This window comes from Sphingomonas phyllosphaerae 5.2, from assembly GCF_000419605.1.
GTDB lineage: Bacteria > Pseudomonadota > Alphaproteobacteria > Sphingomonadales > Sphingomonadaceae > Sphingomonas > Sphingomonas phyllosphaerae_B.
Window position 1 is genome coordinate 1449074 of record NZ_ATTI01000001.1, and the last position, 57671, is coordinate 1506744.

Consider the following 57671-nt stretch of genomic DNA (forward strand, 5'->3'; position numbering starts at 1 on the left):
GATCTAGGGCGATCGACATTCTACGCCTCACGAATGCCGGGCTGTCCGCCAATGAAGATTATCCATCTGTCAGGGCGCACCACGCTGGATCGCGCAGGTTTGCGACCGTTACCCGTCATTGCGGGCAGAGCGAAGCAATCCAGCGTTCCACGCGGCGCCCTGGATTGCTTCGCTACGCTCGCAATGAGCGCGCTTGCCGGGTTCTTCGCCATGAGGAATGGTGGGAGACCTCTGCCCGAACGTGGGAGCGCGAGTGGCGCGAATAGCTGGATATCGCCATTGGCGGTCCGGCACCCGTGAGATGCTGAATATCGATCCTGCCTGATGCCCGCTGTCGAAGCGGAGCGCGTTGCGGCGGATTATGCATGAACGGAGGGCCGGAGCCCTCCGGGATGTGCATGACCGTTTCGGCGGAGCGTGGTTCGGAATGATCGGCGCGGCGCCTAGCCGAAGCGACCCTTGAGCATCGCCCATGCCGCGCGCAGGCCATATGCCTCGCCGCCCTTCGGCCGGCCCGGTCGTGCGGCGGGGCGCCACGCGAAAGTATCGAGATGCGCCCACGGCAGCTCCGCAGGCACGAAGCGGCGCAGGAACAGCGCCGCGGTGATCGCGCCAGCGAAGCCGCCGTCGGGTGCGTTGACGATGTCCGCGATGTCGGACTTCAGCATGTCGTCGTACCCGTTCCACAGCGGCAGCCGCCACAATGGATCGCGCACGGCCTCGCCCGCAGCAAGCAATTCGGCGGCGAGCGCCTCGTCCTGCACGAACGTCGCCGGCAGTTCCGGCCCCAGCGCGACGCGCGCGGCACCGGTAAGCGTCGCGAAGTCGATCAGCAGGTCGGGCGCGCCCTCGACCGCCTTCGTCAACGCGTCGCCGAGGATCAGCCGGCCTTCCGCATCGGTGTTGGTGTTCTCGACCGTCAGGCCCTTGCGCGTCGCGAGCACGTCGCCGGGACGGAAGGCGTTGCCGGCGATGGCATTCTCGACCGCGGGGATCAGCAGGTGCAGCCGCACCTTCAGCCGCGCCTGCATCACCAGCCCGGCGAGCGCGAGCGCATGGGCAGCGCCGCCCATGTCCTTTTTCATCAGCCGCATGCCCGCCGACGGCTTGATATCCAGCCCGCCCGAATCGAAGCACACGCCCTTGCCGACCACGGCGACGCGCGGGTGCGCGGGGTCGCCCCATTCCAGCTCGATCAGCCGCGGTGCGCGGTCCTTCGCCGCAGCCTGCCCGACCGCGTGGATCATCGGATAGCCGATCGCCAGCGCGTCGCCGCGCGTCACGGTGACGGTCGCACCGTGCGTGGCGGCGAGCGCGTCGGCCTCCGCCTCCAGCTCGGCCGGGCCGAGGTCGCTGGCGCCGGTGTCGACCAGATCGCGGACGCGCGCGGTGGCGGCGGCGAGGCGCACCGTCTCGTCGATCGTCGCGACATCGGGCGTGAGCAGCACGCGCGCGGTGGCGGGCTCGAGCTTGCGGTAGCGCGTGAAGCGGTGCTGCGCGAGCAGCCAGCCGAGCCCCGCCGCGCCGGTGGCGCCGCCATCCGCCAGCCGGTACGTCCCTTCCGGCAATCCTTCCCCGAGCGAGGCGATCCGCCACGGCGACTCGAGCGCCTCGTCGCAGACCAGCAGCATCGCCCAGTCCTCCGCCGCCTCGCCGGGCAGGATCGCGCGATTGCCGGCGCGCCCGGTGACTTTGTTCGCAGCGACGGCGGTACGAATACGCGCGGGCTGCCGTGCCAGCCACTCGGCGAAGCGATCGGGGTGGACGACGTGGATGTCGCGCGCGGGCTGGCCGCGATCGGGCTGGAGCAAAGCGGTAAAGTCGGTCATCGCCGGACCAAAGCAGGACTTGCCCGCACACGCAACGCGCGGTTTCCTTGGGACGCGCGGCATCCTACATCGCGCCGCATGACGACACATTCGACTCGCATGCTGATCCTGGGTTCCGGGCCCGCCGGTCTGTCCGCCGCCATCTATGGCGCGCGCGCCGGGATGGCACCGATCGTGGTGCAGGGCATCCAGCCCGGCGGCCAGCTGACCACCACCACCGATGTCGAGAATTATCCCGGCTTCAAGGAAGTGATCCAGGGGCCGTGGCTGATGGAGCAGATGCAGGCGCAGGCCGAGCATGTCGGCACGCGGTTGATGTGGGACACGATCGTCGAGGTCGACCTGACCGCGCGGCCGTTCCGCCTGATCGGTGACGGCGGCGACGTGTACGAGGGCGAGGTGCTGGTGATCGCGACCGGCGCGCAGGCCAAGTGGCTGGGGCTGGACAGCGAGGATGCGATGAAGGGCAAGGGCGTCAGCGCCTGTGCGACGTGCGACGGCTTCTTCTATCGCGGCAAGAAGGTGGCGGTGATCGGCGGCGGCAACACCGCGGTCGAGGAAGCGCTGTACCTGACCAATCACAGCGACGACGTGACGCTGATCCACCGCCGCGATTCGCTGCGCGCCGAGCGGATCCTGCAGGAGCGGCTGTTCGCGCACCCTGGCGTGAAGGTGTTGTGGAACAAGGAAGTGCGCGAGTTCGTGGACGGCGGCGGCAATGCCGGGCTGGTCGCGCTGTCGCTGGAGGATACGCAGACCGGCGAGGTGTCGCGGATCGACGTCGACGGCGGGTTCGTCGCGATCGGGCATCATCCGGCGACCGAGCTGTTTCGCGGCCACCTGGCGCTCGATGAAGACGGCTATATCGCGGTTGAGACCGGCTCGACGCGCACCAGCGTGCCGGGCGTGTTCGCGTGCGGCGACGTGATGGACAAGGTATATCGCCAGGCGGTGACCGCGGCGGGGACCGGGTGCATGGCGGCGCTGGACGCCGAACGCTTCCTGGCGGCGGCGGAGTTCGAGGCGGTGAAGGAAGCCGCTGAATAGCGTCGCTCGCAAGGTCGGCGTACCCGCGATCGTGAAGATCGCGGATGTCGGAAGCGGCAAAGCGCCCGCTTTACTTCATCCCGGAGCTGAGCCGCGACGTGCTGCTCGCGCGGGAGGCGTGCCGAGGCGGAGCGCATCGTCGAGCCGCTGCCTCCGCAGCGGGAGGTCGGCGCGACGCGTGCTTCACGTCGTCCGGCTGATCCGGGATCATGCTTTCGCTCCGGCGCTCGTGGTGACACCGGACCGGGCGGCGCGCCCGGCCGGACGCGCGCGTCAGACCAGCGCCTTGCCCGCCGCGAAGGTGACCAATGCGCCGAACGTCTCCAGCATCTCGCCATCGACCTCGTCGTCCTCGATGACGATGCCGAGCCGGTCTTCCAGCTCGGTCAGCACGCCCGCGACGGCCATCGAATCGAGTTCGGGCAATGCGCCGAACAGCGGCGTCCCGGCATGGAAGGCGGCGGCGCGGTCCGGCGAGAGCGCCAGCACGTCGACCAGCACCGCGCGTACGGTCGCCTCGATCTCGCTCCTGCCTTCGGGAATCACGCATCCTCCGCCATGTCGCACCGCACCATCGGCGGCGATCCGCGTGGCGTTAGGCGCAAGGGGTGGATTCCGCAACGCCCGAGCCTAGAAGGTGCGGCATGGTGTCCCTCGATGCTACGCCCCGCCCGATCGACCACGTCCTGCGCGGGGAGGCGAGCGCGCCGGCGCTGGTCGATCGTGAAGGGGCGGTCGATTATGCCGCCGCCGAAAACGCGGTGGCGCGGATCGCGGGGTGGCTGGCGGCGCTGAGGCTGGCGCCGGGATCGCGCGTGGCGACGTGGCTGCCGAAGACGCGGGCGGCATGCTGGATGCCGCTGGCGGCCGCGCGCGCCGGGCTGGTGCATGTGCCGGTCAACCCGGTGCTGCGCCGCGCGCAGGTGGCGCATATCCTGACGGACAGCGGTGCGGCGCTGCTGCTGACGCAGGCTGCGCGCGCGGCGACGCTGGAGCCCGGCGACGTGCCGGCCGAATGCCTGGTCATGACCGAGGCAGGCGAGGGCGACGCGCTGCCGCGGTCGGATGCCGACCCGGAGGCGCTGGCGGCGTTGCTCTACACCTCCGGGTCCACGGGGCGGCCGAAGGGCGTGATGCTGAGCCACGCCAATTTGTGGCTCGGTGCCATCGGCGTGGCGCATTATCTGGCGCTGGCACCCGAGGACCGCGTGCTGGCGGTGCTGCCGCTGGGGTTCGATTACGGACAGAACCAGCTGTTCTCGACGTGGGCGGCGGGGGCGTGCGTCGCGCCGCTCGATTACCTGACCGCGCGTGACGTGGTGAAGGCGGTCGAGCGCGTCGCGGCGACGACGCTGGCCGGCGTGCCGCCGCTGTGGACGCAAGTGCTGGAGGCGGACTGGCCGGCCGAGATTGCGGCGCGGCTGCGGCGGCTGACCAATTCCGGCGGCGCGCTGACCCCGGCGATGGTGCGGGCGTTGCGCGCGCGGTTTCCGGCGGCGCGATTGTTTCCGATGTACGGGCTGACCGAGGCGTTCCGCTCGACGTATCTCGACCCGGCGCTGGTCGATGCGCACCCCGATTCGATCGGGCGCGCGGTGCCGTTCGCCGAGGTACTGGTAGTGCGCGGCGACGGCACGCTCGCCGCGCCGGGCGAGCCGGGCGAGCTGGTCCATGCCGGGCCGCTGGTCGCGCATGGTTATTGGCGCGATGCCGAGCGGACGGCGGCGCGGTTCCGCGCCGCGCCGGCGAGTTCGCGTTACGGTGGCACGGCCGTGTGGTCCGGGGACACGGTCGTCGCGGACGAGGCCGGGTTGCTGCGCTTCGTCGGACGCGACGACGAGATGATCAAGACCGCCGGCCACCGGGTCAGCCCGCAGGAGGTCGAGGAAGCCGCGACTGCCGGCGACGAAGTGGCGGAGGCGGTCGCGGTCGGGGTGAGCGACGCGCGGCAGGGGCAGGCGATCGTACTGGTCGCGCGCGGACCCGCGATCGGCGAAGCGGCGCTGCGCGCGCGGCTGAAGCGTGCGTTGCCTGCCTATATGCAGCCGGTACGGATCGACTGGCACGACGAACTGCCGCGCAATGCCAACGGCAAGCTGGACCGCGCCGCAATCGCGGCGGCGGCGCGGGAGGTACGCGTATGAAGCCGATGGGGCCGATCCCGCCTGCATTCGGGGAGCAATCCGGCGCGCTGACGATCGGCGGGCACGATGCGTCGGCACTGGTCGCGACGCATGGCGCGCCGCTGTTCGTTTATGACGCCGCGCTGGTCGCGGGGCAGGTGGCGCGGTTCCGCGCGGCGATGCCGGCGATCGACCTGCATTATGCGATCAAGGCCAATCCGTTGCCCGCGCTGCTGGCGCGGATCGCGCCGGTGGTGGATGGGCTTGACGTCGCCTCGGGCGGCGAACTGGCGCGCGCGCTGACGGTCAAGCCGGGAGCGGCGATCAGCTTCGCGGGGCCGGGCAAGCGCGACGCGGAGCTGGAGGCGGCGATTGCGGCAGGCGCGACGCTCAATCTGGAATCGGCGGGAGAGGCACGACGCGCGTTGGCGGCGGGCGATCGGCTGGGCGTGCGCCCGCGCGTTGCGGTGCGGGTGAACCCGGATATGGAACTGCGCGGGTCGGGGATGAAGATGGGTGGCCGTGCGTCACCGTTCGGTATCGATGCCGAACATGCCGCAGCGGTGGTGCGTGACGTGATCGCGGGTGGCGCGGACTGGCGCGGACTGCACATCTATGCCGGCTCGCAGGCGCTGGACGCGGGTGCGGTGATCGAGATGCAGGCCGCGACGCTGGCGCTGGCGGCCCGGCTGGCCGAGCAGGTCGGCGTCACGCCGCCGCTGGTCAATCTCGGCGGTGGATTCGGGGTGCCGTATTTCGCGGGCGACGTCGCGCTGGACGTCGAGGCGGTCGGCGCGGCATTGGGCGAAGCGCTCGCGATGCGGGGCGCAGCGCTGCGCGACAGTCGCTTCGCGATCGAACTGGGGCGGTGGCTGGTCGCGGAAGCGGGCGTCTATCTGACGCGCGTCGTCGACGTGAAGGCGAGCCGCGGCGAGACCTTCGTCGTGGTCGATGGCGGGCTGCACCACCAGTTGGCGGCAAGCGGCAATTTCGGAACGGTGGTGCGCCGCAACTATCCGCTGGCAGTGGCGGCGCGGATGGGCGCGGCGGCGGCAGGCGAGGTGTCGGTGGTCGGATGCCTGTGCACCCCGCTCGACCGGCTGGGCGACCGCGTCGCGCTGCCGCCCGTCGCGGAGGGCGAGGTGATCGCGATCTTCCTTGCCGGTGCCTATGGCGCGACGGCGAGCCCGGCGGCGTTCCTCGGCCACCCGGCGCCGGCGGAACTGGTCGTGTGACCTCAGTTGCGGCGTCGCGTACGATGACGGAGCGGGCGTCTAGGCGGCGAGCGTAGCGAACGCTGGCCGCAGCGGCGCGGCCGTTTCTTCCTCGATACGGTCGCGGCCGGCGCGCTTTGCGCGGTAGAGCGCCTGATCGGCAGCGGTGAGCAGGTCGCCGAGGGTGCGCTCGCCCGACTGCCCGATGGCGAGCCCGATGCTGACCGTGAGTCTGGACGCACCCGGCGTATGGCGCAGCTCGCGGGTGCGCGCGGCGATCCGCCCGGCCAGCGCGAGCGCATCGCGGTGAGAGACGCCGACCAGCAGCACGGCGAATTCCTCGCCGCCGATCCGTGCCGGCATCGCGCAATGCCCGCTGCCCAGTGCGTCGAGCAGCGCCCCTGCGAACAGCACGAGCGCACGGTCGCCCGCCGAATGACCCCAGCGATCGTTGACCTGCTTGAAATGGTCGAGGTCGAGCATCAGCAGCGTCGCGCCATGCGGGGCGGCGGCGGCGGGTACCGCGCGTTCCATGAAGGCGCGACGATTGAGCAGCCCGGTCAGCGAGTCGGTGGTCGCTGCCTCGCGCTGCCGCTGCGCCTCGTTGCCGAGCTCCAGCGTGGTTACCGACAGCACCAGCGTGAGATAGATCGCGATATAGGCCAGCAGCCACAGCCCTGGCAGCGGCGACGCGCTATGCAGCGGCACGAGGATATCGCTGCGCAACGCGGTATAGGCGGTCATCGCCAGCGACGTCGCCGACAGCAGCAACAACAGCGTCGCCGTCAGCCAGCGGCTGGGCGAGCGATAACCATGGATACGGCGCAGCAGCTCCGTCGACATCGCGAGGCAATAAGTGGTGAAGGCGAGCGTCGCGACGACGTTTCGCACCGCCTCGGCCGTGAAAAACGCCGGGATCAGGCATGCGGCAGTCCAGACGACCGCGCCGCTCCAGACGGCCAGCGGCCGGCGCGGACGCGCGTGGACCAGCCGTACCCCGGCCCACAGGAAGGCGAAGACCTGGATGAAGCAGACCTGCGCTGCCCACACGGCCAGCCAGTCCGGCGCGACGCCGCGCAGCATGTAGCACAGGCAGCCGAACACCCCGGCGGTGATCGAACAGGCGGTCCACAGATGAATGCGCTCCTGGCGCCGGCCGAGCCATAGCGTCCAGAAGTATAGCGCCATCACGACCTCGATCGTCGTGCTAGCGATGAACAGCGTCGCCACGTCCAGCGTCACCGAAAGCCCCCCATGTCGCGGCCCCCCGGCGCGCTAACCTAGTATAGCGCGGGCGTGACATTCACGGCAAGTGGCCGTGATGACAGGAATATTCGACAGCCTCGCTGTCGTTCACGCGATCAGCGCAACAGCAGCGCCAGCGCCCCGAACAGCGTGGCACCACCGATCGGGGCAACGAGCAGCAGGAGCACGTTGACGCCGATGATCGTCGCGAGCGTCTTTTCCTGCCGCGCGGTCAGCCGCGGCGCCGGGCGGCGTGGCTGCCACGGCGGAGGTGGCGGCTGGTCGCGGAAATCGACGAACATGCGCAGGCTCCGGCAGGTCGGGAACACGATGCTAGGCGCTTGTAAGGAAAGGATCAATCCTGACGTCGCCATGGCTGATGCGCGCGCCGAAAGCTGCTATGCCAGCAACAGCGCCATGGTCGACAGGGGACAGGGACGTGCCCGTCGCCCGCTGCGCCAGGGAGATGGATCATGCGACTTGCTTCGATCGGCATGGCGATCGCGTTCGCCTGCAGCACGACGACCCCCGCGACCGCCGCGGTCTTCACCTACGTCGTCACCGGGACGGTCGTCGGCGACACCAGCAACCAGGGAACCGCCTTCGGCGAGAACGTGCTGGGCAGTACGTTCTCGGCACGGTTCGAGGTCGACGATGCGGCGCCGCTGGCGCTGTATGCCGCGGATGCCGGCGGATCGTCGGCACAGGGCGGCGGGCTGATCCAGGACGGCACGCGGCCGCCGGTGAGCGCGGTACTGACGATCAACGGGAAAGACTATGCGATCCGCACCGGCGACAAGAACGAGCCGCCGGCGTGCTTCCCGAGTGGCGAATGCTATGGCGCGTCGTCCTTCATCGACGACGCGGGCGGGGTGGTGAAGAACGTGGCCGCGCGGCAGCTGGACCTGTTCGCCGGCTATGACAGCTACGACAGCTGCTGCGCGGATTACGGCAGCTACTCCAGCAGTTCGACCGACGACCTGCGCTTCACGCTGGCCGATGCCGCGTTCATCGTGCCCGATTACCGGCAGGCGGGGACGTTCGGTGTGACGGGCACGGGAAGCTTCCTGACCGCCCGCAGTTATTTCGATCGCAGCGGCGGGATCGACTACGACACGCGGCTGTCGTTCGCGGCGACCTCGTTGCGGGTGGACGGCGCGGTGCCGGAGCCGGCAACCTGGGCGCTGATGATCCTTGGCTTCGGGCTGGTCGGCGCCGTGTTGCGGCAAGGGCGCGTGCCAGCCGGCCGGCCGGCGCGCGCGGCGTAGCTCACGCGGCCTGCGGGATCGCGTCGCGACGGCGATGACGGATGTGGTCGTCGATCGCGGCCACGATCGGGTCGACCAGTTCGGGCGGCAGCGTATGGCCCATGCCGTCGATCTCCAGCAGCCGCGCGCCCGAGATCGCGCGCGCGGTGTCGCGGCCGCCCGCCACCGGTACCAGCGGATCGTCGCTGCCGTGGATCACCAGTGTCGGCGCGGTGATGCGGCGCAGGCGATCGGTGCGATCGCCATCCGCGATGATCGCGGCGATCTGACGCAGGAAGCCGGTCGGGCAGCGGTTGCGCAGCGTCTCGCCCCGAATGCGTTCGGCCATGACCGCGTCCGCCATCGGGAAGCGCCCGCCCACCGCACGCCCGGCGATCGTGCCATGCGCGACGATCGCCTCGATTTCATCGCTCTTCGGATGGCGCAGCAGCAGCGCGGTAGCGCGCATCGTCGGGCGCGAGCAGGACGGGTTGCCGGTGGTCGACATGATCGAGGTGAGCGTGCGCACCCGTTCCGGCCAGCGTGCCGCGATCAGCTGCGCGATCATCCCGCCCATCGAGGCACCGACGACGTGCGCGCGGTCGATTCCCAGCGCGTCGAGCAGTCCGATCGCATCCTGCGCCATGTCGGTGAGGGTATAGGGCACCGCGGGCACGCGCCCGAACTGCATCTGCATCGCCGTCCACACGATGTGCGGCGCACCGAGATGATCGAACTTGGTGGAGAGCCCGACATCGCGGTTGTCGTAGCGGATCACGCGATAGCCGCGCTCCGCCAACGCATCGACCATCGCCTGCGGCCAGCGTACCAGTTGCGCGCCCAGACCCATGACCATCAGGATCACCGGGCCGTCGCGTGGCCCCTCGTCCTCATATTCGATCTCGATCCCGTTCGCCCGTACCGCTGCCATCGCCTGCTCCGTCGCGCCACCTCGAACGCTTGTGTGGAAAAGTTTCGACGTCCTTGTAGGCTTCGTAACATTAATGCAACATTTCGGGTTCTGGTTCCGCTCCTTCCTTTCCCATGTTAGCGCAGGTGTCCCATGGCCGAACGCCTCCAACTCGATCAGTTCCTGCCGTATCTGCTGTCGGTCACCTCGAACCGGGTCAGCGGCCGGATCGCGAGCGCGTATGAGACGCTGTTCGGGCTGACGATCCCCGAATGGCGGCTGGTGACGCTGATCGCGGAACATGCGCCGATCACGCAGGCGCAATTGTGCGACCGCAGCCGGATGGACAAGGTGACGGTCAGCCGCGCGGCGATCTCGCTGACGCAGCGCGGGCTGCTGGGGCGCACCCCCAACGCCACCGACCGCCGTTCGCATCATCTGCGCTTGAGCACCGACGGCGAAGCGCTGTACGCGCAGGTCGCGCCGCAGGCCGCCGCGCTGGAGCGGCGGATCTTCGGGCGTTTCAACGCGCGTGAACTGGCGCAGTTTACGGACATGCTGCGGCGGATCGACGCCGCGGTCGAGGAGGAAGACTGAATGGCGCAAGTGCCGTTGATCGCGGGCGTGGAACTGGGCGGCACGAAGTGCATCGCGGTGCTCTCCAGCGGGCCCGACGCGATCCTGGAGGAGGTACGCGTCCCCACCACCCGGCCCGAGGAGACGTTGCCCGCGCTGGAGGCGGCGATGGACAAGTGGCGCGGCGTGGCGGCGATCGGCATCGCCAGCTTCGGCCCGGTTTCGATCGACCCGCAATCGGCCGATTACGGCAAGATCACCTCGACGCCGAAGCCGCACTGGGCGGGCACGGACATCGCGCGCCGGCTCGCGGCGCGCTACGGCGTGCCGGTCGGCTTCCACAGCGACGTGGTGGGCGCGGCGATGGCCGAGGCGCGCTGGGGTGCGGGGCAGGGGCTGGGCGATCTGGCCTATGTCACGGTCGGCACCGGCGTGGGTGCGGGCATGATCGCGCACGGCCGCCCGGTCGACGGGCTGACCCATAGCGAGTTCGGCCATATCCGCCCGGTGCGGCTGCCCGGCGACGACTGGGCCGGCGTGTGCCCATATCACGGCGCGTGCGTGGAGGGTCTGGCGGCCGGCCCGGCGATCGCGGCGCGCACCGGCATCAAGGGCGAGGACCTTCCACAGGATCACGAGGCGTGGGAGACGGTGGTCGGCGCGCTGTCGTCGCTGTTCGCGACGCTGACGCTGACCGGCGTCCCGCGGCGCATCGTGCTGGGCGGGGGCGTGATGGTGGGCAACCCATGGCTGCTGCCGCGGCTGCGCGCGGCGACCGCGACGAGCCTGAACGGCTATGTGGCCTTGCCGGCGGTGGCGGACATGGAGACGTTCATCGTCCCGGCCGCGCTGGGCGGTAACGCCGGCCCGCTGGGCGCGGTGGTGCTGGGCGCACAGGCGCTGGAAGACCGGACCGGCGCCGCGACGGGGTCGTTGCTGCGCGGCTGACGGGCGGGCGGAGGCGCCCGGGCGCCGCCCTCGCGCATGTCGCGTGGGTGAGCTGCGGGCTTGGCAGGTCGGTGCGCTATGTGACGTTCGTCTCTCCGGCGTCGTTGCGCGCGTGACGAAGCAATCCTGGGCGTCCTGGTCCGGCGCTGGATTGCTTCACGACGCTCGCAATGACGCACCGGTGGCGCGGAGATCTCGTCGGGTTCGGGCAACGCTCGCCGTATCTACTTCAATCGAGACGATCCGTGGGCCGGCATCCCGGACCTGATCCGGAAAGCCGCTTCGGCTGCCGTACCTGAGTGGCGCGACCCGGATCACGTCGGGGAAGGAACATGGCAACGATCGATCCGGCGTGGAACGCACGTCCGCATCCCACGCGCGCCATCCGATCACCCCAGTGCGTATGCCTCCGCCGCCGCGACCTGTTGGTCGCCGGGGCGTACGCCGGTGTAGAGCACGAACTGCGCCAGCGCCTGCAAGGTCGCGATCTGCGCGCCGGTCACCACGCGCTTGCCCGCCGCCTGCGCCGCGCGAAGCAGCGGGGTCTCGACCGGCTTCGCGACCGCGTCGATCACTATCTGCGCCGCCGCGATCTGTTCCTGCGCGAACGCCAGCGCGTCCTGGTCGGCACCGGTCATCCCGACCGGCGTGACGTTGACGAGCAGCGGCGCCTCGCCCGCGGCCGTCGCCTGCCAGCCGAGACCAAGCCGCTCCGCCAGCGCGCGCCCGGCGGCCTCGTTGCGTGCAGCGATCGTACCTTCGGTAAAGCCAGCGTCGACCAGCGCGGTCGCGACCGCCTTCGCCATCCCGCCGCTGCCACGCAGCAGGAACGGCACGCGCGGCAGCGGCTCGATCAGCTCGCGCATCGCGCTGTAATCGGTGTTGAAGCCCAGCAGTTCGCCGTCGTCGTTGACGATCGTGTTCACGCTGTCGATCGCCGCCGCCGAGTCACGCAGGCCATCAAGCATCGGGATCACCGCTTCCTTGAACGGCATCGACACCGCGCAGCCGCGGATGCCGAGTGCACGGATGCCGGCGATCGCGCCGCCCAGGTCGGTGGTGGTGAACGCCTTGTAGACGTAATCCAGCCCGAGCGCGTCGTAGAGGTGATTGTGAAAGCGCGAGCCGAACGTGCCGGGACGCGCGGCGAGCGACATGCAGAGACGGGTGGCGGGACCGATCGGCGGCTTCATCGGCGAATTCCTTCGTTCACAAGGGCAACGCGGGTTGCACGACGTCCTCGTCGCGCAGGATGCCCGACAGCGTCAACCCGAGCAGCCGCACCCCGCCGGGAAGTGGCAGCAGCGGCGCGAGCAACCCGCGCCCGAGATCGAGCAGCAGCGCCTGCGTGTCGATCGGCCCGGCCAGCGATCGTGCGCGGGTGAGCGTGGTGAAATCGGCGCGTCGCACCTTCAGCGTCGCGGTGCGCCCGCGCACGTCGGCGCGCTCGACCCGCAGCCATGCCGCCGCCGCCACCGTCTCCAGCGCGGCATCGATCTCGTGCACGTCGGTCAGGTTGATCTCGAAGGTCCGTTCTGCGCCGACCGACTTGGCGCGGCGCTCGGACCGCACCGGGCGTTCGTCGATGCCGCGCGCGGCGCCATGCAGGTAATCGGCATGGCTGCCGAAATGCGCGCGCAGGAAGTCGAGCGGGCGGTCGCGCAGATCGGCGCCGGTGTGGATGCCGAGCCGCGCCATCTTCTCGGCGGTGACCGGGCCGATCCCGTGGAAGCGCTTGACCGGCAATGCGGCGACGAACGCCGCACCCTTTGCAGGCGGGATCACGCACATGCCGTCCGGCTTGTTCTGGTCGGAGGCGAGCTTGGCGATGAACTTGTTGTAGCTGACTCCGGCCGAGGCGGTGAGCCCGGTGTCGGCATGGATACGCGCACGGATTTCGGCGGCGATCGCGCTGGCCGAGCCAAGCCGGCGACGATCCGCACTGACGTCCAGATAGGCTTCGTCCAGCGACAGCGGCTCGATCGCGTCCGCATAATCGGCGAAGATCGCGTGGATCTGCCGGCTGACCGCGCGATAGACGTCGAAGCGCGGCGGCACGAAAACCAGCTCGGCACAGCGGCGTGCCGCCACCACCGACGGCATCGCCGAGCGTACGCCGAACGCACGCGCCTCGTAACTGGCCGCCGCCACCACGCCGCGCGCGCGATTGCCGCCCACCGCGACCGGCCGTCCGCGCAGCTCGGGCGCGTCGCGCTGTTCGACCGACGCATAGAAGGCGTCCATGTCGACGTGGATGATTTTGCGGGGTTCTGGCACGGATCACGCTGACGTTGCAGCGGATTAACCCAAAGCGCCGCTGCTCGCCAGCGAAAACGGAACAAAGCGCGAATAGTGGCGGCTATGCCGCGCGTAATGTCGCGATGATCCGCCCGCATTCGACCTGCAACGTCTCGGCGCGGGCGCGGACCTCGCCGCCGATCTCGCGCGTCAACAGCGCGGCGTCCGTGGTTTCGGAAAGCGACTGCGCGATCGCGCCGACCGCTTCGTCGATCGTCGCGGCGCTATGATCGATGGCGTCGATCGCACGGGTCATGTCGTGCCCGGCGCGCTCCTGCTGCGCGACCATCCCCGCGGTTTCGCGTGCCGAGCGGTCGAGCGTCGCGATCGCGTCGTGCAGTGCGACGACGCGCGCCACCGTCGATCCGGTCGCCTCGCGAATACCGGCGATGCGAATCTGAATATCGCCGCTGGTCTCCGCGGTCTGCGTCGCGAGCGTGCGGACTTCCTGTGCGACGACCGCAAATCCGCGCCCGGCCTCGCCCGCGCGCGCCGATTCGATGCGTGCGTTAAGCGCGAGCAGGTTGGTCTGGCCGGTCAGCGCGCTGATCCGCTGTGCGGCGCTCTCGACCGCATGGACACTGCTTTCCAGCGCCTCGTTGGCGGCGAAGGCGGCGGCGGAATGGTGCGACGCATCGAAGGCCAGTTGCGCGGAGCGTTGCGCCTCGCCGCCGATGCGCTTCACCATCCCGGTCAGGTCGGCGACGGTGTGGAGCATCCCGCGCATCGCGTCGGCGCTGTCGCGGCAGCGGTCACGCGCGGTGCCCGCCTCGCGTTGTTGCTGCTGGATCGTGCCCAGCGTGCGATCCGCGCTACCGTCCAGTGCGCGGGCTGCGTCCAGCAATTGCGCGACCAGCCCGGCGACCGACAATTCGAGTTGGCAGGCGAGATCGTGTGCCGCGGCGCGGAGCTGCGTGCGATGGTGCTCGTCGGTTTCGGCACGGCGGCGCGCCTGCGCGATGGCGTCGGCGCGCGCGTCCTCCGCGTCGACGCGGGCGCGATCGGCTTGTGACAGCGCAGCCTCCACCTCGCGCAGCGCCGCGCCACGAGCGGCCACGGCGGTGGCGGAGGCGGCCAGAGCGGCCTCCAGCCCGCTGCCGGTGCGCAGCACGTACCTGACCAGCACGCCGGCCAGCATCAGGAACAGCCCGACCCCGAGCAGGAGCATCGGCAGCATCTGGCGGAGCGCGCGCATGCCGGGCGCGGACGGCCGCCATGCGAGTACGCCGATCGGGCGCTGGTGATCGTCGAGGATCGCCGCCGAATGCACGGGATCGTAGCGTTCGTCCGGTCTGGTCCAATGCAGCCCCGGCAGGTCGAAGATGTTGGCGAGCGCCGCCAGTCGCGCGGCGTCGAGCAGAAACGCGCCGACCAGCAGTCGTGGAGGCCCCGCCGGGGAGGGTTTGCCCTGCGACGCGGGGATGATCGGCGCCGCGGCGATGACGGCGGGCTTTCCGCCCAGCAGGACCGTCATCACCTTCACATGTCGGGTGCGGCGCGCCGCATCGACGGTTGGCGGTGCGCTGGACACCAGTTCGCGCGCGATCGCGGGGCTGGTGAGCCGCGCCAGAGAAGGCAGCGGGTGCAGATGGCCATCGACCGCAAACAGGGTGGCGCCGCGGTGATCGACGATCAGCGTCGGTGATCCGCCGCCGACCAGGTTGGTCATCACCCACTTTCGGTCGAAGGCGCCGTAAACGTGATCCGCCGCGGCGTCCCAGCGCGAAGGGGAGAGCGCTGCTTCGCCGACCGCCTCGCCCTCGTACTTGATCGCGCCGCGCGCCTTGGCGCGCACCAGTGCGGCGGCATCCGTGTCGAGCTGGCTGACGAGGAAGGCGACGATCAACGCCCCGCTGAGCAATGCGATCGCGATCAGCGCAAGCAGCAGCCACAGCATCGAGCGCGTGCCTCCGCCCGTCGTCGCCGTCGGCGTGCGGAGCGACGAACGCAGGCGGGCGAGAAGCACGTGCAACGACATGATCCGCCGTCGTAACCAAATAACGTTGACGATCCGCTAACCTACTTCCGGTGATCGTCGCTGCTGCTCAGTAACGATCCTGCGTCGCCGGGGCCGCGGCTCGTCACGTGGCAGGGCCGCTTGGCATCAGGGGAGCCAGTGCGGGCGCGAACTCATCCACCTTCATGGCGGCCCTGATGTTGCGAGAGATGGCGCCGGACGCGGTCAAGCATCTGCACGCAAGCGGTAACCGACGCCAAGCTCGTTCGCGATGACGCTGCCGACCGGCTCCGGTGCCTCAAGCTTCTGACGCAGGTTCCGGATGATGATGCGGAGGTATTCGATGCGCGGTTCCTCCTCGCCACCCCAGCAAGTGGCGAGAACGCGCTCATGGGTGACGATCCGGCCGATGTGCCGGGCAAGTACCGCCAGGACATCGTGTTCCTTGCGGGTGAGATGCACCTCTTCGCCCGCCCGGCGCACGATCCGTCGATCGATGTCGATGCTCAGATCGCCGCGCGTCACCATCTTCTCTGGGGTAGCGGAAGAGCCATGATGCCGCAGCGCGACCCGCAGTCGCGCAAGGAGCTCCTCCGTGTCGAAGGGCTTGCTGACGAAATCATCGGCGCCGAGATCGAGCGCGGTCACTTTCTCGTCCACGGCATCACGCGCCGAGACGACGATGATGACGGCATCTCCCTGACGGCGCAGTAGCGGAATGATGCTCAGTCCGTCGCGATCGGGAAGGCCGAGATCCAGCAGGATCGCGCTCGGCCGCTCGCTGGCGGCCCGATGAAGGGCATCCTTGGCGCTGTCGGCTTCGACAACTGCGTAGTCGGCACGGACCAGCGTGTTGCGAAGCAGGCGCCGGATGGCGGCTTCATCATCCACCACGAGGACTTTGGCGGGCATCAGGACTGGCTTTCTGCGGTCATGTCACGGACGATGAGTTCGGGCGGAAACAGCAGGGCGAACGACGCTCCCTCGCCGTCACGACGGTTCGTGGCCTCGACGGACAGGCCCATGGCTTCGGCGAATGCCTTGACGATCGCCAGGCCGAGCCCGGTACCGCCGATGGCCCGATCCGAACCCTCCAGGCGGGTGAACGTCTCGAACACCTCGGCTTCGCGCCCCAGGGGCAGGCCGGGACCGTGATCGAGGATGGCGAGGCGAACCTCACCGGAGCGATGCCGGCCTTCGATGACGATCTCCGTGCCGGGATCGCCATAGCGTCCGGCATTGTCGAGCAGGTTCAGCAGGCAATGATGGAGCAACTGCGGATCGACACGAACCAGCGGTAGATCGGGCGGCACGTCCAGCCGGACGGGATGGCCTTCAAGCGCACGCCGCGCATCGTGCGCGGCACCGGTGACAGCATCGCTCAGATCGGTCGCCTCGACATGCAGCTTGATCGCGCCGGCTTCGACGCGCGCCATATCGAGCAGGTTGGAGACGAAGCGATTGAGCCGGGCCGACTCACCCTTGATGGTGCCGATGAGTTCAGGGGTGGCGCCGTGATCGAGTTGGTCGGCAGCTGCGATGACCGCGGTCAACGGCGTGCGAAGATCGTGACTGACCGAAGAGAGCAGGGCGGCGCGCAAGCGATCGCGCGTGCGGACCACGTCGACGTCGCGCATCTCGACCTGGAGACGCAGCCGCTCGAGAACCAAGGCGGATTGATCGATCAGGCTGCTGAGGAGGGGTAGCTGATCGGCGCGGACCGGATTGGCGGCCGACTCATTGGCGACACCCAGCACGCCGAGGATCCGTTCGCCGGCCTTCAGTGGCTGGAAAAGCCATTCCGATGCCGTCAGCGTTCCCGACCCCTTGCCGGCGGGATTGCCGGTGTCGAAAGCCCAGCTTGCCGCCGCATTGTCCATGGTATGAAGCTGATAGGCGGTATCGCTGGCCGCGAGTATCTCCAGGTCGACCCCGTGCATCGGGGCGAGAAGGACGACCTGTACGCCGAGCAGGCGGCGAACATCGTCGCAGATCATGCGCGCGGCGGCGTCCAGATCGTTCACCGCGGCGATCTGACGTAGAAACCCGGCCAGGGTCGCGTTCGTCCGCGCGCTGGCCGCGGCGAGGTCGGCCTGCGCTCTTACCCTGGAGGTCAACTGGCTGGTGGCGATGGCGATGGCGAGCAGGACGATCACCGATACGACGTTCTCGGGATTGTTGATGCTGAACGTGCCCACCGGTGGCAGAAACACGAAATTGTAGGCGAGGCTGGAGACGAGACCAGCGAACAGACCGGTCCGCAAGCCGTACAAGCTGGCCGCCGCCATGACGGGCAGCAGATAGAGCATGCTGACGTTACCGAGGTCGAGCACGTGAAACAGCGCGCTGGCGATGCCCGTGATCGCTGCCACCATAGCCGTGGTGACCGCGTAACCCAGCGGCGAGCCCCATTTCGCCGGTCGTCGCGCCGCGCGTTGTCCGGCGCTCTTGTCCGAAGGCAATGGCAGAACGTGGACCGTCACGTCCGGTGTGTCACGGATGAGCCGGTCGACGATCGAGCCGTGGCGCAGTTCGAACCAACGCGACCGGCGCGACTTGCCCAGCACCAGCTGCGTCGCGCGGGCGTCTGCAAGGAAGCTCTGAATGCCCTCGACCACGTTCGTCGCCGGCACCGTCGCCACGACGGCGCCTAGTTGAGCTGCCAGCGTCATCGCGGCAGCGACGCGAGCATGTTGTTCGTCCGTAAAGGTCGCGGCGCGTGGAGTTTCGACGAACAACGCCGTCCAGGGGCCGCGCAGGCTGTCGGCAACGCGCTTTGCGGCACGAACAAGGACGTCGGCACCGGGCAGCTCGTTGATCGCAACGACGATCCGATCGCTGCCGGCCCACGTCCCGCCGAGCCCGAGCGCGCGTACGTCATCGAGCATACGCGCGTCCACCGCCTGCGCGGCTCGGCGCAAGGCGAGTTCGCGAAGCGCGGACAGATTCGATTTGGAGAAGAAATGCCCGAGCGCTCGAGTGGCTTCGTGCGGGAGGTAGACCTTTCCGGCCTTCAGCCGTTCGATCAACTCGTCGGGCGGAATGTCGACGACCTCGATCTCCGCAGCTTCGAGAACGCTGTCGGGCACCGTTTCGCGAACGCGCACGCGAGTGAAACTCGCCACCACGTCGTTCAGGCTCTCCACATGCTGGATGTTGACGGTCGAGTAGACGTCGATACCCGCGGCGAGCAACTCCTCGACGTCCTGATAGCGTTTGGGGTGCCGGCTGCCAGCCGCGTTCGTGTGCGCCAGCTCGTCGACCAGCACGAGCCGCGGCGCGCGCGCGATGATCGCATCGATATCCATTTCGTGCAGCGTGCGGCCTTCGTAGGCGACGGCACGCCGCGCGACGATCTCGTGACCGCGCGTCAGTGCTTCGGTTTCCGCGCGCCCGTGCGTTTCGACGACTCCAACGACGACATCCACACCGTCGCGCTTCCGGGCCGCTCCCTCCGACAACATCTCATAGGTCTTGCCGACCCCCGGGGCTGCACCGAGGAAGATCTTCAGCTTGCCCAGCCCCTCCTGCGCCGCGGCACGCAGGAGGGCGTCGGGATCGGGCCGTCCGTCGCCGGAAAATGGCATCAACGCTGGCGTGTCGCTGGCGCCGGGGCGCGTGGCAGTTCGTCCAAAGCCCGGTTGAGCGCGAGCACGTTGACGTAAGGATCGCCCAGGATCGAATGCTGTGTCATTTCCGTCACCATCCGACGAACACGTTCGGCGGCGACGCCGCGCGTGCGCGCGATCCGGGACGCCTGCGCAAGTGCGCTGGCAGGCGAGAGGTCGGGATCGAGGCCCGAACCGCTGGCGGTTACGAGATCGGCGGGCACGGGCCCGGTCACGCCCTCCGCGTGGCGCCTCGCGATGTCCGGCCCGACCCGATTGACCAGCGCCTGCGATGCGGGACCGAGATTGGAGCCGGACGAGGCGAGACCGTCATATCCCTTGCCGGCAGCCGACGGGCGGGTCTGGAAGTAACGGTCCGTCGTGAAGCCTTGTCCGACAACGGTCGAGCCGATCACCTGCCCACGTGCATCGCGAACCAGACTACCGTTCGCTTGCGATGGAAACAGCGCCTGTCCGATGCCGGTCATCGCCAATGGATAGGCCAGGCCGAGGAGTATGGCGAACAGGATCGTCATGACGATCGCCGGCCGCAGCGCGGAAGAGAAGTCTTTGCCCATGATCCTGCTCCTTAAGCCAAACCGAGGCCACCGACGACGACGTCGATGACCTTGATGCCGATGAAGGGTGCGAGAAGGCCGCCGAGGCCATAGATAGCGAGATTGCGTGCAAGCAGGGGACCGGCGGCCATCGGCTTGTACGTCACGCCCCTCAACGCCAGCGGCACCAGCATCGGAATGATGATCGCGTTGAAGATGATGGCCGACAGGATGGCAGATTGCGGCGAACCCAGCCGCATGACGTTGAGCACGCCCAGCCCCGGATAGAGTGCAACGAACATCGCAGGAATGATCGCGAAGTATTTCGCGACGTCGTTGGCAACCGAAAAGGTGGTGAGCGCACCACGCGTCATCAGCAGCTGCTTGCCGAGGCCGACCACCTCGATCAGTTTGGTCGGGTCGCTGTCGAGGTCGACCATGTTGCCCGCCTCGCGCGCGGCTTGGGTGCCGGTATTCATCGCCACCCCGACGTCGGCCTGGGCAAGCGCCGGCGCGTCGTTGGTGCCGTCACCGCACATCGCGACGAGCTTGCCGCCGGCCTGCTCCTTCCGGATCAGTTCGAGTTTATCTTCCGGTGTCGCCTGGGCGAGGAAGTCGTCGACGCCCGCCTCGGCGGCGATCGCGGCGGCCGTCAGCGGATTGTCGCCGGTGATCATCACCGTCCGGATTCCCATCGTGCGGAGCTCGCCGAAGCGCTCGCGGATACCGGCCTTGACGACATCCTTCAGGAAGATCGCACCCAGCAGACGACCATCCCGGGCCACGGCAAGCGGCGTTCCACCCGCTCGCGCGATCTCGTCCGTGATGCGACGTAGTTCCGTCGCTGCTGCGGTCGCCCCCGCGCCGTCGCTTGCACGGAGGATCGATTCCACGGCGCCCTTCTGTATCAGCGAGCCGCCCACCTTCACGCCCGAGATACGCGTCTGCGCGGTGAAGGGGATGATCTCTGCACCCGCCGGCAGTTCGGCGGTGATGACGTGGAATTGCTCGCGGGCGAGAAGGACGATCGATCGTCCTTCAGGTGTCTCGTCGGCGAGGCTCGCGATCAAGGCCGCTTCGGCAAGTTCGGCGTCGCTTGTTCCACCAACGACCCGGAATTCCGACGCCTGGCGGTCACCGATCGTGATCGTGCCGGTCTTGTCGAGCAACAGCACGTCGATGTCGCCGGCCGCCTCTACCGCGCGACCGGATTTTGCGAGCACGTTGAAGCGGACGAGACGATCCATGCCCGCGATGCCGATCGCCGAGAGCAGCGCGGCAATCGTCGTCGGGATCAATGTGATGAGTAGCGCCGCCAGGATCGCCACCGGAATGCTGCCGCCGGCATAGCGCGTGAAGCCCGGGATCGTCGCCACGGCGATGAGGAAGATGATCGTCAGGCCGACCAGCAGCAATGTGAGTGCGATCTCGTTAGGCGTCTTCTGCCGCTCGGCGCCCTCGACCAGCGCGATCATGCGATCGAGGAAGCCTTTGCCCGGCTCGACGGTGACCTTCACGCGGATCTCGTCGGAGATGACGCGCGTGCCGGCGGTCACGGCGGAACGGTCGCCACCCGCTTCGCGGATGACCGGCGCGCTCTCGCCGGTGATGGCGGCCTCGTTGACCGAAGCAACCCCCGATACGACTTCGCCATCCGACGGGATCAGGTCGTTCGTTTCGACAAGCACGAGGTCGCCGACCTTTAGCTGGCTGGCGGGGACGTCGTCATACTGGCGACCATCCCCGTTCAAGCGCTTGGCCGTCAACTCGGCCTTCGTCGCGCGCAAGCTTGCCGCCTGCGCCTTGCCGCGCCCCTCCGCCAGTGCCTCGGCGAAGGTGCCGAACAGCACGGTCAGCCATAGCCAGACCACGAGTTGCAGCTTGAAGCCGGCGGTGAGGTTGTCCTGCCCGATGATGAGTAGGACGGTCATCAGCGCGGCCACCGCCGCGGTGACGAACATCACCGGATTGCGGACCAGTTCCCTGGGATCGAGCTTCACGAACGACGCGGTGATCGCGGGCACGACGAGGTCGGCCGTAAACAGGCTCTTCGTCTGCGAGCGTGTGTGCGTTGTGTGGGCCATGTCAGGCGCCCCTTCAGGACAGTTTGCCGCTGATCATCGCGAGATGATCGGCGATAGGACCAAGCGCGAGGCTTGGCAGGAAGGTCAGGCCACCAAGGATCAGCACGATCCCGACGAGCAGGCCGACCCAAAGGCCGCCCGTGGTCGGAAACGACCCGGCGCTCTCCGGCGTGTACTTCTTGGCGGCGAGGCTGCCGGCGATGGCGAGCATCGGGATGATGATGAAGAAGCGACCCACCCACATCGCGACGCCGAGAAGCCCGTTGTAATAGGGAGTGTTGGCCGTGAGCCCCGCGAACGCCGAGCCGTTGTTTCCGACCGCGCTGGTGAAAGCGTACAGGATCTCACTGAACCCATGCGCACCCTTGTTCAGCGGGCCCGCGAGGCCTTGCGCCAGCACCGAGGATAGCGAGGTCAGCCCGAGGATCATGAGCGGCAGTACCGCGATCGCGAGCACCGCAAGCTTGACCTCGCGCGCTTCGATCTTCTTGCCGACATATTCGGGCGTGCGCCCGACCATCAAGCCGGCGACGAAGACCGCCAGAATCGCGAACAGCAGGAAGCCGTAGATTCCCGCGCCCACGCCGCCGATCACGACTTCGCCCAACTGGATGTTGAACAGCGGGATCATGCCGCCCAGCGCGGTAAAGCTGTCGTGCATCGCGTTGACCGCGCCGCATGAGGCCGCCGTGGTGACAACCGCGAACAGCGAAGAGGCGGCGATGCCGAACCGCACCTCCTTGCCTTCCATATTGCCGCCCGCGACACCCAGTTGATGGAGCACCGGGTTGCCGGCCGCCTCTTGCCAGTACGTGACGGTAACTCCCGCGAGGAACAGGATCACCATCGCCGACAGGATCGCCCAGCCCTGGCGCGTGTTGCCGACCGCCTTGCCGAACGTCCATGTCAGGCCGAAACCGATCAGGAAAATCGACAGCATCTCGATGAGATTGGTCAGCGCGGTCGGGTTCTCGAACGGATGCGCGCTGTTGGCGTTGAAGAAGCCGCCACCGTTGGTGCCGAGCATCTTGATCGCTTCCTGGCTGGCCACCGGACCGAGCAGGATCGATTGGCGTGCGCCTTCCAGCGTCCGGACGTCGACGACGCCGGCCATCGTCTGCGGTACGCCGCTTGCGATAAGGAACACGCTATAGACGACGCAGACCGGCAGCAGCAGGTAGAGCGTGACGCGGGTCACATCGGCCCAGAAGTTGCCGATCGTCTTGGCTTCGCGCCGCGCGAAGCCGCGGAACAGCGCGAAGGCAAGCGCGATGCCGGTGGCGGCCGACAGGAAGTTCTGGATGGTCAGACCCAGCATCTGGCTGAGGTTGGACATGGTGCCTTCGCCACCATAGCTCTGCCAATTGGTGTTGGTGGTGAAGCTGACCGCGGTGTTGAACGCCAGGTCGGGACCCGGCGCGCTTAGTGCTTGCGGGTTGCCCGGCAGTGCGCCCTGAAGCCTGAGCACCGCATAGGTGAAGGCCAGCAACACGAAGTTGAACAGCAGCATGTGCAGCGCGTAGCGACGCCATCCCTGCTCGACATCCGGATCGATGCCCGCCAATCGGTAGAAGCCCCGCTCGACCGGGCCGAAGACGATGTGGAGCGGCGTGCGCCGCCCCTCGTACAGCGCGTGCAGCCACATGCCGACCGGCTTGGTGAGCGCAAGCAGGACGGCGATGAAGCCGAGGATCAGGAACCAGCCCTGGATTGTCATGGTCGCCTCCTTTCAGAAGCGTTCGGGGCGGATCAGCACCGCCACAAGGTAGATGAGAAGGCCGAGTGCGGTCAGCGCCGCGAGCCACAGGTCGAGCGTCATCGCTGCCACCTCACGCGTTGTCGCACAGGCGGGCGTAGGCAAGCGTCGCCGCGAGCAGCCCGACCATGATGAGCATCCAGAGCAAGTCGTTCATCAGCCGGACTCCCTCAAAAAGCCGCTGTCAACGAAGCCACGATCGTGCTGCCGGCGATGTTGCCGGAGCCGTCCTGACCTTTGCTGAAGCTGGGGCGGAGGTCGCGTGCCGCGCGGTCCGAGATGTCGGTGTCGATATAGCTGACGTTCAACGTCAGGTTCCTGTAGGTCGCGTCGGCGCCGAGCGACCAATCCCAATACGCGCCCGTCGGCGCCACGGCCGTGGCGTTCGGGCCGAGCCCATCCTGACCCCGACTATGGCCGATGTGCGCCCTGGCAGTGATCGGCGTACCCGCCACTGCCAGCGCCCCGTCGCCCCAGAGGTACAGATTGTCGTCCTTGGCCCGCGGATTGTCATAGATGCCCGCTGCGGCGGCGGTGCCGGTATCGTACCATTTACCGATCGCCTCCTGGCTGGGCGCATAGGCGGCACCTGCGGTCAGCGTCGCGCGACCTGCGGTGCCGGAAAGCTTGACGTACGGCTCGGCAAAGTCGGTCTTGTCCGCACCGCCCGGGTACATGTACCAGGTGAGGCCGACGTCGAGCATGGCACCGTCCGCAAGCTTCGCCCGGTAGCCGCCGATGAGGTCGAGCTCCATGTTGGCGCCACCGAAGGTGCCCCATCCGGCGAGGTTCGAAGCCCACGTTCCGACATAGAGGCCGCTCTCATGCGCGATCGTGATGCCGCCCTGTACCGCCATCGCCTGATCCGACTGCGAGACACCGCGGAAACGGTAATCCGACGCGATCGTAGCCGAGCCACTGACGGTGAACGTCGGCGGTGGCGTACTGACGTCGGCAGCCTCGGCCTTGTCGATCGGTGCCGTCTGCGCCTGCGCGGTAGCTGGTAAGGCTACCAAGGCGACGATCCCGGTCACCTGACAGAAATTCATTGCGAACCCCTTTTGAGTGGCTGCCGTCACGCGACGAAGCCTTCAGGGATGCGCGATTAGGCGCATGTCGCGTATGAATTCGAGATCGAAACCGGGAAAAGGCGTATAGCGCGCATATAGCGCGCGCTTTTTCGCTTCATGCACGACATCGAAGCCGCGAGGGGATCAGATCCCCCCGACGAACGCGCGACACGAGCATGCTTTCGTATGAGATTGCGCCAGCGAAGACGTGGTCGTCCTCTTTACCGTTTGGCCGAGGCCGTCCCGCGACGTTTGCTGGCGCCGGCTCGGGGGCCGTCTCGGGTTCACGTGATCGTTCTGGCGGTCGCGGCCGACAGCAGGCCGAAAGAGGCGGCGTTACGTCCTTGTTTCGGTCCCATCATTTGAATCACTTGCGCGACCGGCATCGTCAGCACTTTGCGCGTGAACGAAGCCGGTCTGCCTGGCGGCTTGTCTTGCTACGAGGCCGGGGCCGATACGCCCGCTGCGGTTTGAACGACCGGCTTCATCGTGCCGTCCGGATTGTAGTGCAGTCGCTCCACCGTCACGGCGCGCCGGCCGATCGCGCCGTTCAGGTCGCCGATCGCCAGATTGGCGTTGTGCAAGAAGAGGTACCAGTTCTTCTTGTATTCGACGATCCCGGGATGGATCGTGAAGCTGTACTTGCCCGATCCGGTCAGTTCGCCGCGATAGGTCCACGGTCCCTTGATCGACGGAGCCGTCGAATACGAGATCCTTTCGTCACGATGCTTGGCGCGGTCGAGCGACGCATAGGTAAGATAATAAACCTTGCCCCGCTTGTGCAGCCACGGTCCTTCCTCGAAGTGTGGTGGCGTGATTTCGGTGATCGGGCCATCGATCTCGATCATGTTCGGCTTCAGCCTGGCGATGTAGCATTGCCGATTGCCCCAAGCGATCCACGTTGTTCCATCGTCATCGGTCAACACGGTCGGATCGATATCTTCCCAGCTATGCGTGCCCTTTGGCGTCATCTCGTTGGTGATGAGCGCCGCACCTTTGGCGTCCCGGAACGGACCGGTCGGCGTATCCGCAACGGCGACCGCGATCGCCTTGCCGGGGTGGGTCCGGTCATGCTCGACCGCCGCGTAGAAGTAGAACTTGCCATTCCTTGGGATGACCTGCGACGCCCAGGCGTCGGCCTTCGCCCATTTGAAATCGGACACCTTCATGATCGGCCCGTGGTCGGTCCAATGCTTCATGTCCGTGGTGGAATAGACGAGCCACTCCTTCATGTTGAACATTTCGTCGCGTTGCGCTTCGTCATGCCCGACGTAAAGGTACAGCGTATCGCCGATCACGACGGGTGCCGGATCGGCAGTAAACTTGTCGCGGATAATCGGATTGGAACCGGGAACATCGCTCGCTCCGGTCAGCATCGCCAACGCACCCAGCGCCCACGCCACCCGTCGATATCCGCTCGCCATGGCTCTCTCCCATTCTCGTTTCGGGTAAGGTAGCGCTAACGCAACGACGCTGCCAAGCGGCCCGAAGAGAAAATCTTCAATGGCGTTCGTGGCGTGGCAATCCTTCAAGGGTGCGTTCAGCGGATCATCTGCACCATCGCGCGTCCGTCGCCCCCAGCACGCGCTGGATGTCTTTGCTCGCCAGCTTCGCCCGCTCCGGTATCCGGCGTTGCCGGCGTGCGACCTGCCGTGGCGGTGTCGCAGCCCGCGTCCAACTGGCGGAACTGGATCGGCATCGCGGCGGACCCACCGGTGGCGGATCGGATCGCGACAAGCTTCGGCGAAGAACCGCGAAACACTTGCGTATCAAGCGGGCAGGGGCCCGCAGGGCCGAGATTGCTTCCTGGGTTCAGGGCGACGCTGGCAATTCATGTTCCGTGCGGTCCAGCCAATGCACAGCGTCGCCGTCTGCGCCGTCAGGCGGCTTCCCGCAACTCGGCGGTATGCCCAAGAGCGTCGAGCGATAGCATCAGCACCATCGTGCCGCCGTGGTCTGCCAGGCCCGTCAGGAAATCCGGGGTGTCGCCGGTTCCTTCCGGTACCGGCTGCACGTCTGCGCCATCGATCGTGACGATGTCGTTGACCGCGTCGACGATCAGGCCAAGCTGCTGCTGCCCCACCTGAACGACGATGATGACGTGTCGCGCTGTGGGTTCGGTGCTACCCCAGTTGAGGCGGTGACGCAGGTCCAGAACGGGCAGCACGACCCCGCGCAGATTGACCACCCCTTTCATGTACGCGGGCACGTTGGGGAGCGGCGTGGCCGGTGTCCAGGCGCGGATTTCCCTGATCGCCATGATGTTTACGCCCAGACATTGATCGCCAAGCTGGAAGGTGATGAGTTGATGCGCGGCCATGTCTCTCGCCTTTTGTCAAACGTGCGTCAGAAAGCCGACCAGTCGTCCGTCGCCACCGCCAGGTTGCCCTGAGTGGGTGCCTGCGTTGCTCCGGCGGAACGGCGAGCGGCATTGGCGCCCATACGACGACCGGCATCTGCGGCCCGAGCTTGCAAGCTATGCACCGGCGAGGCGGCGGGTATGCGAGCGGCAGCGCGATCGAGCGTGAAGCGTGCGACTTCCTTCGCCAGGGTGTTCGCTTCCTCCGCCAGGCTGCGCGCGGCGGCGGTCGCCTGTTCCACCATCGCGGCGTTCTGCTGCGTCACGCCGTCCATCTCCGAGACGGCCGTGTTTACCTGTTGCAGCCCGGTTGCCTGCTGCTCCGCGGCACCCGCGATCTCCGATACCAGGCCGTCGATCTCACCAATACGCGCGATGATCCGGTTCAGCGACTTGCCGGTCTCGCTGACCAGCTCGACCCCCAGGTTGACCTGCTCGGAAGACGCGGTGATGCGGGTCTTGACGTCCTTGGCGGCGTCGGCCGAGCGCTGCGCCAATGCGCGGACTTCGGAAGCGACGACGGCAAAACCCTTGCCAGCGTCCCCGGCGCGCGCCGCTTCGACGCCGGCGTTGAGTGCGAGCAGGTTCGTCTGGAAGGCGATCCCGTCGATCACCGCGATGATCTCGCTGATCTCGTTCGACGAACGCTCGATGCCGCTCATCGCGTCCATCGCCTTCTGCACCACCTCGCCGGATTGTTCGGCATCGCGGCGCGTGTCGCCGACCATGGCATTCGTGCGGACGGCGCTTTCGGCGCTCTGCTTCACCGTGGCGGTGATCTCTTCCATCGCGGCGGCAGTCTCTTCAAGCGAGGCGGCCTGCTGCTCGGTACGCTGGGACAGGTCGTCGGAGGCCTGGCGGATGTCGCCGGCGCCGTTGGTGATGCCCAGCGCGCTGACCGATACCGCGCCCATCGCGGTCGACACCGCGGTCATCGCATTGTTGAAGTCGCTCTTCAGTTTGGCGAACGGGCCGGTCAGGTCGGCATCGACACGAGCCGTCAGGTCGCCGCGGGAAAGGGCATCCAATCCGTTGCCGATGCTGTCGACGATCAGCGCTGTCTGTTCCTGCTTCGACCGCTCGGCAGCGGCGAGCTGATTGCGAAGGCCTGTCATCGCCGTGGCGAGTTCGCCGACCTCGTCGCTACGTTCCTCAACCGGTACCTGGACGTCCATGCGTCCTTGCGCCAGTTGCCCAAGCGCGCTGGTCATAATGGTCAGCGGAGTGGCGATCCCTCGCACAAGCGCGTTCAGCAACGCCAGCAACAAGGCGGCGACGATTACGATCGCGCCGGCCATCAGGTTACGGCTCGTACGGCCGAGAGCCACCGCATCGCCTGCGATCTCACCCATCTTGTCCGACTGTACCTGCTGCGACTTGGCGGCAAGTGCGTTCGCCTGATCGTAGGTCGCTTCGTTGGCCCGAAAGGCTGCGAGCGCTTCGTCATTCTGGTTCCTGACCGCATGCGACAGCATCTTGTCGGATTTGAGCTTGTAATCGGCCCAGCCTCCCTGGAATTTCGCCAGGGCGGCGCGTGTCTCAGGCATGGTCAAGCGTGGTTCCAGGTACGCTATCTTGCCAGCGATGAGCTCCCGCTGCGCCTTTACATGATCTGCCGCTTGCTTGATGTTGGCGGCGTCCGTCGACAGTATGAGATCTCCCTCCGCCACGCGATGGTCCGACATCGCGGTGTTGATGGCAGCGAGCGCCTCCAGCTTGGCACGACGATCGATACCCAGGTCAGTGGCGATGCTGCTCAGACGGGCCTGATTGTAGAGCGCGAAACCGCCAAGCAGCAGGACTGCTGCGAACAAAACGGCGAAGCATAACGCCAGCTTTTTGCCAATGCGAAGGTTCTTCATGTCGAACGCGATCCAGACTGATGACGCGGCATAGCTAGGGGGCAATGGTTAAGTCTTTGATGACACGAATCTTTCGCTCTCTTCTTACGGCGGCCCTCGCGCGACGGCGCGTCTGCAGGCAACGGTCGGACGCTCGCGCGGCGAAGGGCGGCAAGCCGCATCTGGCGATGATCAACGCAACCCGTCTGGAAATGCACCGCGTCGCCGGCGCCCTGCCCAAGAGCGAAGGTCTCCAGACCGCCGCCACCCTTGCAGCGCGGGAATCGGGGGCAGCAACATATGACTGATGCGGGACCAGCAATAGGGGGCCGCGTAGTTGCCAAGCAGCTCGGCATGGTCGATGTGGCCTGCATGATGGAAAAGCCGCAGATCCCCGACGATTATGCGCGTGGACGGAGGGATGGGCTTCGGCTCGCGCTGTCGATCATTTCGGCTGAAGAAGCCAGGTGGGCGGCATTGATCGGTGAAAGCCGATCATGGCGCACCAACGCGACGCGTGCGATCCGCCACAAGGCTTACCAAGTGGCGCATGCGCGAGTGCAGACGGCGCTCAACCGGCTGCTGCCGAAGAGTGTAGCGACCCTGCCCGTAGAGATCGCATCCATGATCGACAAAGCGGGACTGTAGTCGGGGTTCGGTCAGGCTTCGCGTTGTTACGTTTGCAGTGCGCCTGTCGATAGGATGGCCCAAACGAGAAGTTGACTGACCCACCCGTTCAATTCGGACGGCGACCGAGGGCGCGGGCGGCGCCGTTGAGTTCGCCATGCTCCAGCGCCGTCACCGACCTGGGCACGGACGTCAGAAGCCGCATGTATTTCCCGCTACCGCTGAATATGATGTTCATCCTCCCGAGCGCCAGAATATCGCGCAACGCCATCGCTAGCTTGCCCGTGACGATCACTCCGTCCCACGCTCCGAAGGTCAGCACGAGGTGGCTCGCATAGGCCCAGAAGGCTTCACACAGCACCTCGCAGGCTTGTCGCGCGAGCGGGTCAACGGCCGCAAGCCGCGTGACGTCCTCGGGTTTGGTGGCCCGCTTTGCCAGCTTCTGCGCTGTCGCGAGTTCGTTGTAGATCGCGACGAGGCCGGTCGCGGAAATCAGATGCTCGGCGACGATGGGATGCCGATCCGGGAAGATCGCGCGAACCAGATCGCTCATCGCGTGTGATGCGGGTGCGAAGCCCGCATGTCCCGCTTCGGTGGCCAGCACCCGCACATCGCCGTCATGCTCGCGAACGAGCACCGACACGCCGAGGCCCGACGTCATCCCGAGGACGCAATAGGTACCTGGCCGTTGAAGTGAGATCGTCGGCGCCGTGCCCAGGGGAAGCAGCGAGCAACGCCGATCATCGCTCAGCGCCCACGCTTCCGCTTCGAAGTCGTTGAGGATGAGCGGTGGCCGCCCGAGCATCGCCTGTAGTCCCGAGCGGGAGACATACCAGCGCGTATGCGTGATCGAAATCGCGTCGCCGCGTGCGAGCCCGGCAACCGCAATCGCCGAGCGTTCAGGTAGTCGCGCCAGATTCGAATCGCGCTGGAACGTCGACAGTGCGCCCGAAACGCTTGAGTTATGCTCGGAGCCGTAATGTCGTATACTGCCGGGGACGAGTTCGCCGGCCATGTCGGTCAGCGCAAAGCGCAGACCCTTGCGACCGACGTGTCCTACGATCCCGGCGACTTCCATGGGCATCCTCTGTTTTCGAGGCTGCTCACGTCAACCCTCTTACTTCACCGGTTGTACCCGACAAATCCATCTAAACCATTGAAAAGCGAGAAGGGGTAGGTGCTCGGACGACACACCGGCTGGCGTGAGAGCGGGGGATCTACAAGGGGGACGGTTGATCTCCTTGATGGCGGAGCGCATCGCATCCTGAGCGGTCTCGCCAGCGGTCAGCTTTGCAGGAGCAGGCGGGCGCCACCCCGTTTGGCGACGAGGGTCTACTCGACCTGCCCGACATGCTTGCCGAAGCCGATCCCACCCGGCTGCGTCGGTGGGCGGCCTCGCACGCGACAAGTGCCGTGGGAGATCGGTCCGGAGTGCGGCGATGTCGAGCCGTTCTTCCGGCGTCCTGCGGCGAGCTGGCGAGTGACACCGCCAGCGGGCGGCTCGCGCGTTCGTCCGGTTGGCGACGGGGCGTTCGGTGCGGAGCGCCGGCTTCCTCAAGATGCGGCGGCGTCACTCATCCGCGTCACGCACAAGCCGACCGCAGCGATCCGCTCGACATCGTGATGACGGTAAGGCGGTGTTTCCAGATCCTCGCTGAAGATGTCCGGGTCAAGTTCGTGATAGTCGATCGACCACCGCTCGCCGCGAAGCTGGCGGTGGACTTCCTCACGAAGCACATCATGGCCATCGACGATCGACACGCCGGTATGCAGCAGCAAGCGTCCGCCGGACGCAAGCTTGTTCACGCCCTCCAACACCCAGTCGAGCGACAGACGCGCGCCGTACAGGTCGCCGCCATCGCGGTATGCCCGCTTCGCATCGTCCATCATGAACGGCGGGTGGGTGACGATCAGGTCGAACTGCCCCGCCACGTCGTTCGGCGATCGTGCATGCTCGACCCGATGGTCGAGCCCGGCATGTTCGGCGTTGACCGACGACAAAAACGACGCTTTCGGATTGATGTCTGCCAGCACGAGCTTTGCCCGCCTGGCGTGCCGTGCTGCGGTGACCCCTCCGACGCCGGCGCCCGCGGCATAATCGAGGATGCGGGCGTCATCGGGCAAGTGGCCCATCTTTGCCACGATCAGGTCGGCGAAGCGGTAGCTGTCTGGCCCAAGGAATACCGCATCCTGCGCCAGTGTCGGGTAAGCCGAGTGGAGAAAGAGCACGTCATCCACCGAGGAAACGCGCACGTCACACCCCAACATGTCATCGCCGCGCGACGAAACTGCGCCCGCAGCCTCGAGCAATGCAAGTATGTCCGTCGGTAACGTTGCCGGCGCGAACGGCAGGCTCCATCCCAGCGCGTCGCGCAGATCGCGCGCCGTCCGGCGCGACGAGCGCGCCAGCACGCGGGCATGCGTCGCCGGCGTGGGTGTGACGAAGCGGTATCGAAGCGCATCAAGTGCCCGCAGGAGCGCGAGCAGTGCGTCACGCCGTCCGGCTTGCCCGTCGAACAGCGTGCCCGCCGTGACGGCTTCACGATCTATCTCGGTGTAGTCCATCGTCGTCCCTGCCTCGTTTGAAGAGCGGCCGTCGAGCAGCGGCGTCGTGGGCTCGGCCGCTCATGCGGGGGCTGGCAGCCGACTGGCAGCGCCAACACATCCGCGAGATTCACTTTGGGCCAGCATCTCACCCCTGGAATGCGGGGGGATCGTCAAGCGGCGATCAGGCGCCGCTGATCTTCTGCCCCTTGTTCTCGGTGTCGTCCGACTTGTTCTTCGCGGCCGCCTTTTTTGCGCCCGTCCCGGTTCCGCCGCCACGACCGGTTCCAAGGCTGCCACGCGCGCCATCCCCACCCTTCGTAGTTACTGCGCCCGAATTTCCGCCTGCACCTTTCTGCGCCATCTTCACTATCCTTTATTGTCTCGTCCGAACCGAAAGAGCGGCCGGTGAGTTCCTGGATAACTCATTGATCTATGAGAACGTTGTTCGATAATAGATGTCGGTTATTGAGGTACTTAAAGGAGAGATTGTGCCTGGACTGCGGCGCGGCGGTTAACTTCAGGTGATGGGTTCAGAAAGGCGCGTGACAGGGTTTCGGTTACTGCAACCACAAACGAACCGGTCTTCAACGATACATCAAGCAGCGTCACGCACCGCGAACCGATCGAGCCATCGCTCCCGCGCTGCAAGGCGCTCGCGAACAGGGCCTCGACGTTCGTAAGACGCGATCGGTTGCGGTCCGCGGCATCTCGCCGAGCAGAAGGTACTGCGGCTCTTTGGGCGCGGTGTTGGCGAGGGGGCGGATGTCGGGCTGGTTCAGCGGAGCATCGAGAAGTTCATCGAAACCAAAGTCTGTCCAAGCCATCCTCTGGTCGATCGGCTCGATCATCGTTCGCCGATGTGCATGGAGGCCCGCTATTTGCTCGGCATCGAGAAGCTGATGGACTGGAAGTGCCCGGCCATGGGCAATACCGCGCGTCCTGACCGCCGAGCTGGCGTGCATCATGAGACGCCAGCTCGGTTTGGACAGTTGCATCACGGAGGTGGGGGCGATGGCGCCCACTCTGTGGCTGTATGAATTGCGTGAAGTTCTACGAACGGGCGGCTGGCGCGCGGATGATGGCGTCCTCACCAGTGCCACCGATCGGCCGCCGCCTGAAGGTTCGCAACGGCAAACGTGTCAACTCCGCCAACCGGGGCAAGATGCCCTAGTTGGAGGAGCCGCGTTAGCCTACGCCACCGACACGTATATGTTGCTGGCTCTCAGTTCTGGCTTTCAGGCGATTTCGACGTATCGTGGAAAGCCTTTTTTACTGACAGGCGAGACACTCGTCATAGTCAGTGGTCTCGCCGATCGAAAATTTCGGCGTCGCGATCGTGTTGTCGGCTTCGACTCCGCCCGACCCTTCCGATCCGGCGAACCCGGCGCGCTGTACCGACTTCGAGCGCAGATAGTAGAGCGACTTGATCCCCAGTTCCCAGGCGCGGAAGTGGAGCATCAGCAGATCCCACTTTTCCACATCGGCGGGAATGAACAGGTTCAGCGACTGTGCCTGATCGATATACGGCGTGCGATCCCCGGCGAGTTCGAGCAGCCAGCGCTGGTCGATCTCGAACGAGGTCTTGTAGCAATCCTTCTCCTCCGTCGTGAGGAAGTCCAGGTGCTGTACCGACCCGCCATGTTCGAGGATCGAGTTCCATACCGCCTCGGCGTTCTTGCTCTTCTCGTTAAACAACTTTTCGAGATACGGATTCTTTACCGCGAAGCTGCCCGACAGCGTCTTGTGGGTGTAGATGTTCGCCGGGATCGGCTCGATGCACGCGCTGGTCCCGCCGCAGATGATCGAGATCGATGCGGTAGGCGCGATCGCCATCTTGCAGCTGAAACGCTCCATGACGCCAACGTCGGCGGCATCGGGGCACGGCCCACGCTCATGCGCAAGCACCATCGACGCCTCGTTCACCTGCGCGTTGATCTGCTTGAACATCCGCAGGTTCCAGCTCTTGGCCATCGCGCCTTCGAACGGCAGTCCGCGTGCCTGCAGGAAGCTGTGGAAGCCCATGACGCCGAGGCCGACCGAACGCTCGCGCGCCGCGCTATAGGCCGCGCGCTCCATGCCGGGTTCGTGGCGGTCGATGTAATCCTGAAGGACATTGTCGAGGAAGCGCATCACGTCCTCGACGAAGCCCTTCTCGTCCTTCCACTGGTCCCACGTCTCGAGGTTCAGCGACGACAGGCAGCACACCGCGGTGCGATCGTTGCCGAGGTGATCCTTCCCCGTTGGCAACGTGATCTCGCTGCACAGGTTCGACGTCGACACCTTCAGCCCCAGCTCGCGGTGATGCTTGGGCATCGTCGAGTTCACATGGTCGGCGAAGACGATGTACGGCTCACCGGTGGCAAGGCGGGTCTCGACCAGCTTCTGGAACAGCGCGCGCGCATCGACGGTCGCGCGGACCGATCCGTCCTTGGGGCTCTTGAGGTGCCATTCGGCGCCGTCGCGCACAGCCGCCATGAACGCGTCGGGGATCAGCACGCCGTGGTGCAGATTGAGCGCCTTGCGGTTGAAGTCGCCCGATGGTTTGCGAATCTCGAGGAACTCCTCGATCTCGGGGTGCGAGATGTCGAGGTAGCAGGCCGCCGAGCCGCGACGCAGCGAACCCTGCGAGATCGCAAGCGTCAGCGAATCCATGACGCGCACGAACGGGATGATCCCGCTGGTCTTGCCGTTGAGTCCGACCGGTTCGCCGATGCCGCGCACGTTGCCCCAATAAGTGCCGATCCCGCCACCGCGGCTGGCGAGCCAGACGTTCTCGTTCCAGGTCTGCACGATGCCGTCCAGGCTGTCCGGCACCGAGTTGAGGTAGCAGCTGATCGGCAGCCCGCGCCCGGTGCCACCGTTCGACAGCACCGGCGTGGCGGGCATGAACCACAGCCGCGAGATATAGTCGTACAGCCGCTGCGCATGCGCGGCATCGTCGGCATAGGCAGACGCGACGCGAACGAACAGGTCCTGGTAGCTTTCGCCGGGCAGCAGGTAGCGGTCCTTCAGCGTTTCCTTGCCAAAGTCGGTGAGCAAGGCGTCGCGGCTATGATCGACGTCCAGCGGAAAGGGCTGGTTGCGTGCACCGTGCTTGGCGATCGCTTCCTCGGTGGTCGCCGCGTCGATCGCAGCGGTGTCGATCGTCTCGCTCGTCATCGCGTCCCCGTTCGTGGTCGTGAAGTTCATGCGCTCGCATCCCGCCTGTCTATCGTGCGATCCGTGCGGATCGGCTGTTCGAAAACGTTGCCGATCCGCGCCACGGCTGGTGAGCGCAATCCGGGAACGGACCATCTGCTTACCACCGATAGCGCCGGTACCCGGCCTCTACCTCTACAGATTGTGGCAGATGCGCGATCGGAGCAAGTCCTGCGATAGGGTCGCAAGCGGCCATATGTGCGACGACGCGCGGACTTCCGCCGATTTCGCGAATGCAAGCCGCACAAAAAATTTTTACGCGATGCGCAGCGGCGGGCGGTCGACTCGGCGCCGCGGTTGCCCCCGCCGCGTCACGGTTTATACACCGGGCGCATGACGACCGTGATCCGTACCGCCGACCTGATCGAGAGCGTCGCCGACGCGCTGCAGTTCATCAGTTACTATCATCCGATGGATTATATCCGCGCGCTCGGCGACGCCTATGAGGCCGAGCAATCGCCGGCCGCGAAGGACGCGATCGCGCAGATCCTGACCAACAGCCGAATGTGCGCGGAGGGGCATCGCCCGATCTGCCAGGACACCGGCATCGTCAATGTGTTCGTGAAATGGGGCATGGACTGCCGCCTCGACGACAACAGCCGCTCGATGCAGGAGGTCGTGGACGAGGGGGTGCGGCGGGCCTACCTCCATCCCGAGAACAAGCTGCGCGCCAGCGTACTGGCCGATCCCGCCTTCACGCGCCGCAATACCAAGGACAACACGCCGTGCGTGCTCCACGTCGAGCTGGTGCCGGGCAACACGGTGTCCGTCGATGTCGCGGCCAAGGGCGGCGGCAGCGAGAACAAATCGAAGTTCAAGATGATGAACCCCAGCGACTCGATCGTCGACTGGGTGGTGGAGATGTTGCCGCAGATGGGCGCGGGCTGGTGCCCGCCGGGGATGCTGGGCATCGGCATCGGCGGCACCGCGGAACATTGCGTCCTGCTGGCCAAGCAGGCGCTGATGGAGCCGATCGATATGGGGCCGCTGAAGGCGCGCGGACCGCGCAATGACCTGGAGGCACTGCGCATCGAGATCTTCGACAAGGTCAATGCGCTGGGCATCGGCGCGCAGGGGCTGGGTGGGCTCTCGACGATTCTCGACGTGAAGATCAAGGACGCGCCGTGCCATGCCGCGGGAAAGCCGGTGGCGATGATCCCGAACTGCGCCGCCACGCGCCACGCGCACTTCACGCTCGACGGCAGCGGGCCGGCGTATCTGGAGGCGCCGAAGCTGGCCGAATGGCCGGACGTGAACTGGACGCCCGACAAGGCCGCGATCCGCGTCGATCTCGATGCGCTGACGCCGGAGGTGGTCGCGTCATGGAAGCATGGCGACCGGCTGCTGCTGAACGGCAAGATGCTGACCGGGCGCGATGCGGCGCACAAGCGGATCGCCGACATGCTGGCGAAGGGCGAGGCGCTGCCGGTCGATTTCCGGGGGCGTGTCATCTACTACGTCGGTCCGGTCGATCCGGTCGGCGAGGAAGTGGTGGGCCCGGCCGGCCCGACGACCGCGACGCGGATGGACAAGTTCACGCGCATGATGCTCGACCAGGGTCTTCTCGCGATGGTCGGGAAGGCCGAGCGCGGCCCGGCGGCGACCGACGCGATCCGCGAGGCGGGCAGCGCCTATTTGATGGCGGTCGGCGGGGCGGCCTATCTGGTCGCGCGCGCGGTCAAGGGCAGCAAGGTGGTCGGGTTCGCAGACCTGGGCATGGAGGCGATCTACGAGTTCGAGGTGTCCGACTTCCCGGTGACGGTGGCGGTGGATGCCGAAGGCAACAACGTCCACCAGCTCGCCCCGCTGGTGTGGCGCGAGAAGATCGCGCGCGAGGGACTGCTGGTAGGGGCGTGAGTCTTCGCGGGCAGCGGTCTCCGCCGCCCACCCTTGTTGTGAGCGCGAAGGAAGCGGATTCAGGGGTGTCCTGATCCGGCAGGTGATGACGACGCTTTGCATGGTCGCTGGAACTGGGCGAGCTCACACGCGGATGTCGCCTGCGCACACTCGGCGTGGCGGCGGGGCGGGCAGGCGGTTTGCTCATCGGATAGCACCGCCAGCTCGTCGGGCGCATGGGGTGACGTTCATGCGGGCTTGGCCAATCGAGATCGGGGCGTGCACCGGCTGGGAGACGCAGCCGACCAGGACGCGTGTGGCTCGGTGCAGGAGAAGAGCGGTCCGTCTGCGTTCCAGCAGAGGCTGATTGCTGCCGGCGCGTCGATCGATAGGTTCAGTGGGACATTCTATGGCAGGGCCGCTGGTGGCCTGGTGGGCGGTCCCCACATGGGCGGGCGACGGTCAGCCGCGTCGCTGGTGGAGAAGCCGAGACAGCAAGCCTTTTGGCGGAGAGGGATGAGGATCGCGCATGGCCGCTCGGCGAGTATGCCCGCCGTCAGGCCTGCATCGAAATCATACCCGGCGTCGAAGGCAGGCGACTTTCGTGGTCCGGATGCCGGCTTCCGCGTTGTCCTGCCATCCTGAGCCCGCTTTCATCGTTATCGGTAGCTTGCGTGATCCCGGATCGAGCCCCGGGCGACAGTTCGGCGGCGGGACGATCGATGAATGTCGGATCGCCTGGCCTCAATAGCGGTAGCCGATCCTCACCATCGCGCGGCGCGGCGTGCCCGGCGTCACCCACAGTCGCGAATAGGAACTGGGATAATAATGCGTGTCGAACAGGTTGGTGACCTCGCCTGATATGCGGACGCGCGCCACCGGCTCCCAGCTGGCGAGCACGCGGGTAAGCGTATACGCGGGCAGGTAGAAGAAGCCGCCGTCGGGGAAGCGATAGCCGGTCTCACCCAGTCGCCGGCCGACGTAATTGACCCCGGCACCGAGCGTCAGCTTCGATCCGCCGAGCGCCAGATCCTTGAACAGCAGCGCACCGGCGCTGTGACGCGGGATGTTCAGCAGCGGGTCGCCGACCCGCAGCGCGAGCCCGAAATTGGGGTCGGCCGCATCGCGTGCCACCTCCGCGTCGGTATACGCGTAATTTAGCTGGATGCGCGCATCATACGGGAGGCGGCCGGAAAGTTCGGCCTCGACCCCGCGGCTGCGCGCGCGACCGATCGCCTGCGAGAAGCCGGCATTGACCGGGTCGGCGGTCAGCACGTTCGACTTGGTGGTGCGGAACGCCGCCAGCGTGCCGGTGACACGCTCGTTGAACAGCGCAAGCTTGACGCCGGCCTCGTACGATGTGGTCCGTTCGGGCATGAATGGCCGCGCGTCGAAGGTGACGCCGATGTTGGGACGGAAGCCGCGCGCGTAATTGCCGTACAGCGACACGGCGTCGGTCAGCAGCACGCTGGCGCCGACCTGCGGATTGAAGGCGGTGCGGTGCTGACCGGTGCGGCTGTTGAGCAGCCGGTTCCGGACGTCCTGTTCGAAATCGTCGTAACGCCCGCCGACGCGCAACTTCAGCCGGGCGGTCACGTCGATCTGGTCCTGGACGTAGAAGCCGTAGGAGAATTGCCGCTCGACGTTGTTCTGGAACGGCGCGACGGCGGGCAGTTTGCCATAGACGGGCGCGAAGATATCGACGCTGTTGCCGATGGCTGTGGTGCGCTGCGCGGCGATCGGAGGCGGACGATAGCGGTTCTGGATCACCGTGATGCCGTAATCGTCCCAATCGGCACCGATCAGGACATGATGCCGCGCACCGAATGTCGCGAAGCGACCGCCCAACTCGGCGCGGAAGGTGTGGTCAGTGGTGCGATAGTCGCGGTAGCGACGCTGGCGCGAGAGCGTCCGGCCGTCGACGAACAACTGCTGGCGGGAGGCGACGAGTTCGGCCTCGGTCGAGAAACCCTCCGCCTCGGTCTCGCGATAGCCGGCGCCGAGGATCAACGACCAGTTACGCGAGAAGGCGTGCTGTATCTGCGCCTGATGGCCGAGCGCCTCGATACGCAGCGGTCCGTCGCCGGGCTCACCGAGAAAGCGCGTGCGCGGGATCGCATCGAGGCGGCCGTTCACCGCCACGACGCCGCGATCGAAGTCGAGGTCCTGCCGGATGTACTCGAGTTCGTAGGACAGGCCGGTGTCGCGGGCCGGCGTCCACAGGATCGTCGGGGTGACGGTAGCGCGGCGGCTCGCGATCGTGTCGCGGAAGCTGTCGGCGCGCTCGGCTGCGCCGGTGACGCGGAGCGCGAGCGTGCTGGCGAGCGGGATGTTGAGGTCACCCTCGCTGCGCCAGCTGCCGAAGCTGCCGTGCGACAGCGTGGCGGCGGCCGCGACGTCGCGCTGCGGCTTTTTGGTGACGATGTTGATCGTGCAACCGGGCTCGACGCGGCCGAACAGGGCGGAGTTCGGGCCTTTGAGCACCTCGATGCGTTCGACGTTGGCGGTGTCGCGCGCACCGCCATAGCCGCGCGCGGCGTTGAAGCCGTTGACGAGATAGTTGCTGGCGCTGTTCTCGTCACCCGCAAAGCCGCGGCACGCGAAATTGTCGAACAGCCCGCCGAAATTGTTCTGCCGCGCCACGCCGCCTGCGAAATCGAGCGCATCGTCGAGGCGAGTCACGCCGGCGGCGCGGAGCAACTCGCCATCCAGAACCTGGATGCTCTGCGGGATCTCGAGCGGGGGCGCGTCACCGGCATAGGCGCGGCGCTGTCCGGCGACCACGATGTCGGTGGCAAGGTCAGACTGCGCGGCGGCGACGGCGGCGTCGTCCTTCGGCGTCGCCGATGCCGCCTGCGCGAGCAAAAGGACCGTGGCGGTTCCTGCCAGCCACGGCGCCAGCAACCGAAATCGCTCCGTCATCATCGCCCCTATCGTCTGCCCACGACCGCTCGACCGTGCGGGGACCATAATGCTTAATCCCTCATGTTCCGTTTCGCGATCGAGCGTCGGCGGGCGGTTAGGTGAGAATGATAGCGATATGCAACTTCTATGATGCTGCCGGCGGGCGGGTCGGTTTTCTCGCAAGTTCGTTGCCCTCGGCCACCGCCACCGGGGGCTCAGCGCCGGTCCGCAATCAATTCCTCCTTGTGGTTCATCGGCATAGCGGTCCCCCATCCCGGTGATCCGCACTAGTCGCGGGGCGCCGACGAGATCGCGCGACAGAACGGTGTTTCCTTGAAAATCAAGCGGCAGGCGCTAAGCAACCCGAATTGGCGGCAAGACCATTGCAAGACCATTGCGGACTTCGGAGAACCAGCATGCGTATCGCACTCGGCATCGGCACGGCCCTTCTGATGATGGCGGGTGCGCCCGCGACGGCCGCGCCCGCGCCCGGCCCCGACAACGCCTTGACCGCCAGGGAGCGGCAGCAGGGCTGGCGATTGCTGTTCGATGGACGCGACCTGTCCGGATGGCGGTCCTTCGACGGCACGGCGCCGGCGGCGACCTGGACGGTCAGCGACGGTACGCTGAAGCTGACCAAGGCCGACGGCAAGATGAGTGGCACCGATCTGGTCACCAACGAGACCTACGGCGCGTTCGAATTGACGCTGGACTGGAAGGTCGAGCGCGGCGGGAACAGCGGCGTGCTGTACCTCGCGCGCAACGTGCCCGGCGCGCCGTTGCTGTACCAGAGCGGGCTTGAGATGCAGGTGCTCGACGATGCCGGGCATCCCGACGGCAAGATCCCGACGCATCGCGCCGGCTCGCTGTACGACATGACCGTGCCGCCGGCGGGCGTGGCGCATCCGGCCGGCAGCTGGAACCATGCGCGGCTGCTGGTCGAAGGCGGGCGCATCCGGCAATGGCTGAACGGCACGCCGACCGCCGACGTTTCATATGGCGACGAGGCGTGGCGCAAGCGCGTGGCCGGATCGAAGTTTGCGAAGATGGCGCAATTCGGCTCCTTTTCCAGCGGGGTGATCGGTTTGCAGGACCATGGCGAGCCGGTCGCGTTCCGTAACATCAAAATCCGCCGCATCGGGGCATCGGCGACGGGAGCGGCGCGGTGATGGCAGCGAAGACGGCCTCGGACGACGCGATCGACGTCATCATCGTCGGTTCGGGCGCGGCCGGCGGGATGGCGGCGCATAGCCTGACGAAATCGGGGTTGCGCTGCCTGATGCTGGAGGCCGGCCGCAGCTACGATCCGCAGGCGGAGGTCAACATGTATGCGCCTGAAAGCGACGCGCCGCTGCGCGGGACGGGAACGCCCGAAAAGCCGTTCGGCTATTTCGACGCGACCGTCGACGGCGGCTGGGAAGTGGAGGGCGAGCCCTACACCACGCAACAGGGCAGCGACTTCCGCTGGTATCGCCCGCGCATGCTGGGCGGTCGCACCAACCATTGGGGACGGCACGTCCCGCGGCTGGGACCGTATGATTTCAAGCCGTTTTCGCGCGACGGGCTCGGCGTGGACTGGCCGATCGGCTATGACGATGTCGCGCCTTTCTATGACCGGGTCGAGCGGATGATCGGTGTCAACGGCGGGCCGATCGGGCTGGAGAACCATCCCGACTCTCCGCCCGGGTGCCTGATGCCGCCGCCCAAGCCGCGCGTGCCGGAGATGCTGATCACGGCGGCGGCCGAAAGCCTGGGCATCCCGGTGCGTGCGGCGCATACCGCGGTGCTGACGCGCGACATGCCCGACCCGGTGGCGCCGCGCAGTGCGTGCTTCAACGCGACGCCGTGCACGCGTGGCTGCACGATCGGCGCGATGTTCCAGACCACCACTTCGCTGCTGCCGCAGGCCAAGGCGACCGGCAAGCTGCGCGTCGTGACCGACGCGATGGTGTCACGCGTGGTAATGGGCGCGAAGGGGCGCGCGACCGGCGTGGAATATGTCGATCGCAAGACCGGCATGCGTCATCAGGTGACCGCAAAGGCGGTGGTTCTGGCCGCCGGCACGGGCGAAACGACGCGGTTGTTGCTCAACTCGGGCACGGACGGGCGCGGATTGGCCAACTCCTCGGGCGAGCTGGGGCGCAATCTCACCGATTCCACCGGCGCATCGTTCAGCGCCTTCATCCCCGGGCTGGCCGGGCGCCCGCGCTATAACGAGGATGGCATCGGCGGGCAGCACATCTACATCCCGTTCTGGCTCTACAAGGAGCAGAAGCGCGGCGAACTGGATTTTGCGCGCGGCTATCATTTCGAGATCGGCGGGCGGTTCGGGATCCCGTCGTCGTCGGCGTTGCCGCGCGTCTGGGGGCCGGCGCTGAAGCAGGCGGTGCGCGCCACCTCGGGCGCGACGATCGGCCTGACGCTGCGTGGCGAGATGATCCCCAACAAGGACACCTTCTGCGAGATCGATCCGACCGTGAAGGACCGCTTCGGCATCCCGGTGCTGCGCTTCGCGTTCAAGTGGTCGAAGCACGAGGTCAACCAGATCGCGCACGGCCGCCGTGCGGCGCATTCGGTGTTCAAGCGCCTGAACGGCACGATCCTCGACCCCGACCTGCCCCCGGAGGAGATCATGACCGCGGGTGGCGAGATCATCCACGAACTCGGCACGGCACGCATGGGGGCGGACAAGCGGTCGTCGGTGGTCGACAGCTACGGGCAGACATGGGACGTCGACAACGTGGTGTTGATGGACGGTGCGACCTTTGCCTCGGGCGCCCACAAGAACCCGACGCTCACCATCCTCGCGCTCGCGCTGCGTGCGTCGGAACGGCTTGCCGCGCGCATGAAGTCGGGAGCAATGGCATGACCTTCACCCGCCGCACGACACTGAAATGGTTCGCGACCGCGACGACGCTGTCGCTGGCAGGCTGGTCGCCCGCGCTCGCCGCCAAAGCGACCGCGGAGGGGCCGCCGCCGCCGTTCGCGGTCGTCGACTGGCCGGCGAACGTGCCGGCGCTGCCGCCGACCAAAGGCTATGGCCGCGACCCGAACCTGATGGAGCCGAAGGTGGCGTGGCCGCTGACGCTGACCAGGGCGCAGCGCGCGACGGTCGACATGCTCGGCGACATGATCCTGCCGGCCGACGCGGCATCGCCGGGCGCGGGCAAGCTCGGCGTCGGTGCGTTCATCGACGAATGGGTCAGCGCGCCATACCCGAACCAGCGGGTCGATCGCGCCACGATCATCCCGGGGCTGATGTGGCTGGATGCGCAGAGCAAGGCGCTGCACGGGACGGCGTTCACCGCGATCACGGCGCCGCAGCGCGCGATGCTGCTCGACGCCCTGACCGTTGCCGCGCCCTCGGCGCGGATGGCGCAGCCGGTCGCGTTCATGGACCGGCTGCGCAACCTGTTCGTGCTCGGCTTCTACAGCCTGCCGGAGGGCAAGGCCGACATGGGATATATCGGCGACCAGCCGACCGAGGGACCGTACCCGGGCCCGGATCAGGCCGCACTGGCGCATCTCGCCGGGCTGCTCGACACGCTGAAGCTTGCACCGGCGAAAGCCTGACGCAAGAGCGGCGGCGCCCGGCATCGACGTGCCGGGACGTCGCCGCCGATATCACGGGCGGTATCGTTGCGGGACAAGGTCGTCGGGGTAGGTCATTGATTAGTAAGGCTCGCCCGATACACGACGGCGATGCGCATCCTCTGCATCCTTGGTCTTCATCGCTGGTCCAGTCGCCAGACCGCCCGCGCCGGGACCACCGTCCATCGCTGCGCACGCTGCGAAACCCGGCTGATCATCCACAACGGGCGCAATCGCCGGCGCAAGCGCGTCTATCTGGCGGCGGCGTTGCTGGTGTCGGCCGCGCTCTGGTTCGTCAGCTACAACCTCGTCTTTCACGGCCGCACCAAGGTGCTCCACACCGCATCCAAGGCTGCGAACAAGGCGGGGGCCGTCGCGTCGCGCGGTCGCACGGCGATCCACCGGATCGAGGGTGACAGCGGCGCGTACGTGGACGGGAACGACTGACAGCCCGGCCGTCGCTTTCGCCAAGCCGGGCCGACGTGCGCCGATCCATCGGCATGACAGCCGTCGCGATCCACTCGGGGGGCGGGGTGACGGAGCCGGCCCCGCCGGGGCATCGAACCTACGTGGCGATCGGCGTTAGCCGGTCAGCGCCTCCCCCAAGGCCGCGAGCAGCGCTGCGTCGGGCGCGGCCTGACCGGCAACGACCAGCCCGATGTCGCGCGTGGCGTCGAATTCCGCCAGCGGCACGCGCACGACGCCGGGCTCGCGAAAGCCGTCCGGCATCACCGTGATCCCCAGCCGCGCGCGGACGTGCGCCAGCGCGCGGTCATCGCTGGTGGTGCGCGCCGGGAAGAATGGACGGACCCCGCGCGCGGTGAAGAAACGGCTGGTTTCGGACAGCATCTCGCAGTGGCGGCGCACGATCATCGCCTCGTGCGCGACCTCCTCGGCGCGCAGTACAGTGCGGCCCGCGAGCGGATGCGTCGCGCCGACCGCGAGCGAATAGCCTTCGGTCAGCAGGTGCTGCCCCGCCGCGCGGGCATCGCCGTCGCGAAGGATCGTAAGCGCGGTGTCGACGCGGCCGCGGGCGAGTCGCGCGCGCAGATCGCGTTCGGTGCCCTCGACGATCTCGACCGGTTCGCCGCCGCGCGTCGCGAGCCAGCGCTCGATCCAGCGCCGCGGGATCGTGGTGAGCACGCCAAGCCGCAGAACCGGCGTGGCGGCGCCGCCGGTCACCGCGCGTTCGGCGGCGGCGAACCCCGCCTCGATGGTGCGCGCATGTGCGAGCAGCCCGGCACCCGCGTCGGTCAGCGCGACGCGGCGGTTGGTGCGGTTGAACAACGTGCGGCCCAGCGACGCCTCCAGCCGCGCGATCCCGACCGACAGCGTCGGCTGCGACACGTTGCAGGCCGCCGCCGCGCGCGAGAAGTTGCCAGCATCGACCACCGCCAGGAAGTAGCGCAGATGATAACGGTCGATCATAGACGGCATCTATACACAGCTTGTGCGCGTTTCAATTTTGCAGCGCCGTCACGGCACCGTACAAGACCGGCAAAGACGACATAGGAGAGAGCGATGGACCTCGATTTCGGTCTGGGCGAGATGGCGGACACGATCCGCGAGACGGTGCGGCGCTTCGCGGCCGACCGGATCGCACCGATCGCCGCACAGGTCGATGCCGAGGATCGCTTCGCGCGCGAGCTGTGGCCGGAGATGGGCGCGCTGGGGCTGCACGGCATCACCGTCGACGAGGCGGACGGCGGGCTGGGGCTCGGCTACCTCGAGCACGTCATCGCCTGTGAGGAGGTGAGCCGCGCCTCGGCCGCGATCGGGCTCAGCTACGGCGCGCATTCCAACCTGTGTGTCAACCAGATCCGCCGCTGGGGCAATGCCGAGCAGAAGGCCAAGTATCTGCCGGCGCTGATCTCTGGCGAGCATGTCGGCAGCCTCGCGATGTCGGAGGCGGGCGCCGGATCGGACGTCGTCTCAATGAAGCTGCGCGCGACGAAGGTTGACGGCGGGTGGCGGCTGAACGGCACCAAGTTCTGGATCACCAACGCCGCCTATGCCGATACCCTGGTCGTCTATGCCAAAACCGACGTCGAGGCGGGTTCGCGCGGGATCACCGCCTTCCTGATCGAGAAGGATTTTGCCGGTTTCTCGATCGGGCAGAAGATCGACAAGCTGGGCATGCGCGGCTCGCCGACGGCAGAGTTGGTGTTCGACGATTGCTTCGTCGCCGACACACAGGTGATGGGGCCGCTGAACGGCGGCGTGAAGGTGCTGATGTCCGGGCTCGATTACGAGCGTGTCGTGCTGTCGGGTATCCAGCTCGGCATCATGCAGGCGTGCATCGACACGGTGTTGCCGTACGTGCGCGAACGCAAGCAGTTCGGGCGGCCGATCGGCGAGTTCCAGCTGATGCAGGCCAAGGTCGCCGACATGTATGTCGCGCTGAATTCGGCACGCGCCTATGTCTATGCGGTGGCCAGGGCGTGCGATGCGGGACGGACGACGCGCTTCGACGCGGCGGGATGCATCCTGCTCGCCTCCGAAAGCGCGGTGAAGGTGGCAGGCGAGGCGATCCAGGCGCTGGGCGGCGCCGGCTATACCAAGGACTGGCCGGTCGAGCGCTACTGGCGCGACGCCAAGCTGCTCGACATCGGCGCCGGCACGAACGAGGTGCGCCGGATGCTGATCGGACGCGAGTTGATCGGGCACGACGCGCCGAGGGCACAATGACCGCGCTGCGCTCGCTGGTCGACACCGGCGCGGAGGCGTTCGCGGCCAATGACGCGCACAATCGCGCGCTGGCGGCGGCGTTGCGCGACACGGCGGCGCAGAGCGCGCTGGGCGGATCGGCGCAGCATCGTGCCCGCCACGTCGCGCGCGGCAAGCTGCTGCCGCGCGACCGCGTCGACCGGCTGCTCGATCCCGCGGCGCCGTTCCTGGAGGTCGGCGCGCTGGCGGCGAACGGCATGTACGATGACGGCAAGGGTCAGGGGGGGGCACCGGGCGCGGGGATGATCGCGGGGGTAGGACGGGTCTCCGGCCGCGACTGCATGATCGTCGCCAACGACCCGACCGTGAAGGGCGGCGCATACTTCCCGATGACGGTGAAGAAGCATTTGCGCGCGCAGGAGATCGCACGCGAGAACCGCCTGCCGTGCCTGTATCTGGTCGACAGCGGCGGCGCGAACCTGCCTCACCAGGCGGAGGTGTTCCCGGACCGCGAACATTTCGGGCGGATATTCTTCAACCAGGCGCAGATGTCGGCGGAAGGGATCGCGCAGATCGCCTGCGTGATGGGCAGCTGCACGGCCGGCGGTGCGTACGTGCCCGCCATGTCCGACGAAAGCGTGATCGTCCGCGATCAGGGGACGATCTTCCTCGCCGGGCCGCCGCTGGTGAAGGCAGCGACGGGCGAGGTGATCTCGGCGGAGGAACTGGGCGGCGCGGAGACGCACGGCCGCCGCTCGGGCGTGGTGGATCATGTCGCGGAGAACGACGAGCACGCCTTGCTGATCGTGCGCGACATCGTCGCGACGCTGGGCAGGGCGCGGGCGCCCGAGGTGTCGCTTGCGACCCCGCGCGCGCCGCTGCTCGACGCGCAGGAATTGTATGGCATCGTGCCGCAGGACGTGCGCGCGCCCTATGACGTGCGCGAGGTGATCGGCCGGATCGTCGACGGGTCCGACTTCCACGAGTTCAAGGCGCTGTACGGCACCACGCTGGTGTGCGGCTTCGCGCATATCTGGGGGATGCCGGTCGCGATCCTCGCCAACAACGGCGTGCTGTTCAGCGAGTCGGCGCTGAAGGGTGCACATTTCATCGAACTGGCGTGCCAGCGGCGCATCCCTTTGCTGTTCCTGCAGAACATCTCCGGCTTCATGGTCGGCGGCAAATATGAGGCGGAAGGGATCGCCAAGAACGGCGCGAAGCTGGTGACCGCCGTCGCGACCGCGTCGGTGCCGAAGATCACCGTGCTGATCGGCGGCAGCTTCGGCGCGGGGAATTACGGGATGTGCGGTCGTGCCTTTTCGCCGCGCTTCCTGTTCAGCTGGCCCAACGCGCGTATCTCGGTAATGGGCGGCGAGCAGGCGGCAAGCGTGCTGGCCACCGTCCACCGCGATGCCGAGACGTGGAGCGCCGACGACGCCGAACGCTTCAAAGCGCCGATCCGCCGGAAATACGAGGACGAGGGCAATCCTTACTACGCGACGGCGCGGCTGTGGGACGACGGGATCATCGATCCGGTGCAGACCCGCGACGTGCTGGGCCTCGCCTTCGCCGCCACGCTGAACGCGCCCGTGCCCGAGCGCGCGCAGTTCGGCCTGTTCCGGATGTGATGCGCGTACTGCTAGCCACCGAAGAGAGGCGCCGATGATCCTGCTGATGCTGCTGTTGCAGACCACCCCGGTCGCCCCGATCGTGAAGGGTACCGCATTGCCGCCACCCGGCACCGAGGAGGCGCAGGTGATGGCGCCCGTCGGCGCATTGCTGCGCGCGCTGGAGACGAACGACCGCGCCGCGGTGCTCGCCGCCACGGTGCCGGAGGGGACGATCACCGCGACCCGCACCGCGCCCGATGGCAGGCCGCAGCGCCGCACGCTTCGCTGGGCCGATTATGCCGCACAGCTGACGCCGGAGAACGGGCCAGTGATCGAGAAGCTGGCGACGCCGGCGATCGAGATCGACGGGGACATGGCGATGGTCTGGGCGCCGTACACGGTGACGGTCGCGGGCAAGCCGGCGCAGTGCGGATACAACCTTTTCGACATGGTGCGTGGCGAGGCGGGCTGGAAGATAATGAACGTCGTCTATTCGGCGCGCACCGCGGGGTGCACGCCATGATCGCCTCGCTTCTGATCGCCAACCGCGGCGAGATCGCGCGCCGCATCATCCGCTCCGCGCAGGCGCTCGGCATTCGCACGATCGCGGTGCATTCCGACGTCGACGCCGGAATGCCGTTCGTGCGCGAGGCCGACGAAGCGGTGTGCATCGGCACCGCGGCCGCCGCCGACAGCTATTTGCGGCAGGACCGTTTGCTGGAGGCTGCGCGCGCGACCGGGGCGCAGGCGATCCACCCCGGCTATGGTTTCCTGTCGGAGAATGCCGGCTTCGCCGAGGCGGTGGTCGCCGCCGGGCTGGTGTGGGTCGGCGCGCCGCCCGCGGCGATCCGGGCGATGGGGCTGAAGGATGCCGCGAAGGCGCGGATGATCGCCGCCGGCGTGCCGGTGACGCCGGGCTATCTCGGCGAGGATCAATCGCCCGATCGCCTGCGCGCGGAGGCGGATGCGATCGGCTATCCGGTGCTGATCAAGGCCGTCGCCGGGGGCGGCGGCAAGGGGATGCGGCAGGTCGAGGCACCCGCCGACTTCGCCGAGGCGCTGGCGAGCTGCAAGCGCGAGGCGGCGGCGTCGTTCGGCGACGACCGCGTCCTGATCGAGAAATACATCCTCTCGCCGCGTCATGTCGAGGTGCAGGTGTTCGGCGACACGCACGGGCAGGTCGTGCACCTGTTCGAACGCGATTGTTCGCTGCAACGTCGCCACCAGAAAGTGATCGAGGAAGCGCCGGCGCCCGGGATGGATGCGGAGACGCGCGGCGCGGTGTGTGACGCCGCGGTGCGCGCGGCCCGGGCGGTCGATTATGTCGGCGCGGGCACGATCGAGTTCATCGCAGACGGCTCAGAGGGGCTGCGCGCGGATCGCATCTGGTTCATGGAGATGAACACGCGGCTGCAGGTCGAACATCCGGTGACCGAGGCGATCACCGGGCAGGATCTGGTCGAGTGGCAGCTGCGGGTCGCGTCCGGCGAGCCACTGCCGAAGTCGCAGGCCGAGCTGTCGATCACCGGCTGGGCGATGGAGGCGCGGCTGTATGCCGAGAACCCGGCAACCGGCTTCCTGCCGTCCACCGGCCCGCTCGACCGGCTGCGCTTCCCCGCCAACGTGCGTGTCGACAGCGGCGTGGAGGAGGGCGGCGCGGTCACGCCGTTCTACGACCCGATGATCGCCAAGCTGATCGTCCATGGCGCCACCCGCACGCAGGCGGCGCAGCGCCTGGCGGCCGCGGCGCGCGGCACGCAGGTGTGGCCGGTGCGTACCAACGCGGCGTTCCTGGCGCGGGCGGCGGCGCATCCGGACTTCGTTGCAGGACGGGTCGATACGGGCTTCATCGCGCGCCATGCGGACGCGCTGATCGCGCCCGCCGAGCCCTCGGCGGAGGTGATCGCCGCGGCGGCGGCGGCGATCCTGCCGCCGGTCACGGACGATCCGTGGACCGCGTTGCGTGGGTTCCGCACCAACGCCGCGCCCGCCCCGCTGGTGGCGGTGGAGGTCGCCGGCAAGGCGCATCTCGCCGCCCCCGCCGTGCTGCCGGGCGCGGAGGTCGCGGACGGCGTTCTGTTCGTGGCGGGCGAGGCGTGGCCGTTCGGGCCGCGTCGCGCCGATCACGTCGGCGGTGCCGGTGACGGCGATGGCGCCTTGCTTGCGCCGATGCCCGGACGGGTGATCGCGGTGCCCGTCATCGCCGGCCAGAAGGTGACGCGCGGCGAGCGGTTGCTGGTGCTGGAGGCGATGAAAATGGAGCAGGCGCTGGTGGCGCCGTTCGACGGCATCGTCGCCGAACTGAAGGTGACCGAGGGCGCGCAGGTGACCGAGGGCATGCTGCTCGCGCGGATCGTGGCGGAGGAGGGTTGATGGCCGGGCGTTACTACGACGATTGGCAGGTCGGCGACCGGATCGTGCACGAGATCCGCCGCACCGTGACCGAAACCGACAATCTGCTGTTTTCGACCATGACGCACAATCCCCAGCCGCTGCACCTTGATGCGGAGGCGGCGCGGGCGAGCGAGTTCGGGCAGATCATCGTCAACGGCACCTTCACCTTCGCGCTGATGGTCGGCCTGTCCGTGGGCGACACGACGCTCGGCACGCTGGTCGCGAACCTGGGCTACGACAAATTGGTGATGCCCCATCCGGTGTTCATCGGTGACACGCTCCGTGCCGAAACCGAAGTGCACGAATTGAAGGACAGCCGCTCGCGACCGCAAGCGGGGATCGTCACCTTCGCACACCACTTGCGGAACCAGCGCGACGAGATCGTCTGCCAATGCCTGCGCACCGCGCTTCTGAACAGGAAGCCGGCATGACGTGGCGCTCGCTGCTGTTCGTGCCGGGCGATCGGCCCGAGCGCTTCGCCAAGGCCGAGGCAAGCGGGGCGGACGCGTTGATCCTCGACCTGGAGGATGCGGTTGCCGCCGCCACGAAGGACGTTGCGCGTGCCGCGATCGCCGCGCGGCTGCGCGGGCCGCGTGGTGCCGTGGCGCTGATCGTTCGCGTCAATCCGCTCGATACCGCGCTGTGCGTTGACGACCTCGCTGCGCTGGGCGGTCTCTCGCCGGATGCGGTGATGCTCCCCAAGGCGGAGGGCGCGGCGAGCGTGCGTGCGCTGTCCGAACGGCTGGCGGGGGCGGGGATCGCTGCGCCGATCCTGCCGATCGCCACCGAGACGCCCGCCGCGATCTTCCAGCTCGGCAGCTATGCCGGATGCGGCGTGCCGCTCGCCGGACTGACGTGGGGCGCGGAGGACCTGCCTGCCGCGATCGGCGCCGCCACCAGCCGTGAAGAAGACGGCCGTTTTACCGCGCCTTATGAGATGGCGCGCGCCTTGACGCTGTTCGGCGCGCATGCCGCCGGGGTCGCCCCGATCGAGACGGTCTATCCGGCGTTCCGCGATCTCGACGGGTTGCATGCCTATGCGGGCCGCGCCGCACGCGATGGCTTCACCGGCATGATGGCGATCCACCCCGCGCAGATCGCCACGATCAACGCCGCTTTCACGCCCACGCGCGCGCAGATCGACCACGCGCAGCGGGTAGTCGCAGCCTTCGAGCAAGCGCCGAGTGCGGGTGCGTTGCAGCTCGACGGCCGGATGATCGATGCACCGCATCTGCTGCAGGCGCGGCGGCTGCTGGCGAGGATCTGAAGGCGCGCGCGCCAGGACGGCACCGCGCGACCGGAACCCTGCCGATCGCCCCGCGCTATGCCGGGATGCAGAACGACGACGACATCCCCAACGCCCGCCATCGCGCAGTGCCCAGCGGCCGGCTCGCACGCCTCGGCGGATTCGGCCGCCTTGCCGGCGGCGTCGCGGGCGGAATGCTGGCGGAGGGCGCGCGGCGACTGGCGGCGGGTGAGCGGCCCAGGGTCGGCGACCTGATCCTCACCCCCGGCAACGCCGCGCGCGTCGCGGACCGGCTGTCGCACCTGCGCGGCGCCGCGATGAAGCTGGGGCAGATGATCTCGATGGACGCCGGCGACGTGCTGCCGGCCGAGTTGCAGACGATCCTCGCGCAACTCCGCAACCAGGCCTACCGGATGCCGCCGCAGCAGCTCGACGGCGTGCTGCGACGTGAGTGGGGTGCGGATTGGCGGCGCCGCTTCCGGCATTTCGAGGCCTCGCCGGTGGCGGCTGCGTCGATCGGGCAAGTCCACCGCGCGACCTTGCCGGACGGACGCGTGCTGGCGATCAAGGTACAATATCCCGGGGTCGCGGAGAGCATCGGGTCGGACGTCGACAACGTCGCGACGCTGCTCCGCGTGTCCGGCCTGCTCCCTGCGACTCTCGACCTCAAGCCGTTGCTGGAAGAGGCCAAGCGCCAGCTTGCCGAGGAGGCCGATTACGTCCGCGAGGGCGCGCAGCTTCGGGCCTATCGCGAGCGGCTGACGGGTGATGCGCGCTATATCGTGCCGTCGCTGGAGGAGGCGCTCACCACCCGCCGCGTGCTGGCGATGGAGTTCGTCGAAGGTCGCGCGATCGAGGCGCTCGCCGACGCGTCGCAGGAGGAGCGCGATGCAGCGATGACCTCGCTGATCGCGCTGGTGCTGCGTGAATTGTTCGAGTTCGGCGTGATGCAGACCGATCCGAACTTCGCCAATTATCGCTGGCGCAGCGAGACGCGGACGCTGGTGCTGCTCGATTTCGGGGCGGCGCGCGACGTGCCCGCGGCGACGTCCGACAGCTATCGCCGGCTGATCGCGGCCGGGCTGGCCCGTGACCGCGACCTGATCCGCGAGATCGCGGTCGAGACGGGCTTCATCGGCACCGCCGCCGCGACGGCACATCGCCCGGCGATCGACCGGATCATCGCTGCGATCGACGACGCGCTCAATCGCCCCGGCCCGTTCGACTTCGGCGACCGCGCCTTCGTCCCGGTGGTGCGCGAGGAGGCCAAGGCGATCGTCGCCGACCGCGCAACGTGGCACGTGCCGCATGTCGAGACGCTGTTCGTACAGCGGAAGGTCAGCGGGACGGCGTTGCTGGCGGCGCGGTTGAAGGCGCGGGTCGATGTGCGCGGGCTGGCGGCGGCGGCTGTGGGGTACTCAGGGTAGGTGCCGCATATCTGTGGCCGCACCCGATCGATATACGAAGGTGCTGTCGCTTGGCTATGCCGCGGCTAGAGCGGTTTCCGGCCACGTTGCACCACCGTCATCGCCCTTTGGGCGCCCCGACGCGGCGTGGTGATTTCGGCCGCCGCGGGGTTGCTCCCCGCTTACGATGCCAAAGCATCGCGCCCTCCTCGCGCCTTGCGACGGATCGAAATCCCCTCCATGCCGATGGCGCAACATGATCCGAAACCGCTCTAGCTTGTAACTCCGCCGCCCGGCCGGTTGCCATCGGTAACGCCGAGCATGCGCAGGCCCGTGTGATCGTCGAGGCCGAACGCAGGTTGCCGCGTGGCGGTTCGCCACTCGATGCGCGAGCGGCCGTGCGACCTTGCGAGCTGTAATCCATTTTTTGTCGTGCGGATGTGCCGACATGGCGCCGACCGGATTAGCCGTTGAGAGATGCCGCGGGCAAGTCATTCCCGTGTGCAGGCGCGCCTGCATGACGGCGATGTGTTGCCGGCTGGCGTGAACGGCGGCAACCACTTTCAACAAGGCAATTCAATCACAAACCCCCCGTCATCCGTAATCGGAAAGCGCGGTGGTATCCGTTGCCGGCAAAGTCATGTTCGCTAGGAAATATCTTCCTACTATGTTCATGTGAGCAATTATAAACCCCGACGAGCTATTTATTTCGTGTTCTGCAAGTCGCGCCGAAGACGTATCTTCCTTTAACACACCGGTAATCTGTTGGCTGATAACCGTTCGTCACCGCAGCGGGAGTCGCGACGTGGCCGAAAACTGGTCGCGCAAGTCGCCGCGCGATCAAAAGGGGAAATTCCAGTGAGTTTGACGAACGCTACATTTTGTACGCTGCGCAAGGGTGTTTCGGCAGCGGCCTTGGTCGCGGCGATTGTCCGCCAGCCTATGCGCAGGAGGCGGTGCCGACCCCGGGTAAGGACGCCCGAGGCCGGCAAGATGCAGCGGCGGCAGCGACACCGTCCGACGCGGATGTAGGCAACACGGTCGTCGTCACCGGGACGTTGTTTCGGGATTCGAACGCCACCTCGATCTCGCCGGCGACGGTACTCAGTTCGGCGACGCTCCGGCGGGCGAACATCACGACCGCACAGGATGCGATCCGTTCCATTTCGGCAGACAGTGCCGGCTCGATCTCGACCGGGTTCCGCAACGGATTCTCGGCCGGCGGCGCTGCCGTATCGTTGCGCGGTCTCGGCGTCTCGTCGACGGTGGTGTTGATCGACGGGCTTCGCTCGGCGAATTTCCCGCTGAACGATGACGGACACAACGCCTATGTCGACCTGAACTCGATCCCGTTCAGCGTTATCGACCGCATCGAAGTGTTGAAGGACGGCGCATCCTCCACTTACGGCGCCGACGCGATCGGCGGCGTCGTCAACCTGATCAGCAAGAAGAACTTTCAGGGGGTGGAAGGGTCCGTGCAGGGCGGCACGACCGATCACGCCGACGGCCCGCACTATCGCGCGACCCTGACGGTCGGACACGGCGACTATAAGGAGCAGGGGTGGAATTTCTACCTGAACGGCGAATATACCTATGACGGGTACATCACCAACAACTCCCGCGGCTACCCTTTCAACACTCTCGATTTGCGACGCAGCGGCCTGGCCGACCGGAACCGTAACGATGACTCGCTCACCGCCGCGAACCCGCAGGCCGTGGTCACGCAGGTCACCCAGTCCGACCTCAACAATCCGTTGTCCGGCAAAGTCGGTGCGCCGCTGACCAACCAGTATCAGCTGCTCAACCCCGCCGCCTGCCCCTTCGGCAGCTTTACGGTGGCCACGGCGGCGGCACGCGGCACCGGCTGCAGCCACAACCTGCCGGATGAATATTCGATCATCCAGCCGCGGCAGCAACGATATTCGACCACGGGGCGCCTGACCGTGCGCCTGAGCGATAATCTGGAGGCCTTCGCCAGCGGCAGCTACTCGCATTCCGAAGTGAGCATCACCGGCGCGCCGATGCCGATCCGCTCGGCCGAGCCGTTCCGTGGTCCTTCCGCTCTCGCGTCCAGCAATCCCGGCATCGTCCTGCCGGTCTATGTCTGCTCCGCAGGGGTGAACTGTTCCACGGCTGCGGACCGCCGGCTCAACCCGAACAATCCCTACGCAGCGGCCAATGCCGGCACCCCGGGGCGCGGCGCGGCGCGCATCTTCTATCTGTTCGGCGACATTCCAGCGGGCAGCGATCGCTACCTCGACGTGTTTCGCGGCACGGCGGGCATCGCAGGCGATCTGGGCGACGGCTTCAGATTCCGCGTGAACGGCGTCTATGCCCGCGACAATCTGAGTGTCACGCAGCGCGGCTACATCAACGTCCAGGGCCTGTTGGGTGCGATCAACACGGGGGCCTACGATTTCGTCAATCCCGGACAGAACACCGCGGTGGTGCGACAGCAGGTTTCGCCGGATCGCATCACGCCGTCCTATTCGACGGTAGCGACGATCGGCGGTTCGCTCATCAAGCGGGTGATGGAGCTGCCGGGCGGCGACCTCAACATCGGTGCGGGCTTCCAGATCCGGCGCGAGACGTTGATGAACCGCAACGCGAACGCGGACCTGAGCTTCTACCGGCTGAACACCTCCTCCGCGCAGGGGCGCCAGACCGTCACCGCCGGGTTCTTCGAGATCGACGCGCCCTTCGCGGAGCAAGTCGACTTGAATGTCTCGGGACGATACGATCATTACTCGGAGGGTTACAGCAACTTCTCACCGAAGGTCGGTGTCAGGGTCACGCCGGTCGAGCAGATATCGCTTCGTGCGACCTATTCACAGGGTTTCCGCGCACCCACATTCGCCGAGAACAATCCGGCCAGCAGCTATGCCGGCTATTCGCCATTCGAGTCGCCGGCTGTCTTTGTTGCCGCCCACCCGGGCAATGCCGATTATACCAATAATTACAACATCGGCAGCGGCGCCACGGGCAATGCCAAAATCCTGCCGGAAGTGTCGCGCAGCGTCACGTTCGGTACATTGCTCAAGCCGACGCGCTGGCTGGCGCTGACGGCCGACTATTACAACATCAAGAAGTCGAACCTGATCATCAATGGCCCGCGGCAAGCTGCGGCCATCAACGCATACTATAGCGCGACTAACAAGGAGAGTGGCTGCGCTGCACTTGCGGCGGTGGGTGAAGGCTACAGGTGCAACGTGATCGACGCACCGGATCCCGCCAATCCGGACGCACTGCCGCGCCTGATGGTGCTCGACGTCCCGTACGTGAACGCCAATTATCAGGTAAGCTCGGGCATCGACGTGCAGGCTTCGGCCAATATCCGGATGTCCGGCGAGGTGCGTCTCATCAGCCGGCTCGACGTTACCCGCGTATTGCGCCTCGATCTGATGACGCCGGACGGGGTGATGCAGAAGTATGCCGGTACGCTTGGACCGTACAACCTTTCATCAGGCGGCGGAACGCCACGCATCCGCGGCAACTGGCAGAACGTGCTTGAGGCGGGCAATTTCGCGCTGACCGCGACGACCTATTACGTCGGGCGGATCAAGCAGGTCGCCGCCGACGAGATCACCCCGGTGAATGGCGCGATCGACCTGTCATGCGCCAATACGCTGGCCCCGATCCCGAAAGGCGGTGATCCGAGAAACCAGTGCTACGTCCGGCCGTTCGTCTACGCCGATCTGAACGCCGCGTTGCGGGTCAACGATCAGTTCCGCTTCTTCTTCAACGTACAGAACATCACCAACGCGCGCGCACCGCTCGCGTCCGGAGCCTATACCAGCAATCCCAATTATCTCGTCAGCTGGCATTACGCGGGGCTCGTCGGCCGTAACTTCAGTGCGGGTGCGAACTTCTCCTTCTAGGTCGACACTCATGGACGAGACGCATCGGGGCAGTGGCATTCCCCGATGCGTGTCGTCATGCTGCCGCGATCGGGAGCCGAGCTGCTGCAATCTGATCCACGCGAGGTCAGGCCATCTGCGTCCGGCAATCGATGCCCGTGACCTGACGATCCTGCCGCCCGAACTTTTTCCCAAGGAGTCCGCCTGCGTAATCCACGGCGACGGAAAGCGGCGCGCTAGCGATGTGGTGCCTTGGGGCTGGCCGCGCACCGTACCGGCGCGTACGGGCTGCGCGGGACACAGGGTCGCCAACATCCGCGACCACGACGTGCCGTTCTGATGAAAGCGACGCGTCCACTTTGGAAATCGCTTGCGCGAGCGGACACTTGCCGGCCGACTACAATCTTGCCTGCACGTCATCTGGCATAAATCAACATGTCAGTGCAGCGCAGCCTCCAAGGATCGAAGCAGGCTGCCAGAGGTGAACGGCTTGGGACAGTTGATCGCGTCGGGGTAACGCGCAGTAATCACTTCGTCGGCATACCCGCTGGCGAAGATGAACGGTATACTTCGTGCGCAAAGCGCGTCGGCCACGGGGAATACCTCCTCGCCGCGGAGATTCACATCCAGTACGACGGCGTCGATATCGGTTTCATGATCGAGGAGCTCCAGCGCACTCGCGACAGATGCCTTTGGCCCGATGACCACGGCACCGGCATCCTCAAGCTCCCATTGTATACCCTGTGCCAGCATGAACTCGTCCTCGACGATGAGGATTCTGCGATCAGTCAGCGTCATAGGTCGTCTCCGCTACATGGGATCGTCAAATCGGCAACGACATCATACATCTGACGCCATCCTCTTCCATGACATAGGTCGTGTGCGCGCTCAGTTGGAACGGCATGGCCTTCTCGATCAGCAGCCTGCCATGACCCGTGCCTTGCGGGGCAGCCCCGGGCGGCGGCATGACGACCCCGGTCTCGCGCCAGTCGACATGCAACAACCGCTGCCCCTGAGCGTCCGCGTCGACCCACCACCGCACCGACAGATGCGCATCCGGCTGCTTCAGGGCCCCGTATTTGACCGCGTTGGTGGTCAGCTCATGCAGGGCCATGGCGA

48 protein-coding genes (2 of these 48 running past the window's edge) are annotated in these 57671 nt (G+C 67.0%); 22 read left to right on the top strand and 26 right to left on the bottom strand.

Going from position 1 to position 57671, the window contains the following annotated elements; translation table 11 throughout:
• Positions 1–7 carry the 3' portion of a formate/nitrite transporter family protein gene (locus tag SPHPHY_RS0106770; protein WP_022685942.1) on the top strand. It extends 836 nt beyond the left edge of the window, so the window shows 7 of its 843 coding nt (coding positions 837–843); the start codon falls outside the window, past its left edge; the stop codon is at positions 5–7.
• A 436-nt stretch (positions 8–443) separates the two neighbouring features.
• On the opposite strand, the gene SPHPHY_RS0106775 is transcribed toward SPHPHY_RS0106770, so the two are convergent.
• The gene (locus SPHPHY_RS0106775) at positions 444–1829 is read right to left on the bottom strand and encodes a leucyl aminopeptidase family protein (protein WP_022685943.1); all 1386 of its coding nucleotides are present in this window, start codon (positions 1827–1829) and stop codon (positions 444–446) included.
• A 78-nt stretch (positions 1830–1907) separates the two neighbouring features.
• Between SPHPHY_RS0106775 and trxB the strand changes: the two genes are divergently transcribed.
• Positions 1908–2876, top strand: a complete 969-nt coding sequence (gene trxB, locus SPHPHY_RS0106780) for a thioredoxin-disulfide reductase (RefSeq protein ID WP_028056589.1) — start codon at positions 1908–1910, stop codon at positions 2874–2876.
• Positions 2877–3149: 273 nt separating this feature from the next.
• Here the strand turns inward: trxB and SPHPHY_RS0106785 are convergent, their stop codons facing one another.
• Complete coding sequence (locus SPHPHY_RS0106785) at positions 3150–3422, bottom strand: acyl carrier protein (RefSeq protein WP_022685945.1); 273 nt, start codon at positions 3420–3422, stop codon at positions 3150–3152.
• 98 nt (positions 3423–3520) lie between these two features.
• On the opposite strand from SPHPHY_RS0106785, the gene SPHPHY_RS0106790 reads away from it, so the two are divergent.
• Positions 3521–5020 carry an AMP-binding protein gene (locus SPHPHY_RS0106790; protein ID WP_022685946.1) on the top strand — a complete coding sequence of 500 codons (1500 nt, stop codon included), beginning with the start codon at positions 3521–3523 and terminating at the stop codon, positions 5018–5020.
• Positions 5017–6234 (top strand): pyridoxal-dependent decarboxylase, exosortase A system-associated, encoded by a 1218-nt coding sequence (locus SPHPHY_RS0106795; RefSeq protein WP_022685947.1) that lies wholly within the window; start codon positions 5017–5019, stop codon positions 6232–6234. Before SPHPHY_RS0106790 ends, SPHPHY_RS0106795 begins: the two co-directional genes overlap by 4 nt.
• 39 nt (positions 6235–6273) lie before the next feature.
• Here SPHPHY_RS0106795 and SPHPHY_RS0106800 read toward each other — a convergent pair whose 3' ends face one another.
• On the bottom strand, positions 6274–7455 hold the full coding sequence (locus SPHPHY_RS0106800) for a sensor domain-containing diguanylate cyclase (protein WP_022685948.1): 1182 nt from the start codon (positions 7453–7455) through the stop codon (positions 6274–6276).
• Between the two features lie 119 nt (positions 7456–7574).
• Complete coding sequence (locus SPHPHY_RS0106805; RefSeq protein WP_022685949.1) at positions 7575–7760, bottom strand: hypothetical protein; 186 nt, start codon at positions 7758–7760, stop codon at positions 7575–7577.
• Between the two features lie 171 nt (positions 7761–7931).
• Between SPHPHY_RS0106805 and SPHPHY_RS0106810 the strand changes: the two genes are divergently transcribed.
• Complete coding sequence (locus SPHPHY_RS0106810) at positions 7932–8726, top strand: PEPxxWA-CTERM sorting domain-containing protein (RefSeq protein WP_081645262.1); 795 nt, start codon at positions 7932–7934, stop codon at positions 8724–8726.
• A 1-nt stretch (position 8727) separates the two neighbouring features.
• On the opposite strand, the gene SPHPHY_RS0106815 is transcribed toward SPHPHY_RS0106810, so the two are convergent.
• Positions 8728–9636, bottom strand: a complete 909-nt coding sequence (locus SPHPHY_RS0106815; RefSeq protein ID WP_022685951.1) for an alpha/beta fold hydrolase — start codon at positions 9634–9636, stop codon at positions 8728–8730.
• A 132-nt stretch (positions 9637–9768) separates the two neighbouring features.
• Between SPHPHY_RS0106815 and SPHPHY_RS0106820 the strand changes: the two genes are divergently transcribed.
• Complete coding sequence (locus SPHPHY_RS0106820; protein WP_022685952.1) at positions 9769–10212, top strand: MarR family winged helix-turn-helix transcriptional regulator; 444 nt, start codon at positions 9769–9771, stop codon at positions 10210–10212.
• On the top strand, positions 10213–11139 hold the full coding sequence (locus tag SPHPHY_RS0106825) for an ROK family protein (RefSeq protein ID WP_022685953.1): 927 nt from the start codon (positions 10213–10215) through the stop codon (positions 11137–11139).
• A gap of 389 nt (positions 11140–11528) precedes the next feature.
• Here the strand turns inward: SPHPHY_RS0106825 and SPHPHY_RS0106830 are convergent, their stop codons facing one another.
• From SPHPHY_RS0106830 to SPHPHY_RS0106905, 13 genes are all read right to left on the bottom strand, one after another.
• On the bottom strand, positions 11529–12332 hold the full coding sequence (locus SPHPHY_RS0106830) for a shikimate 5-dehydrogenase (RefSeq protein WP_022685954.1): 804 nt from the start codon (positions 12330–12332) through the stop codon (positions 11529–11531).
• Positions 12333–12348: 16 nt separating this feature from the next.
• Positions 12349–13416, bottom strand: coding sequence for a DNA polymerase IV (dinB, locus tag SPHPHY_RS0106835; RefSeq protein ID WP_022685955.1), 1068 nt, complete (start codon positions 13414–13416; stop codon positions 12349–12351).
• 82 nt (positions 13417–13498) lie between these two features.
• Positions 13499–15415 (bottom strand): methyl-accepting chemotaxis protein, encoded by a 1917-nt coding sequence (locus SPHPHY_RS0106840; RefSeq protein WP_022685956.1) that lies wholly within the window; start codon positions 15413–15415, stop codon positions 13499–13501.
• Between the two features lie 204 nt (positions 15416–15619).
• Complete coding sequence (locus SPHPHY_RS0106845; RefSeq protein ID WP_022685957.1) at positions 15620–16306, bottom strand: response regulator; 687 nt, start codon at positions 16304–16306, stop codon at positions 15620–15622.
• Positions 16306–18981: a sensor histidine kinase gene (locus tag SPHPHY_RS0106850; protein WP_022685958.1), complete on the bottom strand. Its 2676-nt coding sequence runs from the start codon at positions 18979–18981 to the stop codon at positions 16306–16308. Before SPHPHY_RS0106850 ends, SPHPHY_RS0106845 begins: the two co-directional genes overlap by 1 nt.
• Entirely contained in the window at positions 18981–19580 is a 600-nt protein-coding gene (kdpC, locus tag SPHPHY_RS0106855; RefSeq protein WP_022685959.1) for a potassium-transporting ATPase subunit KdpC, read from the bottom strand. Before kdpC ends, SPHPHY_RS0106850 begins: the two co-directional genes overlap by 1 nt.
• An 11-nt stretch (positions 19581–19591) precedes the next feature.
• On the bottom strand, positions 19592–21643 hold the full coding sequence (kdpB, locus tag SPHPHY_RS0106860) for a potassium-transporting ATPase subunit KdpB (RefSeq protein WP_022685960.1): 2052 nt from the start codon (positions 21641–21643) through the stop codon (positions 19592–19594).
• A 13-nt stretch (positions 21644–21656) separates the two neighbouring features.
• Positions 21657–23360, bottom strand: a complete 1704-nt coding sequence (gene kdpA / locus SPHPHY_RS0106865; protein ID WP_022685961.1) for a potassium-transporting ATPase subunit KdpA — start codon at positions 23358–23360, stop codon at positions 21657–21659.
• A gap of 12 nt (positions 23361–23372) precedes the next feature.
• Positions 23373–23462 (bottom strand): K(+)-transporting ATPase subunit F, encoded by a 90-nt coding sequence (gene kdpF / locus SPHPHY_RS19580; RefSeq protein WP_022685962.1) that lies wholly within the window; start codon positions 23460–23462, stop codon positions 23373–23375.
• Between the two features lie 107 nt (positions 23463–23569).
• Positions 23570–24448, bottom strand: a complete 879-nt coding sequence (locus tag SPHPHY_RS0106880; RefSeq protein ID WP_022685963.1) for a TorF family putative porin — start codon at positions 24446–24448, stop codon at positions 23570–23572.
• A gap of 458 nt (positions 24449–24906) precedes the next feature.
• A complete protein-coding gene (locus SPHPHY_RS0106890) occupies positions 24907–25893 on the bottom strand; it encodes a glycoside hydrolase family 43 protein (RefSeq protein WP_051148284.1) in 987 nt (328 codons plus the stop codon).
• A gap of 455 nt (positions 25894–26348) precedes the next feature.
• Entirely contained in the window at positions 26349–26789 is a 441-nt protein-coding gene (locus SPHPHY_RS0106900) for a chemotaxis protein CheW (RefSeq protein ID WP_022685967.1), read from the bottom strand.
• 26 nt (positions 26790–26815) lie between these two features.
• The gene (locus SPHPHY_RS0106905) at positions 26816–28690 is read right to left on the bottom strand and encodes a methyl-accepting chemotaxis protein (RefSeq protein WP_022685968.1); all 1875 of its coding nucleotides are present in this window, start codon (positions 28688–28690) and stop codon (positions 26816–26818) included.
• Between the two features lie 333 nt (positions 28691–29023).
• On the opposite strand from SPHPHY_RS0106905, the gene SPHPHY_RS0106910 reads away from it, so the two are divergent.
• A complete protein-coding gene (locus tag SPHPHY_RS0106910) occupies positions 29024–29317 on the top strand; it encodes a hypothetical protein (protein ID WP_231370372.1) in 294 nt (97 codons plus the stop codon).
• Between the two features lie 88 nt (positions 29318–29405).
• Here the strand turns inward: SPHPHY_RS0106910 and SPHPHY_RS0106915 are convergent, their stop codons facing one another.
• From SPHPHY_RS0106915 to SPHPHY_RS0106935, 4 genes are all read right to left on the bottom strand, one after another.
• Positions 29406–30374 (bottom strand): glucokinase, encoded by a 969-nt coding sequence (locus SPHPHY_RS0106915; RefSeq protein WP_022685970.1) that lies wholly within the window; start codon positions 30372–30374, stop codon positions 29406–29408.
• Between the two features lie 476 nt (positions 30375–30850).
• Positions 30851–31861, bottom strand: coding sequence for a methyltransferase (locus tag SPHPHY_RS0106920; protein WP_022685971.1), 1011 nt, complete (start codon positions 31859–31861; stop codon positions 30851–30853).
• Between the two features lie 163 nt (positions 31862–32024).
• Positions 32025–32204: a hypothetical protein gene (locus SPHPHY_RS0106925; protein WP_022685972.1), complete on the bottom strand. Its 180-nt coding sequence runs from the start codon at positions 32202–32204 to the stop codon at positions 32025–32027.
• A gap of 908 nt (positions 32205–33112) precedes the next feature.
• Positions 33113–35032 carry a ribonucleoside-diphosphate reductase subunit alpha gene (locus SPHPHY_RS0106935; protein WP_022685974.1) on the bottom strand — a complete coding sequence of 640 codons (1920 nt, stop codon included), beginning with the start codon at positions 35030–35032 and terminating at the stop codon, positions 33113–33115.
• A gap of 342 nt (positions 35033–35374) precedes the next feature.
• Between SPHPHY_RS0106935 and SPHPHY_RS0106940 the strand changes: the two genes are divergently transcribed.
• The gene (locus SPHPHY_RS0106940; RefSeq protein WP_022685975.1) at positions 35375–36898 is read left to right on the top strand and encodes a fumarate hydratase; all 1524 of its coding nucleotides are present in this window, start codon (positions 35375–35377) and stop codon (positions 36896–36898) included.
• A 723-nt stretch (positions 36899–37621) separates the two neighbouring features.
• Here the strand turns inward: SPHPHY_RS0106940 and SPHPHY_RS0106945 are convergent.
• A complete protein-coding gene (locus SPHPHY_RS0106945) occupies positions 37622–39799 on the bottom strand; it encodes a TonB-dependent siderophore receptor (RefSeq protein ID WP_156025051.1) in 2178 nt (725 codons plus the stop codon).
• Positions 39800–40197: 398 nt separating this feature from the next.
• Here SPHPHY_RS0106945 and SPHPHY_RS0106950 point away from each other — a divergent pair, with 398 nt between their 5' ends.
• The 4 genes from SPHPHY_RS0106950 (at position 40198) to SPHPHY_RS0106965 (ending at position 43819) form a co-directional block, all read left to right on the top strand.
• Positions 40198–40950: a 3-keto-disaccharide hydrolase gene (locus SPHPHY_RS0106950; RefSeq protein WP_022685977.1), complete on the top strand. Its 753-nt coding sequence runs from the start codon at positions 40198–40200 to the stop codon at positions 40948–40950.
• Entirely contained in the window at positions 40950–42650 is a 1701-nt protein-coding gene (locus SPHPHY_RS0106955) for a GMC family oxidoreductase (protein ID WP_022685978.1), read from the top strand. Before SPHPHY_RS0106950 ends, SPHPHY_RS0106955 begins: the two co-directional genes overlap by 1 nt.
• Positions 42647–43354, top strand: a complete 708-nt coding sequence (locus SPHPHY_RS19585) for a gluconate 2-dehydrogenase subunit 3 family protein (RefSeq protein ID WP_022685979.1) — start codon at positions 42647–42649, stop codon at positions 43352–43354. The genes SPHPHY_RS0106955 and SPHPHY_RS19585 overlap by 4 nt, the downstream gene beginning before the upstream one ends.
• A 129-nt stretch (positions 43355–43483) precedes the next feature.
• Positions 43484–43819, top strand: coding sequence for a hypothetical protein (locus SPHPHY_RS0106965; protein WP_022685980.1), 336 nt, complete (start codon positions 43484–43486; stop codon positions 43817–43819).
• Between the two features lie 135 nt (positions 43820–43954).
• On the opposite strand, the gene SPHPHY_RS0106970 is transcribed toward SPHPHY_RS0106965, so the two are convergent.
• Positions 43955–44800: a LysR family transcriptional regulator gene (locus SPHPHY_RS0106970; protein ID WP_022685981.1), complete on the bottom strand. Its 846-nt coding sequence runs from the start codon at positions 44798–44800 to the stop codon at positions 43955–43957.
• A 93-nt stretch (positions 44801–44893) separates the two neighbouring features.
• Between SPHPHY_RS0106970 and SPHPHY_RS0106975 the strand changes: the two genes are divergently transcribed.
• The 9 genes from SPHPHY_RS0106975 (at position 44894) to SPHPHY_RS21925 (ending at position 56892) form a co-directional block, all read left to right on the top strand.
• On the top strand, positions 44894–46060 hold the full coding sequence (locus SPHPHY_RS0106975) for an isovaleryl-CoA dehydrogenase (protein ID WP_022685982.1): 1167 nt from the start codon (positions 44894–44896) through the stop codon (positions 46058–46060).
• Positions 46057–47667 (top strand): carboxyl transferase domain-containing protein, encoded by a 1611-nt coding sequence (locus SPHPHY_RS0106980; protein ID WP_022685983.1) that lies wholly within the window; start codon positions 46057–46059, stop codon positions 47665–47667. Before SPHPHY_RS0106975 ends, SPHPHY_RS0106980 begins: the two co-directional genes overlap by 4 nt.
• A 34-nt stretch (positions 47668–47701) precedes the next feature.
• Positions 47702–48172, top strand: coding sequence for a hypothetical protein (locus tag SPHPHY_RS0106985; protein ID WP_022685984.1), 471 nt, complete (start codon positions 47702–47704; stop codon positions 48170–48172).
• Complete coding sequence (locus tag SPHPHY_RS0106990) at positions 48169–50022, top strand: acetyl/propionyl/methylcrotonyl-CoA carboxylase subunit alpha (protein ID WP_022685985.1); 1854 nt, start codon at positions 48169–48171, stop codon at positions 50020–50022. Before SPHPHY_RS0106985 ends, SPHPHY_RS0106990 begins: the two co-directional genes overlap by 4 nt.
• Entirely contained in the window at positions 50022–50474 is a 453-nt protein-coding gene (locus SPHPHY_RS0106995) for a MaoC family dehydratase (protein ID WP_022685986.1), read from the top strand. Before SPHPHY_RS0106990 ends, SPHPHY_RS0106995 begins: the two co-directional genes overlap by 1 nt.
• A complete protein-coding gene (locus SPHPHY_RS0107000) occupies positions 50471–51310 on the top strand; it encodes an HpcH/HpaI aldolase/citrate lyase family protein (RefSeq protein ID WP_022685987.1) in 840 nt (279 codons plus the stop codon). The genes SPHPHY_RS0106995 and SPHPHY_RS0107000 overlap by 4 nt, the downstream gene beginning before the upstream one ends.
• 65 nt (positions 51311–51375) lie before the next feature.
• On the top strand, positions 51376–52716 hold the full coding sequence (locus SPHPHY_RS0107005) for an ABC1 kinase family protein (RefSeq protein WP_022685988.1): 1341 nt from the start codon (positions 51376–51378) through the stop codon (positions 52714–52716).
• 935 nt (positions 52717–53651) lie between these two features.
• Positions 53652–56573 carry a TonB-dependent receptor plug domain-containing protein gene (locus SPHPHY_RS19590; RefSeq protein WP_022685989.1) on the top strand — a complete coding sequence of 974 codons (2922 nt, stop codon included), beginning with the start codon at positions 53652–53654 and terminating at the stop codon, positions 56571–56573.
• 10 nt (positions 56574–56583) lie between these two features.
• Positions 56584–56892 carry a hypothetical protein gene (locus SPHPHY_RS21925; protein ID WP_156025052.1) on the top strand — a complete coding sequence of 103 codons (309 nt, stop codon included), beginning with the start codon at positions 56584–56586 and terminating at the stop codon, positions 56890–56892.
• A 98-nt stretch (positions 56893–56990) separates the two neighbouring features.
• Here the strand turns inward: SPHPHY_RS21925 and SPHPHY_RS0107015 are convergent, their stop codons facing one another.
• Both SPHPHY_RS0107015 and SPHPHY_RS20925 read right to left on the bottom strand, forming a co-directional pair.
• Entirely contained in the window at positions 56991–57350 is a 360-nt protein-coding gene (locus SPHPHY_RS0107015) for a response regulator (protein WP_022685990.1), read from the bottom strand.
• Positions 57351–57375: 25 nt separating this feature from the next.
• Positions 57376–57671: the end of a PAS domain-containing protein gene (locus SPHPHY_RS20925; protein WP_156025053.1), read on the bottom strand. Its footprint extends 1498 nt past the window's final position; 296 of the gene's 1794 nt are visible here — the last part of the coding sequence; its start codon lies off the right edge, out of view; its stop codon occupies positions 57376–57378.

Coding starts and splice junctions, on each gene's coding strand:
- SPHPHY_RS0106775 (WP_022685943.1), bottom strand. CDS start 1,829: ATGACCGACTTTACCGCTTTGCTCCAGCCCGATCGCGGCCAGCCCGCG.
- trxB (WP_028056589.1), top strand. CDS start 1,908: ATGACGACACATTCGACTCGCATGCTGATCCTGGGTTCCGGGCCCGCC.
- SPHPHY_RS0106790 (WP_022685946.1), top strand. CDS start 3,521: ATGGTGTCCCTCGATGCTACGCCCCGCCCGATCGACCACGTCCTGCGC.
- SPHPHY_RS0106795 (WP_022685947.1), top strand. CDS start 5,017: ATGAAGCCGATGGGGCCGATCCCGCCTGCATTCGGGGAGCAATCCGGC.
- SPHPHY_RS0106805 (WP_022685949.1), bottom strand. CDS start 7,760: ATGTTCGTCGATTTCCGCGACCAGCCGCCACCTCCGCCGTGGCAGCCA.
- SPHPHY_RS0106810 (WP_081645262.1), top strand. CDS start 7,932: ATGCGACTTGCTTCGATCGGCATGGCGATCGCGTTCGCCTGCAGCACG.
- SPHPHY_RS0106815 (WP_022685951.1), bottom strand. CDS start 9,636: ATGGCAGCGGTACGGGCGAACGGGATCGAGATCGAATATGAGGACGAG.
- SPHPHY_RS0106820 (WP_022685952.1), top strand. CDS start 9,769: ATGGCCGAACGCCTCCAACTCGATCAGTTCCTGCCGTATCTGCTGTCG.
- SPHPHY_RS0106825 (WP_022685953.1), top strand. CDS start 10,213: ATGGCGCAAGTGCCGTTGATCGCGGGCGTGGAACTGGGCGGCACGAAG.
- SPHPHY_RS0106830 (WP_022685954.1), bottom strand. CDS start 12,332: ATGAAGCCGCCGATCGGTCCCGCCACCCGTCTCTGCATGTCGCTCGCC.
- SPHPHY_RS0106840 (WP_022685956.1), bottom strand. CDS start 15,415: ATGTCGTTGCACGTGCTTCTCGCCCGCCTGCGTTCGTCGCTCCGCACG.
- SPHPHY_RS0106845 (WP_022685957.1), bottom strand. CDS start 16,306: ATGCCCGCCAAAGTCCTCGTGGTGGATGATGAAGCCGCCATCCGGCGC.
- SPHPHY_RS0106850 (WP_022685958.1), bottom strand. CDS start 18,981: ATGCCATTTTCCGGCGACGGACGGCCCGATCCCGACGCCCTCCTGCGT.
- kdpC (WP_022685959.1), bottom strand. CDS start 19,580: ATGGGCAAAGACTTCTCTTCCGCGCTGCGGCCGGCGATCGTCATGACG.
- kdpB (WP_022685960.1), bottom strand. CDS start 21,643: ATGGCCCACACAACGCACACACGCTCGCAGACGAAGAGCCTGTTTACG.
- kdpA (WP_022685961.1), bottom strand. CDS start 23,360: ATGACAATCCAGGGCTGGTTCCTGATCCTCGGCTTCATCGCCGTCCTG.
- kdpF (WP_022685962.1), bottom strand. CDS start 23,462: ATGACGCTCGACCTGTGGCTCGCGGCGCTGACCGCACTCGGCCTTCTC.
- SPHPHY_RS0106880 (WP_022685963.1), bottom strand. CDS start 24,448: ATGAATTTCTGTCAGGTGACCGGGATCGTCGCCTTGGTAGCCTTACCA.
- SPHPHY_RS0106890 (WP_051148284.1), bottom strand. CDS start 25,893: ATGGCGAGCGGATATCGACGGGTGGCGTGGGCGCTGGGTGCGTTGGCG.
- SPHPHY_RS0106900 (WP_022685967.1), bottom strand. CDS start 26,789: ATGGCCGCGCATCAACTCATCACCTTCCAGCTTGGCGATCAATGTCTG.
- SPHPHY_RS0106905 (WP_022685968.1), bottom strand. CDS start 28,690: ATGAAGAACCTTCGCATTGGCAAAAAGCTGGCGTTATGCTTCGCCGTT.
- SPHPHY_RS0106910 (WP_231370372.1), top strand. CDS start 29,024: ATGGTCGATGTGGCCTGCATGATGGAAAAGCCGCAGATCCCCGACGAT.
- SPHPHY_RS0106915 (WP_022685970.1), bottom strand. CDS start 30,374: ATGGAAGTCGCCGGGATCGTAGGACACGTCGGTCGCAAGGGTCTGCGC.
- SPHPHY_RS0106920 (WP_022685971.1), bottom strand. CDS start 31,861: ATGGACTACACCGAGATAGATCGTGAAGCCGTCACGGCGGGCACGCTG.
- SPHPHY_RS0106925 (WP_022685972.1), bottom strand. CDS start 32,204: ATGGCGCAGAAAGGTGCAGGCGGAAATTCGGGCGCAGTAACTACGAAG.
- SPHPHY_RS0106935 (WP_022685974.1), bottom strand. CDS start 35,032: ATGAACTTCACGACCACGAACGGGGACGCGATGACGAGCGAGACGATC.
- SPHPHY_RS0106940 (WP_022685975.1), top strand. CDS start 35,375: ATGACGACCGTGATCCGTACCGCCGACCTGATCGAGAGCGTCGCCGAC.
- SPHPHY_RS0106945 (WP_156025051.1), bottom strand. CDS start 39,799: ATGACGGAGCGATTTCGGTTGCTGGCGCCGTGGCTGGCAGGAACCGCC.
- SPHPHY_RS0106950 (WP_022685977.1), top strand. CDS start 40,198: ATGCGTATCGCACTCGGCATCGGCACGGCCCTTCTGATGATGGCGGGT.
- SPHPHY_RS0106955 (WP_022685978.1), top strand. CDS start 40,950: ATGGCAGCGAAGACGGCCTCGGACGACGCGATCGACGTCATCATCGTC.
- SPHPHY_RS19585 (WP_022685979.1), top strand. CDS start 42,647: ATGACCTTCACCCGCCGCACGACACTGAAATGGTTCGCGACCGCGACG.
- SPHPHY_RS0106965 (WP_022685980.1), top strand. CDS start 43,484: ATGCGCATCCTCTGCATCCTTGGTCTTCATCGCTGGTCCAGTCGCCAG.
- SPHPHY_RS0106970 (WP_022685981.1), bottom strand. CDS start 44,800: ATGATCGACCGTTATCATCTGCGCTACTTCCTGGCGGTGGTCGATGCT.
- SPHPHY_RS0106975 (WP_022685982.1), top strand. CDS start 44,894: ATGGACCTCGATTTCGGTCTGGGCGAGATGGCGGACACGATCCGCGAG.
- SPHPHY_RS0106980 (WP_022685983.1), top strand. CDS start 46,057: ATGACCGCGCTGCGCTCGCTGGTCGACACCGGCGCGGAGGCGTTCGCG.
- SPHPHY_RS0106985 (WP_022685984.1), top strand. CDS start 47,702: ATGATCCTGCTGATGCTGCTGTTGCAGACCACCCCGGTCGCCCCGATC.
- SPHPHY_RS0106990 (WP_022685985.1), top strand. CDS start 48,169: ATGATCGCCTCGCTTCTGATCGCCAACCGCGGCGAGATCGCGCGCCGC.
- SPHPHY_RS0106995 (WP_022685986.1), top strand. CDS start 50,022: ATGGCCGGGCGTTACTACGACGATTGGCAGGTCGGCGACCGGATCGTG.
- SPHPHY_RS0107000 (WP_022685987.1), top strand. CDS start 50,471: ATGACGTGGCGCTCGCTGCTGTTCGTGCCGGGCGATCGGCCCGAGCGC.
- SPHPHY_RS0107005 (WP_022685988.1), top strand. CDS start 51,376: ATGCAGAACGACGACGACATCCCCAACGCCCGCCATCGCGCAGTGCCC.
- SPHPHY_RS21925 (WP_156025052.1), top strand. CDS start 56,584: ATGGACGAGACGCATCGGGGCAGTGGCATTCCCCGATGCGTGTCGTCA.
- SPHPHY_RS0107015 (WP_022685990.1), bottom strand. CDS start 57,350: ATGACGCTGACTGATCGCAGAATCCTCATCGTCGAGGACGAGTTCATG.